Here is a 57,671-nt window from a genome sequence, read left to right as displayed (position 1 = left end):
ATCCGCGTACTGCCTGAGGTCGCAGAGGTCGTCGTACAGGAGCACATCATGTACGATGAGATCCTTGACCGACTGCGTCCCGACTACGTCGTGCACGGGAGCAACTGGGCGCAGGGGCCCGAGTCCTCGATCCGCAAAAACGTACTTGCCGCACTCGCGCGCTATGGCGGCGAGCTCATCGAGCCGCCGTATACGGAGAACGCCGAGGTACGCAAGATCGACTGGCAGATGCGCGAGCAGCTCGCGATGCCCGAGGCGCGGCGCGGACGGCTGCGCCGTCTCCTTTCGATCGTCCCCATCGTAAAGACGATCGAAGTACACAATGGGCTCACAGGGCTGATTGCCGAAAAGACGGTTGTCGAGAACGACGGCGGGCTCGACCAGTTCGACGCGATGTGGGTCTCAAGCCTCTGTGACTCGACCTCGCGCGGCAAGCCCGACATCGAGCTGGTCGACCTCTCCGACCGCATCCAGACCATCAACGAAGTCATGGAGGTTACAACGAAGCCCATCATCCTCGACATGGACACGGGCGGCACGGCGGAGCATTTCGCCTACAACGTCCGCACCCTTGAGCGCATCGGCGTTTCTGCCGTCATCATCGAGGACAAGACGGGCGCAAAGCGCAACTCCCTCTTCGGCACGGAGGTCGCACAGACGCAGGACACAATCCCGAACTTCTCCGAGAAAATCGCCGCGGGCAAAGCGGCACAGCGCACAGAGGAGTTCATGATCATCGCACGCATCGAGAGCCTGATTTTGGAAAAGGGCCTCGCAGATGCACTCGAACGCGCGGAGGGCTACGTTGCGGCGGGTGCAGACGGCATCATGATCCATTCGCGTGCGAAGTCCCCCGACGAGGTCATCGCGTTCTGCGACGCATTCCACGCAAAACATCCAAACATCCCCATTGTCGCGGTTCCCTCCTCCTACAACACAATCACGGAGGCGGAGCTCGCAGCGCATGGCGTGCGTATCGTCATCTACGCGAACCAGCTCACGCGGGCGGCATTTCCCGCCATGGAAAGCGCAGCGCGCTCCCTCCTCGTTCACCATCGTGCTCACGAGATCGACAGCAAGCTCCTGCCGATCAAGGACATCATACGGCTGATCGAGGTAATGTAATGGGAAACAAATGGAAAGAGATCTGGAATCGCAGGAGGCCCGTCACAGGAGGGCTGACGGGGGACTGGGAGCACGTTTATCTCGAACTGAAGCGGCTCAACGGCTACGATGTCATGGAGGGCGGTGTCCCGCTTGAGGCATTGCTGAACTTTCACTCGGGGCTCGTGGAGCTGCTTGACCTCACGCCCGGCAAGTCCGTCTATGAGGTCGGCTGCGGCGCGGGCGCGAATATGTACCTCATGCAGCGTGAGGGAATGATCGTCGGCGGCTCGGACTACGCCGAGGGGCTGATCGAAACAGCACGTGCGGTCGTTCCCAACGCACGCGAGATGGGAGCGATGGAGGCGGCAGATATCCCGACGGAGGAGAAGTACGATGCCGTCTATTCCTGCGGCGTCTTCTCCTATTTCCCCGATCACGCCTACGCGACCCGTGTGCTCGAGCGTATGCTCGAAAAGTCGCGGTACGCCATCGGCATCACGGAGCTGCACGACCGTGCGAAGCGGCAGGACTATCTCACGTTCCGCCGCGCGAACATCCCGAACTACGATGAACGCTACGAGGGGCTCGGCCGCCTCTTCTTCCGCAGAGAGTTCTTCGAGGACTTTGCACAGGAACACGATCTGCGGATCGTCTTCCCCGCCCTCCAGATGGCGGATTACTGGAATGCGCCGTTTATCTTCACCTGCTTTATGTATCGGAAGTGACCTATGGACATCAAACGCAACATCCTTCTCAACCCCGGTCCCGCGACAACGACCGATACGGTCAAGCGTGCGCAGCTCGTTCCCGACATCTGCCCGCGCGAGCGCGAGTTCGGCGAGCTCATGCGAGAGCTTGGCACAGATCTATTAAAGGTCGTCCACGCCGATCCCGCGGACTGGACGACCGTCCTCTTCTGCGGCTCGGGCACCATCGCCATGGATGCCTGCGTCAGCTCGCTCATTCCCGCTGACGGAAAGCTCCTCATCGTCAACAACGGGGCGTATTCCGCGCGGGCGGCAGAGATGGCGCGTGCCTACAGCGTGCCGCACATCGACCTGAAATTCCCAATCGACGGGCTGCCCGATCTTGATGTTGTCGAGCAAACGCTGCGTGAGCATCCCGAGATTGCCGCCGTCTACACAACGCATCAGGAGACGGGCACGGGCATCCTCAACCCCGTACGGGAGATCGGCGCACTCGCCCATGCGCACGGCGCGGTCATGATCGCGGACACGATCTCGACCTATGCGATGATCCCGTTCACGGCGGATGACATGAACATCGACGTGTGTATGTCCTCGGCACAGAAGGGCATTCAGGGCATGACGGGGCTTTCGTACGTCCTCGCCAAAAAATCCGTGCTGAACGCCGCAAAAGCCTATCCCGTGCGTTCCTACTACACAAACCTCATCATGCAGTACGAGGGATTCGAGCAGACGGGCGAAATGCGCTTTACCCCACCCGTCCAGACCGTCTATGCGGCAAAGCGTGCGCTCGCCGAGTACTTCGCCGAGGGCGCGTCGAAAAAATGGGCACGCCACACGCGCACGATTGAGGCGATCCACGAGGGACTGGAAAGGCTCGGCCTGAAGGAAGCCATTCCCCGCGCAATCCAGTCGGGGCTCGTCGTCGCAGTGGAGTATCCTGCAGACTTTGACTTCCTGCGCGTGCACGACTACTGCTACGAGCGCGGCTATACCATCTACCCCGGCAAGATGCAGACCTCATCGACCTTTCGCCTCTGTGCCCTCGGTGCGATCGACGCACCCGACATCGCGGGTTTCTTCCGCGTGTTTGAGGAAGCACTGAAGGCATAATCGTTGGGGAGAGGACATAGAAGCATGCAGGACGACTTCACCGTATTTTGGCGCAATGACAAGCGTGCCTCAGAACTCTTTTACGATCTCTTGGCACGCTCCGAACGTGCGGCATACGACGATGACTTTCTCGCCGTACTTGCCGCCTATCGTATGGCAGCCCCCGAGAGTGAGCGTGCGGACATCTTCGCAGCACAGTACCTTCTCCATCACGGCGACGCGGAAAGCGCCGCGCTTTGCGGGGAACGCGCCTTTCAAAAGCGGCCCCTGAATCTCGAGGTGTGGCGCGTGCTCGCCGCCGCCTACAAGCAGCTCGGGCGGGAGCTCGATGCCGTCACGATGCAGGGCTACGCCTACGGGCTCTATCGGGGCGCGGACACGGGGGGAATTGACCTCGATCTCAGTCTGAGTGAGGAAATTCAAAACGAAGCCCTGGGCCGACTGACGCTCGCTACGGGAAAGAGCCTGAACGCCCCGACCTCAACCAGCCGCGCCTATCTGATGAACCCGGGGCTCGGGTTCCGCTTTGACATATTCATCGGTGAGGAGATTCCCATAACGATGCCACAGGGCAGCGCACGCTTTTGGAGTGCCGCCTATGCAGAGAACACGGGGCTGTCCGATCACAGCTATATGCTCACTGAGGCACGGCATACCGCGTGGTTCACACGCTACGGACACCGCGACTTCTTCTTTGACCTGCAAAAGGCAAGCGAGGTGCGCGGCACAACCGAGATCGCCCTTCCCGCCGGACGGGAGGCGATTGTCCCCTTGGCGGGCACGGTCCCCGACCAACGAATCTCTGTCACAACGCCCTCCATGGGGACACGGGATATCTATCTCGGCAAGTGGGCGTTCAGCTTCTTTCGTCTGAACGAGACCACACAGCTGTATGCCGATGCACAGGATGCCTATGCCATCGGCACGCCGATCCTGCTCGGACACAGTCCTGCGCGGCGCAAGCTCGTCCTGAATATTTTCGTCGATGCCCTATCCTGGGCGGTCGTTCGTCCCTACGCCGCGACCCATCTGCCAAACATCTCCAAATTCTTCGCACGTGGCACAATCTTCGATCAGCATTTCTCGACCTCGGAGCATACCCTCTCGGCATTCCCCGCCATTGAGACCGGCTGCTATCCCCATCATACACATATCTTCAACGTAAATGCCGGACGCGAGCTGCCCGCAGAGATGACCACCACAGCCGAGCACATGAAGGCACTCGGCTACTACTGTGCCATCCCGATGGGGGCCGATCAGGGGCTCTCTCAAGGCGTCATGCGCGGCTATGACCGTGCGGTGCTCTCCACATGGATTCAGAATTCGGTCGATGGCGTGGATCGCGTCCTGCGCCAGCTCAAAGCCTTCGACGAGGTCGATCAGTTCCTCTTCCTTGCGGTCAATGACGTACATCCGTACGACGGTCTCGGCTATAAATTCGACACCAACGTTGAGACCCACCTCCCGCTCGCCGACCGCTTCTTTGACCACACAGAGCGCACGGCAAGCGTCTTTTTGACCAATATGCGCATCTATCAGGAGCAGTATCTGGAGCGTGTGCGTCAGGTGGATCACAACATCGGTATCCTCCTCACCTACCTGGAGGAGAACTTTGCCGACGACGAGTACATTGTCAGCCTCTACTCGGATCACGGTGTTCCCATATTCAACAAGGAAACCTCGGACAAGCTGGATATTATCAGCACATACGTCTCAAACGCGACATGGATGATGCGCGGCGCGGGCGTGCCCGTGGGTGTGCGTGCAAATGAGCTGACGAGCATTGTCGATATCCAGCGGACGCTCGCCCATCTGTGCGGCTTCTCCGTCGCCGCGTGCAGTGACGGCAATCTCCCCGCCGTATTCAGCGGCAGGGAGCGCGATGTGGTCTACTCCATGTCCCAGTACCCGGGGCAGACATTCAAGCTTGCTGTCCGCACGCGCGATCATGCGCTGCGCCTTGAGACGCGGGAGTTCGTCGACGAGGACGGGCGTGTGGACCTTGCAGGAGCAATAGTCGGCATCTATCCGCGTGAACACGAACTTGAGGAAGGCTATCGGCTCGACTCCGAGGAGCTGCGTGCGTTCTTCTACCCGCGCGCACGTGACTTCGTGCGCGCGATCGCAAGCAACGGCGAACACTGGCCTGCGATGCGTGCAGCGCGTCCGCAGTGGTTTGGGGAAGAATCGTAACGGTGCACGAGGGAGGGAACGCTTTGAGCGAAGGAAAGGACAATAACGTGACGAACGATCTCAGCGTATTCTGGCGCAACAACGTACGTGCTTACGAACTTTTCCGCGATCTGCTGGCGCGTGCGGAACGGAACACCTTCGACGACGACTTTCTCGCCGTACTTGCCGCCTATCGGGAGGCTGCCCCCGAGAGTGAGCGTGCGGATATCTTTGCCGCACTCTACCTCCTCGCGTGCGGCGATGCGGAGAACGCCGCACTCTGCGGGGAGCGTGCCTTTCAAAAACGCCCGTTGAATTTCGCCGTGTGGCACGTTCTCTCCACTGCATACAGTGCGCTCGGACGCGAACGCGATGCGCTCACAATCCGGGGATATATCCAGCGGAGAGCCCCGCAGGATACGTTCTGCCCCACCCTTCCGAGGGATTGTCCGCGTGATGAGGCGCTCAGCCGCCTCACCATGGCGACGAATATGTCGAGCTACGCGCCGCTGATCATCGGCCGTGCGGTTCTTGAAAACGGTGCCGTGCAGCTCGTCAACGATATTTACATCGGCGAGGAGATTCCCACCACGATGCCAAGCAGCAGCGACCGTTTCTGGGTCGGCATCTTCGTCGACGAAGGCTTTCTCTCCATGATGTCGTATGTCCATGAGCCCAGACGGCATGAGCTCAACTTCTTCGTCTGCAATCGAGATGCGACCTTTGACATCCAAAAGGCACGGGAAATCAGCGACCACATCCGCATCGATGTGCCGGCGGGCGAAGCTTTTGTCGTACCGGTGGCGGGGACAAAGGTCGACCAGAGATTTTCCATCCAAACTGCTGCAAACGAGTATCCCGGCTACCTCGGCAAATGGGCATTCAGCTATTTCCGTCTCACGGAGACGGCAACACTGCGCTCGGACGATGCTCCCTTTGCCGTTGGTACACCAATCCGCCTTGGGCACAGTCCGCATCGCAAAAAACTCGTGCTGAATCTGCTCATCGACGGGCTGTGCTGGCCGGCGGTACGTCCTCTATTTGCGGAGTACATGCCGCACATTGCAAAATTCTTTGCCCGCGGGGTCATCTTCGACCAGCATTTCTCAGCCGCCGAGCATACCCTGTCCGCCCTTCCGACCATTGAGACAGGGCTCTACTCGCACCACACGCAGATCTTTCACGAGTGTGACTCGCACGAACTGCCGCTTGCGGTACGCACGCTCTCCGAGGAGATGCAGGCACTCGGCTACTACTGCTCTGCGCCGCTCGCGACAGGGCAATTATGCTATACCGGAGTGTACCGCGGCTATCAACGTCTCATCTCCACACATGCCTTTCAGCCCACATACGAGGGGGCAGAGCGCGTTCTGCGTACATTGGAGGCGCTGCCCGAGGTGGATCATTTCATGCTCTACCATACAAGTGACGTGCATCCGCTCAACGTACAGATGCCGCCCAAATTCTCCACGGAGGTGGAGGCACACATCCCCCTTGCCGATCGCTTTGTCCCGCTTGACCCAACCCTGCCCAGTGTTCGGACACCTCGTCTGCCCATCTATCTGGAGCAGCTGCGCGTGAGCCTCCGCCACATTGATCGCAGCGTGGGAGCACTCCTCTCCTATATCGAGGAGCACTATGACGAGAATGAATACATTGTAAATCTTTACTCCGATCATGGCTGCGCCCTCTTCGACCCCGATCCTGCGGGAGCGGAAACCGACCTCATCGGAGAATATGCGACCGGCGCAACGTGGATGATCCGCGGCGCGGGCGTGCCCGAGGGCATCATCACCGACGAGCTCACCAGCTCGGTCGATATCTACCCAACGCTCGGAAAGCTCTGCGGCTTTCCCGTCGCCGATGGTCTCGACGGCAATCTGCCCGCCGTATTCGGCGGCAGGGAGCGCGACGCGGCCTACTCCGTCTCCCAGTTCCCGGGACAGACGTTCAAGCTCGCCGTACGCACGCGCGATCATGTGCTGCGCGTGGAGACGCGCGGCTGCACCGCACAGGATGGAACGGCGGACTTCGCGGACGCAGAGGCACAGATCTACCTGCGCGGCCACGAACTCAATCCCGCACACATTGTGGACAGTGCGGAGCTGCGTACGTTCTTCTACCCACGTGCGCGTGACTTCGTGCGGGAGATTTCAAACAACGGGGAACTGTTTGTGCGCTAAAGATAACGCTATGGCGGTACAAGGAAAGGACACAGTATGACGGACGAGCTCAATGTATTCTGGCAAAACAACGCACGCGCCCGCGAACTCTTCTGCGATCTGCTGACGCGTGCGGAGCGGAACGCCTTCGACGACGACTTTCTCGCCGTACTTGCCGCCTATCGGGAGGAAGCCCCTGCAAGTGAGCATGCGGACATCTTCGCCGCGCAGTACCTCCTCGCACACGGCGATGCGGAGGGAGCATGTGTCTGCGCAGAGCGTGCCTTTGCCCGCCGCCCCGTGAACTACGAGGTATGGAAGGTGCTCGCCCCCGCATACGAGCAGACGGGACGCGAGCTCGACGCACTCATCATACGAGCCTACTGCCACAATGTCTACGGGGATCCCCTGCCCCCGCTGCGGCTCACACACACGCCGACAGCCGAGGCGCTCGCCTACCTGTCCGCAGCCCTTGAGGATACGACATACGCGCCGATGGCAACCTACCGCGCCTATCTGAAGGATGATGCGGTGCACTTCCACCGCGATGTCTTTATCGGCGAGACGATACCGCTGCCCGTCCCTGCGGGCAGTGATCCATTCTGGGTCGGCTGCTATGCAGACTACGGCTTCCTCTCGGAGAAGAGCTACCTGATCGACGATGTACGCAACAGCCTGTGGTTCTCCGTCTGCGGGCATCGCGACTTCACCTTCCAGATGCAGAAGGCACGCGAGATCTGCGGCACGATGAACATCGACATTGCGGAGGGACAGGAGATCATACTGCCGCTTGCGGGGACGGCAGACGAACAGCCCATCTCGGTAGAGACCCCGTCGATGGGGGAGCGCACCACATATCTTGGCAGATGGGCATTCAGCTACTACCGCCTAAACGAGGACACCACACTGCGTACGACGGACAACGCTCCCATCGCCGTCGGTACGCCCATCCGTCTCGGACACAGCCCGCAGCGCAAGAGGCTCGTGCTGAACATTCTCGTCGACGCGCTCTCATGGCCGGTCATGCGATCCCGTTTCGCACAGGATATGCCCAACATCGCCGCGTTTTTCAAGCAGGGCATCATCTTCGATCAGCATTTCTCCACCTCGGAGTACACCTACCCCGCACTCCCCGGAATCGAGACGGGCTGCTACCCGCACCACACACAGATCTTCAACGGAACGCACTATCACAGGCTCGCGCCAAACTTCATCACGCTCGCGGAACGCATGAAGGATCTTGGCTATCACTGCGCCTCGCCCATGCTCATGTCGGACTGCATCTACAGCAATATTTTCCGCGGCTACGATCAGATCAACCCCTGCTCGTGGAATACACACGCTTTTATCGGAGCGGATCGCACGCTCCGCTACATCAAGGCATTCAAAGAGGCAGATCTCTTTCTCTTCCTCCATGTCTCCGATGTGCACCCCTACGATGCAAAGGCTTATAAGTTCAATCTGCCGGTGGAGACATCCCTGCCGCTCTCCGACCGCCTCTATGAAGTACAGGACGGGGTCGCCAGCGTTCGTCTGCCGAACGCGGAGATCTATCAACAGCAGTTTCTGGACGGTGCGCGCAATGTTGACCGCGCGATTGGTCAGCTCCTCTCCTACATCGAGGAGAACTTCGCCGCGGATGAGTATATCGTGAACCTCTACTCCGATCACGGCGTTCCCGTCTTCAGCGTAAACCCTGAGACGTGGGTGGTCGACGTCACCGGAGAACAGTCGACCGGTGCAACGTGGATGATGCGCGGAGCAGGTGTTCCGCAGGGCGTGGTCGCAAGCGAACTCACGAGCTCGCTCGACCTCTACCCCACGCTTGGACATCTCGTCGGCTTCCCCGTCAGCCCCGACATCGACGGGAATCTGCCCGCCGCGTTCGGCGGTACGGCACGCGATGTGGTCTACACGACCTCCATGTTCCGCGGTCAGACGTTCAAACTTGCCATGCGTACACATGAGCACGTCCTGCGTCTGGAGACCAACGAGTATGTCGACGAGGACGGAACGGTTAACTTTGCGGGATGCGAACCGAACATCTTTGTGCGCGGACATGAGCTCTATACCGCATACATCGTAGACAGCCCCGAACTGCGCGCGTTCTTCTATCCGCGTGCACGGGCATTCCTCGCGAACATTGCAAACAACGGCGAATTCTGGCCGTCGATGCGTGCCGCACGAAAAGACTGGTTTGGAGAGAAATACGGACAATGAGTGCGAGGGAAGGGACATCATGACAGACGATTGCCGTACATTTTGGCAAAACAACGGCCGCGCCTATACGCTCTTTCAAGAGCTTTTGATACGCATGGAACGCGATGCCTATGACGAGGAATATCTCGCCCTCCTCGCCGCCTATCGGGAGGCGGGCGGTGATGCGGTGCACGCCGATGTCTTTGCAGCACACTATCTCCTCGCAAACGGCGATGCGGAGGCGGCTGCCCTCTGCGGCGAACGTGCCTTCCGCACCCGCCCCATCGAGTACGCCGCATGGCAGGTGCTCGCGCGTGCCTATATGGCACAGGGGCGCTATGCGGACGCGCTCATCATGCAGGCGTACATGGCAAAGCTGCTCGAACGCCCGCTCACAGCCGAGGGCATTCCTCCGGAGGTATTCACCGACGAGCTCCTTGACCGTCTCTCCGTCGCGATGGGCAAGGCGGGCTTTGCCCCGATCGCCGTATCCCGTATGTCCTACAGCGCGGAGCAAGGGCTGACGGCTGAGAGCACATCGTTCATGGGCGAGTTTCTCCCGCAAAGCACCTCGGATCTCCCGCCGTACTATGTCGGTGTCTACACGGAGCAGGAGCAGCAGGGGAATAAGGCATGGCTGCTCTATAACATCCGCCATGCGAAGGATTTCGCCTACTATCTCGGCGGAGACTTCACGTTCGACCTCATCCGCGGCGAACGTGCCCCCGGCAAGGCAGAGATTCATCTTGCCCCGGGGCAGAGCGCCGTCCTGCCCGTGCTCGGTACAATTGACTTCCAGCAGCTGCGGGTAAAGACGCAGAGTCTCGATAAGGAAACGCCGCTTACCATCGCAACCCCGAACTTTTTCCGCCTCGCAGAGCCGACGGAGTTCTCATCCGATCACAACTTCATCGTCGGTACACCGATCACGGTCGGACACAGTCCCGCACGCCGTCCGCTCGTGCTGAACATCCTCGCCGATGCCCTCCCATGGGCAATCGTGCGCGAACACTTTGCCGAATGGATGCCGAACACGGCGCGCTTCTTTGCACGCGGCACGGTCTTCGATCAGCATTTCTCCGTTGCGGAGTACACCCATCCATCGCTTCCAAGCATTGAGACGGGAATGTATCAGCATCACAGTCAGATCGTTACAAATAACGCCGCTGCCGTCCCGCTGCGACAGGAGTTCGTCACGCTGGCCGAGCGTATGCGTACCCTCGGCTATGCGACGTCAAATCTCATGGGCGATGGCATTGGGGTCTACAACGAGGTGACGCGCGGCTATGATCGGCTCATCGTCACAGGCTACCGTCTGCATACCTATGAGGGCGTCGAGCGGACAATTCGCCATCTCGAAGGACTGCGCGACACGGATCAGTTTATCTTTCTGCACATACAGGATATTCACCCGTGGCCGTATCCGCTCTTTCAGATCACATCAAGTGTACAGGCGCGTCTGCCGCTTGCCGCGCGTCTCTCGGGCGCGGCGGGCAGCGAGCCGAGCCCCTATCTGCGCCGCACGGATCTGAGCATGGAGGTCTGCCGTCAGGGCATCCGCGACCTCGACCGTGCGCTGGGTGCACTCTACCGCTATCTGGAGAAGCACTACAGCCCTGAGGAGTATCTCGTGAATATCTACTCCGACCACGGCGTTCCCGTCTTCAGTGAACACCACTACATTGTCAGCCCCGATCTGACCCATGCGGCGTGGATGATGCGCGGGGCAGGGGTCCCCGAGGGCGTGGTCGCGGATGAGCTGACGAGTGCGGTCGATATCTACCCGACGCTCGGTGCCCTCTGCGGTTTTCCCGTGGATGACGATGTGGACGGCGTGCTGCCGCAGCTCTTCGGCGGTGTGGGACGCGAGATCGCGTTCAGCAACTCGCTCTATCCGACCAAGAGCTACTGTCTGCGCGCACGCGCAAAAACGCACACATTCCATCTTGAGACAGGCATCCCAGTTCTGCCGAACGGGACGGTGGATGTCGCACACGCATCTTCCGCCATCTATCCACGCGAACACGAGGGCGAAACGGGCTATGAGGTGGACAGCGCAGAGCTGCGTGCATTCTTCTACCCGCGCGTGCGCGAATTCCTGCGCGGCATCGGAAACAACGGGGAGGCATTCCCCACACCGAAGGAGCTATAAATGAACAACGATTTGACGGTTTTCTGGCACAATAACGAACGCTCCTGTGCACTGTTCCGCGATCTCCTCGACCGCGCAGAGCAGAGTGCCTTTGACGACGACTTCCTGGCGCAGCTTGCGGCATACAGGGAAGAGACAACAGACACGGCACACGCGGATCTCTTTGCCGCACAGTATCTCCTCCATCACGGCGATGCGGAGACCGCCATTGTATGTGCAGAACGCGCCTACCGCACGCGCCCGATTCAGGCGACTCTCTGGGCCGTACTCAGACGTGCCTATGAGGCGGTCGACCGCTGGGCAGATGCGCTCATCATGCAGGGCTATGCGGCAAAGCTCTATGAGGTCCCATTCGATGTGGCGCACTACTCGCCGGAGGTGTTCACCGAGGAGGTGCTGGACCGCCTGTCGGTCGCACTGTCCCGCCCCTCGTTCGCCCCGATTGCCGTCCGTGCTTCCTACGATCCCGAAAAGGGGATCACGACGGAGGACAGCGTATTCGCGGGCGAGTTTCTCCCCGTTGCACCCCACATAATGCCGCCGCTTTATGTGGGGGTTCACGCGGAGAAGGGATTTCAGGGAGACAAGGCATGGCAGCTGAATGTGCTGAGCCGTTCATACGGTGTCGCCTACTTTGGCGCGGGAGATTTTGTCTTTGACCTCATGCGCTGTCAGCGCACGGGTGGGGCGGCACACGTCACAATCCCACCAAATGAGGAGGCAGTACTCCCCGTGATCGGCACAGTGCTGCCCGCACTCGGCATACGTCCGCCGCAGCGGCTGCACGTACGCACATCTGCAGTCAACACATCAGGCTGGCTGAACGTGGCGACACCGAACTTCTTTCGCCTGAATGAGGAAACGGAGCTCTCCTCAGAGCAAAACTTCCTCGTGGGGCAGCCGATCCCCGTGGGGCGCAAGTCCGAACGGCCCCGTCTCGTGCTGAATATCCTCGCCGATGCCCTTCCATGGCAGGTACTGCGCACACACTTTGCCGAGGAGATGCCGCGTACGGCACGCTTTTTTGCGGAGGGTCTGATCTTCGATCAGCATTTCTCGGTTGCAGAGTACACAACGCCCTCCTTTGCCTCCATCGAGACGGGAATGTATCCCCACCGCAGTCAACTCTTTAACAACAAGATCGCCATTCCCCTACGCGAGGAGTATGTAACGCTCTCGGAGCGCATGCGCGATGCAGGCTATCTGACCTCGAATCTGATGGATGTCGGTGAGGGTATCTATACAGGAGCTGCGCGCGGCTATGACCGCTGCATCACATCCCCGTACCGTCAGGCAAACTACGAGGGGGTCGAGCGCGTCATCCGCCATCTCGACGGGATGGGTGATGCACAGAATTTCATCCTCATCCACTCCTCCGATGTGCACCCATGGCCCTCACCGAGCTTCCAATACCCGACGGCGGCGCAGGCACGTCTCCCACTCGCTGCGCGCATGACGGAGCCGACAGGTCCTGTTCCGAGCCCCTATCTGCTGCCCAGCCCGCTGAATCAGGAGGCATACCGCCTCGGTATGCGCGATCTCGATCGATCGCTCGGGGTGCTCTTCGACTATATTGAGGAGCACTATGCCCCCGATGAGTACATTGTGAATCTCTACTCCGACCACGGGGTCTCCATCTTCAGCCCACATCCCTACATTGTCGACCCATACCTCACAGGTGCATCATGGATGATGCGCGGAGCGGGCATCCCACGCGGGGTATATACGAACGAGCTGACCAGCCCCGTGGATATCTACAGTACGCTCGGGCATCTGCTTGGCTTCTCCGTCGACAGCTACATCGACGGCGTACTTCCGCGTGCGTTCGGCGGGCAGGGTCGTGACATCACGTTCAGCAACTCGCATTTCCCGACGAAGCCTTACTTCCTCGCGGCACGCTCCGCCGCGCACGTGCTCTGTCTTGAGACGGAGGAGCCTGTGGCGATGGACGGCACCGTGGATATCGCAAAGGCAAAGGTCGCGATCTATCCGCGTGAACATGAGCATGAAGCGGGCTATGAAGTGGACAGCCCTGAGCTCCGCGCGTTCTTCTACCCGCGCGTACGCGAATTCTTGCAGCGAATTGCAAGCAATGGCGAGGTCTTCCCCGAGCCGAGCGTGAAAGCATAACGTCCCGTTATGTCGATGCGGAGGGGGTGAAACGCTGATGGAACACCGAAACGAGGGAGTGAATCTCACAATGCAGGACGATTTCGCGGTATTCTGGTGCAATGACACGCATTCCTCCGCACTCTTTTACGATCTCTTGGCGCGTGCGGAGCGACGTGCGTTTGACGACGACTTCCTCGCCGTACTTGCCGCCTATCGGGCGGCTGCGCCCGAGAGCGAGCGTGCGGATATCTTCGCGGCGTACTATCTCCTGCATCACGCAGAGACAGAGGCGGCGTGCGTATGCGCGGAACGTGCCTATGCCCGCCGTCCCGTGAACTACGAGATCTGGAAACTCCTCGCAGCGATCTATGCACAACTGGATCGCCCCGTCGATGCCCTCGCAATGCATGGCTACGCCTACGGGCTGTACCTCGCTCCCGAGATTCCCACAGACCTCCTGCAGCGCGGCGGCACGGAGGGGCTCAGCCGTCTCTCTGCCGCAGTGGGGCTTGGCATGGGTGCACCGATGGTCCAGACACGGGCGATCCTCACGGCGGGAAATGACCTCCAATTCATCCCCGATGCCTTTGTCGGCGAGTACCTCCCGCTGCCCCCGCCCGAAGGCCGTGCACGACACTGGGTCGGTGCCTATGTCGAGGGCGGTTTTCTCTCGGACAAGAGTGCACTCATTGAGCAGGTACGGCATACAGAGATGTTCGTGGACCGAATGCAGCGCGATTTCCCGTTCCAACTCCAACGCGCACAGGAGGTGCGCGGCGCGGTACGCATTGACGTGCCCGCAGGCGCGGAGGTCGTCCTCCCCGTTGCGGGGACGGAGCACCTGCAGGAGCTGCGCTTTACAAGCGAGTATACGGCACCCGCCGCCGCATACCTTGGCAAATGGGCGTTCAGCCATTTCCGCCTTGCGGAAACAACCACACTCACACCGACGAGCGACGCCCCCTATGCGGTCGGCACACCAATTCGTCTCGGCCACAGCCCTCTGCGGCGCAAGCTCGTACTGAACATCCTCGTGGACGGGCTGTCGTGGAATGTGGCACGCACGCGCTTCCCGGAATGTATGCCGAACATCGCACGCTTCTTCGCACGCGGGACGATCTTCGATCAACATTTCTCCACCTCGGAGTGCACCTTTCCCGCCCTGCCCGTCATCGAGACGGGCCGCTGGCCCCATCACACGCAGGTCTTTAACGAGCGCAACAGCCATGGGATGTCCCCTGCGATCCGAACACTCTCGGAGTGTATGTTGGATCTCGGCTACTACGCCGCCGCGCCGATGGCGACGAGCGACAGTGTCTACTGTGGGGCGATGCGCGGCTATGATATGCTGAATGTGACCTCGTGGAAGCAGCCTTCGGCAGAGGCGGTTGACCGTGCGATCATGCAGATCGAGGCACTCGATGAGGCGGATCAGTTTCTCTTTCTGCACATCTCCGATGTACACCCGTGGAATGCAAAGGGGCTCAAATTTCTGCCGCGCGTGGAGACGCATCTGCCGCTCTCCGACCGCCTCTTCGAACTGGACGAGCGCATCGCGAGCGTCCGTCTGCCGCGTCTCACAATCTATCAGGAGCAGTTCTGGCAGAGCCTGCGCCACGTCGACCGCAACATCGGATATCTCCTCTCCTATATCGAGGAGCATTTCACCGCAGACGAATACATTGTAAGCCTCTACTCCGACCATGGGAACTCGGTGTTCTCCGCGCCGAAGGGCGGTGTGATCGATGTCATCGGCGAGGACTCGGCGCGTACCGCCTGGATGATGCGCGGCGCGGGCATCCCGCAGGGAGTGACTGCGGACGAGCTGACAAGCATTGCGGATATCTATGCGACCCTCGGTGCGCTCACGGGCTTCCCTGTCGCCGCTGATATTGACGGCAATCTCCCCGCTGTCTTTGGCGGCACTGCACGCGACGCCGTACCGAGCATATCCATCTATCCGGGACAAACGTGCAAGCTCGCCCTGCGTACGCATGACTACACCCTGCGCGTTGAGACGCGGGAGGTTGTCGACGAGGATGGAACGGTCGACTTCGCGGGAGCAGCGGCCGCGATCTATCCCCGCGCCCACGAGCTCGAGGAGGGCTATGAACTGGACAGCCCCGAACTGCGTGCGTTCTTCTACCCGCGTGCACGCGAAATCGTACGTACGATTGCAAACAACGGCGAGTTCTGGCCCGCGATGCGCGCGGCGCGTCCGCAGTGGTTTGGGAAGGAGTAGGATGCAAGGCTCCCAAAGCCTCCCCTGCCGCAGCGGGGAGGTGGCGACGGTGGGGGCGCTTTGGACGTATGGGCACATATAATGGATAAGAGCAAGGAGCTTCTATGAACGTAAATGAACTAATTTCAGCCCTCGGCACAGAGTTCTTCACGGGCGTCCCCGACTCGAAGCTGCGCCCGCTCGTCGACTATCTCATGGATACGTACGGCGCGCACAGTGCCACACACGTCATTGCAGTGAACGAGGGCAGCGCGGCGGCACTCGCGGCGGGTTATCACCTCGCGACGGGTAAGACGCCGCTCGTATACCTCCAGAACAGCGGGCTCGGCAACATCGTCAACCCGCTGCTCTCCCTGCTGCACAGTGAGGTCTACGGCATCCCGTGTATCTTCGTCATCGGCTGGCGCGGCGAGCCGGATCTGCACGACGAGCCGCAGCACCTCGTACAGGGACGGCTCACACTCCCTCTCCTTGAAACAATGGGCGTGAAAACAATGGTGCTGACGCGTGAAAGCACCCCCATCGAGGCTGCGGCTTGGATGAAAGAAATCCGTCCCCACCTTGAACGCGGTGGACAGTGCGCCCTCCTCGTGCGCGACGGTGCGCTCACATATCCGAAACGAAAGTATACGAACGTCTACGCGCTGCGCCGCGAGGACGCAATCGCACACATTCTCGATGCGGCAGGAGATGCCGTCATCGTCGCGACCACGGGCAAGACGGGACGCGAGCTGTTCGAGCTGCGCGAGGCTCGCGGCGAGGATCACGCACATGACTTCCTCACCGTCGGCTCGATGGGGCACGCCTCCGCACTTGCACTCGGCATCGCCCTCCACCGCCCGCAGCGGCGTGTGGTGATCCTCGACGGTGACGGTGCGGCACTCATGCACATGGGCGCACTCACGACCATCGGTGCAGCCGCCCCAAAGAACCTCGTGCACATCCTCCTCAACAACGAGGCGCATGAGAGCGTCGGCGGCGCACCGACGGCAGCGGGCAGCGTCAACCTCCCCGCCGTCGCCGCAAACGTCGGCTACCATGTTCTGCCGACGGCAGAAACGGCGGAGGAGCTCTCGCGCACCCTCGCACATCTGCACGATACCGATACACTTACCTTCCTTGAGGTACGCACCGCCATCGGCTCACGTGCGGATCTTGGGCGGCCGACCACCACGCCGCTTGAGAATAAAGAGGCATTGATGCGCACCCTGCACGGATAACACAGCCATTGACAAATACACGAAAAGCCGAATTCGTTCACAAGAGCGAATTCGGCTTTTGAATTTTAGGAGGCACTGATAAATCCAGCCACGTCATCATCAAGATTTTCCCCGCACAAGCCCCATTGCAAGCTCTGCGTTGCGTGCGGCGAGGGTGCGCATCTGCGCGAGGAGGTCGGCGTTTGCCATCGTGAATTCGTGACGTGCACCCCATTTGCGGCGCACCTCCTTGAGGACGCTCGCGGTGGTGATATCCTGCAGGTCATTGACGGGCTTCTCACCAATGGAGCGCAGGAAGCGGTCGACCTTCGGGTCATACGAGATGCCGATCATGGGCACGCCCATGACCCCCGCGAAGATCAGGGCGTGCAGGCGTACACCGATCATCAGATCCATGTTCGCGACGAGGGAGAGCAGTTCGCTCGTGCTGTACTCGTCCGCGAGAACGGTGCACTCCTCGCGCGTCCATGCGGCGACGGTCTTTGCCGTGCGCACGTCCTCGGGATACTGCATGGGGAGGAAGACGACGCGCGCGTCCAGTTCGCGCACAATGGCATCGCTGATCTCGGCAAGGATTTCCTTGTAGTGCTGCCAACCCTGCCAGTCGCGCACGGAGATGCCGACGACGGGCTTTGCACCGTCCGCTCCATAGCGGCTGAGGATGGTGCGCCCCGCATCCCGTCCGACGGGATGAATGCCGAGCACGGGGTCTGCCGTGCACTCCATCGGCGGACGTGTGATGCCGAGCCGGCGCAGCTCCGCCATCGAGCCCTCGTCACGCACGGTGATAAGGGAGACGCGGTTGCCAAGCCAGCGCATACAGCGGCAGGCAAAACGCCCCGTAACGGGACCGATGCCCTGCGCATACAGCATGACCTTTTTGCCGAGCATGAGCGCGAGCAGGATGATGCCCATGTAGTAGTAGAGGCTGCGGCGGCTCGTGACGTTCTGGAGGAGGCTGCCGCCGCCGCTGATGAGAAGGTCGGTGCGGCGCAGTGTCCCGAGGATGCCGCCCACGTCAAAGGAACCGACGGCGTGCACACCGTGTCGGCGTTCGGTGTCGGCGGGGTCGGCACTAATGACGGTGATATGAAGTTCCGGGTCCAAATCCGCGAGTACCTCGAGCATCGCCGCAAGCATGGCTTCGTCGCCTGCGTTCTTCGCGCCGTAGTACCCCGATACAACGATCCGCTTCATCGGGTGAAATGCCCTCCGTTTCCCATTCCTATGATTGCTTCCCCCGTTCGCAACGGGGGAGCGGTCAACCTCTTCCAATCACACTTCGCCTTTCGGCTTGTGTTCTTGGGAGGTTTTCCCATACGACCTGTTACCCGCTCAGCTGCGCCCTTCAGGCTTGCTTCTCGGACAGGTCAGTAAGTGCCGAGCAACGCGAGGCGATAGGGGCGCCAGTACCCCATGCCGCTTTCTCACGACAGAAATGCTCTGCCGCTCAAAGCGCCCCCACCGGCTCACTATGTTCGCCACCTCCCCCGTGTCGCACGGGGGAGGCTTTTGTTCCGCCGTAATCGCAGCCATGCAGTACTCCGTAGCAAACCCTAGTGGAGCGAGCGGAAGAGAGGGCACGTTATGCCCCCGGCGTACTTCTTTCGTTCAAGCGAAGCGCGTTTAAGAAGTGCGCCGGTATTTAGGCAAATAAGCACGCGATCACTTGCGCAACTAAGCGTTCGCGAAGAGCACGCATGAAAACGCTATCCTTCCCTTTTCACGCGCTCCAAGAGATGATTCCATGCCGCGACAAGTGCCACGAGCACGGCGCCGATTGCGCCGCCGAAGCAAACCCCGCCGATGCCGCGCACAAGCGACATTTCCACAGGAGTTCTCATATGTGCAAAGGTCTCGACCATCGACCCCTGTCCGATGGTCGCGGCAAGCACGAGCCCGAAGATGATCCACGTCCGCCACCGCCGCGCCGCCCCATAGAACGCAAGCAGGAAGGCGGGGTGTCCGATCATGAATTCCTTCGTGCGCGGACGCGCGTAAAAGAGCTGCTCCAGTGCTGCACGCATCTTGAGCTCGATGCCGGGCACGGGCATCCCCGAGGTGTGCCCGCTCCGCAGAACGAGCACAACGAGTGCGCCGATCAGCACGAGTCCGCCGAGGAGCGAGCCAACGCGCACGGGGGTCGCCATGATCTCCCGCAGCTGCCCGAGCACGCCCGCCGAGGCATCGAACTGCCCATCAAAAATGTCGAACCGCTGCATGAATGCGACAGCGACAAGGAGCATCGGCAGGACAAACGTGAGCTTGATCCCACGGAAAATGTCGAACTCAAGGAGATAACGCGTATCCGTGAGTGCTCCCGAGAGATAGGATGCACCAATCATGGAGAGCGAACTTGTGATGCCGAGCAGTACCAGCCCGGCGACGAGGACGCGCCACGTCGGCGCATTTTTCTGGAACCGCCGTCCGCGCAGGAGATCGAGCAGTGCGACGATGGCGAGCGTCGGAAAGAGGTTTGCGCTCGCAAGTGCCGCGACAACACGCACCTTGCTGCCCGCGCCGATCAGGATCGGCATCATCGTGATGAGTGCCGCCACGACAAAGAGGAGCAGAACCGCCTTTCTCCGTCGGTTCAGCGCAGGGATGATGAGTGAGAGGTAGAGCACGCCCGCCGCCGCAACGCCCATGATGACAAGTGCGCGCAGGATGGAGGGCGGCGCGTAGGAGGCAAACATACCCGCCCGCCCGATGGTGAAGCCATGCGCCTCAAGCGCGGCACGTGTGTCTGCGAAGTACTTCATATTCGTCTCAAGGAGGCTCATCCCGGGCGCGGGCTCCTCGTAGATGCGCAGGAGGTTGATGCGGATGTTCCGCTCCTCGTCCGTTGTCACCCAACGCTCGACAGCGGCATCGATCTTGAGCTTTTTCAGTTCGTCCTTCGGGATGGAGTAAAGACGCGCAACGCGGTCGTAGCCAACGCCCTTCGCGATCTCGTCCATGCCCTGCTGACGGTAAAACTGCAGCTGGGTCACACCCTCGATCAGCCCAAGCGGGAGACGACGCGCGTTCATCTCGTCGATCGTCGCCTGGAGTGCCTTCGGTGCGCCGAGCGTCTCCTGTCCCGAGAATACAATGTCCGACACCGCGATGCCATCCATGCGGGAGAACACGGCATGCACATCCTCGGGCGTGCAGTCGTGATAGTTCGAAGGACGTGCGAGCACGTCGAAGCCCGCTGCATTGACAGCACGCATCTCGTCAGACGGCAGCCCGATGTTGCGCTTCTCAAACGCCTCGTAGTAATCCTTGACCGCGAGGACCTCGTCCGTGCCGACCGTATACACGGTGACACGCGTCGGTCCAAAGCGGCGGAAGAGATCCTCCTTCAGCTCGGCATAGGTCACGGGGTCATGCGAGACGACGTAGATCTCTGTGCCGACGATCTTGCCTTCCTCTACCAATGTACGCCAGCGCGGATCGGTGAGTGTGCCCGTGTGATAGGCGGCGAGGAGATCCGCGCCCTGGACGGCGTTTGCCTTGCCGTTTTTGTTGAATTTTTCAAAGGTCGTCTCGTAGACGGCGAGCGAGGTAATCCCCGCCTCCTTCGCGCGGGCGAGCACCTGCTCAGCAGGCAGTCCCTCGCGTGCGGCGAGTTCCAACAGCCCCTCGTAGTCGATGGCGAGTTCCACCGTGCGGGACTTCTCCTCGACGGCATGACGTTCCATCCCGATGAGGAGGCTCGCGATGAATCCGATGAGGATTGCCGCGAGCAGAATCGGATGATAGTGAAATTTCTTCATGTATGATTCCTTATCCAACCGCTATCCTTGATACGAATCGGTCGGGATCGTGTTGTGAATGAAAGGAACTTTTGCTGTGCGATGCTCCGTAGCAAACCCTAGTGAAGCAAGCGGAAGAGAGGTGCTGACCTGTCCAAGAAGCAAGTCCCCAGGACGCAGCTGATTGGGAAACAGGTCGTATGGGAAAACGTCCCAAGAACACGAGCGTTAGCGACGTGTGATTGGTTGACGTTGACCGCTCACGTTCTGTCCCCTGCGGATTTTAACCGTTCAAGCGAAGCGCGTTTGGAATCCGCAGGTATTTAGACAGATAAGTGCCCGACCGCTTGCGCAACGAGGGTTCTGCGAGGAGCACGCACAGTATAAGCTATTTCAGCATACGAGTCTTATTATTTCCCCGCCGTGAGGATCACCACGTCGTCCTTTTCCTCGACGGTCTCAAATGCAAGACCAAACGGGACGTTGTCGGCACGCGCAACCAGCACATCGGGGAACAGCCCGTCGAGACTGAGGGCGTTCAGCCCCATCCCGCGCGCGCTGATGCGCCGCGCCTTGTAGTAGAGGTCGCCGCTCTCAATGATGAAGCTGCCCTCAATCGACACCTCGAAGGTCTGCCCGAACGCACGCGTCTTTGCCGTCGCGAGGATGCTGTCGGGGTGTACGGTGACAGCGACATCGCTGAACTTGTCCGCTGCACTCGTGATGAGCTCGCGGATCGCGTCTGCATCCACCACACCGCGCATTTCGATGTGCTCCGCTCCGGTGAGGATCAGCTCCTGCTTCGAGAGAAGCGTCCCCATATCAAAGCGCAAGTTCGTCCCCGTGACGGTCAGCTCGCGCACAAACACCTTGCCGATGCGCCCCTCTCGGATCACACCGTCGAGTGCGCCGATCTCACCAAAGACGAGGCGCGGACTGTCGATGATCGACAGCTGCACATCCTGCGCGCCTGTGCGTTCGCGCAGTCCGTCCGTCACCATTGTCGTGACCGCATACGGCAGCGCAAAGATGCCGCACACAATGCTCATGACAATCGCGAGGACGACGGCAGATACTTTCCACATGATGAACTCCTTAGGGAAACGCCGATAAGTTCAGCGATTCTTAAATCTCGTGATTTGCCTTGGCGTTCAGATACGCGCGGATGAAGGGGTCAATATCCCCGTCCATGACCGCCTGTACGTTGCCCGTCTCGGCGTTCGTGCGCACGTCCTTCACCATCGTATACGGCTGGAACACATAGGAGCGGATCTGGCTGCCCCACTCGATCTTCTGCTGTACGCCCTCGAGTTTGGCGATCTCCTCTTCTTTCTTCTCCTGCTCCAGTTCAAACAGCTTTGCACGGAGCATCTTGAGACACTGCTCCTTGTTCTGCAGCTGTGACCGCTCGTTCTGGCACTGCACGACAATGCCCGTCGGCTCATGCGTCATGCGCACAGCGGACGAAGTCTTGTTGATGTGCTGCCCGCCCGCACCGCTCGCACGGAAATAGTCAACGCGCACATCGTCCATATTGATGGGAACTTCCACAGCATCGTCAATTTCCGGCATAACATCGCACGCAGAGAACGACGTGTGCCGCCGTGCCTGCGAGTCAAACGGTGAGATGCGGACGAGGCGATGAACCCCCTTCTCGGACTTTAGGAAGCCGTAGGCGTTGTGCCCCTTGATAAAGAGGGTTGCGGACTTCACGCCCGCCTCCTCGCCCGGCTGCAGGTCGGCGGTATCGACGGTAAAGCCGTGCCGCTCCGCCCAGCGTCCGTACATCCGCAGGAGCATCTGCGTCCAGTCCTGCGCCTCCGTGCCGCCCGCGCCCGCGTGGAGCGTGAGAATCGCGTCGTTCGCGTCGTACTCGCCCGAGAGCAGCACCTCAAGCCGGAGCGTCTCAAGGCCCTCGGCGATGAGGTCCAGCTCCGCGCGGATGTCGCCCTCCATCGACGGGTCGCTTTCCTCGATGCCCATCTCGTAGAGCGTCTCGGCATCCTCGTACTTCGCCATCAGATCGCGGTAGGTATCCACGCCGCCCTTCAGCGCGGCGAGCTCCTGATTCAGCTTCTGCGCTGCCACCGCATCGTCCCAAAAGGACGGCTCGCTCATCTTATACTCGAGCTCGGCGATCTTCTCCTCCTTCGCGGGGATCTCCAGAGAGATGCGCATCTGATCGAGCTTCTCGCCCAGATCATTCAGTATCGGTTTCAGATCTTCCAGCATTGTTTTTTCCTTAAAATGTAAATCCCTGTTTCCTGTTCAACGTGATGTAACAACGAACCGTTCAAAGCGCCCCCACCGGCTCACTCCGTTCGCCACCTCCCCCGTACCGACGAGGGAGGCTTTGGGCGCGAAGGGAACGATGTATTGTCCAAAAGCGAATCCTAGTCTATCCCTACTTATCCTTCCCGTGGCAGTTCTTATACTTCTTGCCGCTGCCGCAGGGACACGGGTCGTTGCGCCCGACCTTCTTGCCGTCCTCGTCCTTCTTCGCCGACTTTGCCTCGGCGGGAACAGACTCGTCGCCGTGCGAGGCACGTGCGGTCGAGAGGTGATCCTCGAGCTTTGACCGCTCGTGTGCGAGCAGCTGCTCTGCGCGGCGCTGTGCGCCCTCATCCATGACGGGTGCGGGACGCGGCGTGCCATCCTCCGCCACAGGAGCAGCGGGCGGCGCAGACTGCGGGGTCACGATGCTCACATGGTACATGAGCGAGGCGATCTGATCCATGATGGATGCCTCCATCTCCTCGAACATCGTGAGAGCCTCAATCTTATACTCGACAAGAGGATTGCGTTGTCCATACGCGCGCAGGTTGATCCCCTCACGCAACATATCCATATGATCGAGGTGATCCATCCATTTCTGATCGACGACGCGGAGCATGACGACCTTCTCCAGCTCGCGCATATTCTCCTCGCCGAACATCAGCTCACGGTTCTTGTACCCCTCCTCGGCGACCTTTTCGAGCTCCTCCTGGATCTCGTCGCGCGCGAGTGCTTCGAGTTCCGCTTTTTTCAAGCGTCCCGCAGGTGCGTACACCTTCTCCGCGTCCTCGATGAGCGCGTCCAGCTGCCACTCCTCGGGGTAGAGCTTCTCGTTCGCGTACTGCGTCATCTCGTCCTTGATGATGTGCTTCACCATCGCAAGGATGTTCTCGCGCAGGTTCTCCCCCTTGAGGATCTTCCTGCGCTCACCGTAGATGACCTCGCGCTGCTGATTCATGACATCGTCGTACTCGAGGACGTGCTTGCGGATGTCGAAGTTGCGCGCCTCGACCTTCTTCTGTGCGTGCTCGATGGAGCGCGTGATGATCGCGTGCTCGATCGGCTCGTCCTCCTCCATTCCGAGGCGGTCCATGATGCCCGCGATGCGGTCGGAGGCAAACAGGCGCATCAGATCGTCCTCGAGCGAGAGGAAGAACTTCGACGCGCCGGGGTCGCCCTGACGCCCCGAACGTCCGCGCAGCTGATTGTCAATGCGCCGCGATTCGTGGCGTTCTGTACCGACAATGTAGAGTCCGCCAAGTGCCTCAACGCCCTCGCCGAGCTTAATGTCCGTGCCGCGTCCCGCCATATTCGTGGCGATGGTAACCGCGCCCTTTTGCCCCGCATTTGCGACAATCTCCGCTTCCTTTTCGTGGAACTTCGCATTCAGAACGACGTGCGGAATGCCGTTTTTCTTGAGGACGTTCGACATCTCCTCGGACTGCGTAATCGAGGTCGTACCGATGAGGATCGGCTGCCCCGTCTCGTGGATCTCCTTGACGGCTCTGCCGACGGCGCGGTACTTCGCCGCCTTCGTCTTGTAGATGACATCCGGCTCGTCGATGCGCTGCACGGGCTTGTTCGTCGGGATGACGATGACGGGCAAATTGTAGATCTTGAGGAACTCATTCTCCTCGGTCTTTGCCGTGCCCGTCATGCCCGCGAGCTTGTCGTACATGCGGAAGTAGTTCTGGAAGGTGATGCTCGCGAGGGTCTGCGACTCGCGCTGGATCTTCACGCCCTCCTTCGCCTCGATCGCCTGATGAAGCCCGTCGGAGTAGCGACGGCCCTCCATCAGTCGACCTGTGAACTCATCCACGATGACGATCTCGTCGTTCCGCACGACATAGTCGCGGTCGCGGTGCATCAGTGCCTTCGCACGCAGTGCCGCCGTGAAGCAGTGCGAGAGCTCGATGTTCTCGGGGGCGTAGAGGTTCGTGATGCCGACGATTTTTTCAATTTTGGGTACGGCAGAGTCGGCGGGCGCGACGGTCTTCTGCTTCTCGTCGACTGTGTAGTCCTCGCCCTCCTTCAGGTGGCGCACCGCCTCCGCCATGACGCGGTAGTTGTCCGTGGACTTCGTGCCCGGTCCCGAGATGATGAGCGGCGTGCGCGCCTCGTCGATGAGGATGGAGTCCACCTCGTCCACGATGGCGTAGTGCAGCGGACGCTGCACCATCTGCGCCTCGGAGAGTACCATGTTGTCGCGCAGGTAGTCAAAGCCGAACTCGTTGTTCGTGCCGAACGTCACGTCTGCCGCATACGCCGCCTTGCGCTCGGGGAAATCCATGTTGTGCGCGATGAGCCCGACCGAAAGTCCGAGGTAGCGATAGAGCTTGCCCATCCACTCGCTGTCGCGGCGTGCGAGGTAGTCATTGACCGTGACGACGTGGACCCCCTTGCCCTCCAGCGCGTTCAGATAGACCGCTGTCGTCGCGACGAGGGTCTTGCCTTCGCCCGTACGCATCTCTGCAATCCGCCCCTCGTGGAGACAGATGCCGCCGATCATCTGCACGTCAAAATGCCGCATACCGAGCACGCGGCGCGAGGTCTCGCGCACGACGGCAAACGCCTCTGGCAGGATCTCCTCCATCGTCACGCCCTCTGCGAGCTGCTCGCGAAATTTGCGCGTGTAACCCGTGAGTTTGTCATCCGTGAGGTTCATCATCGTTGGCTCGAGCGCGTTGATCTGCTCAACAATGCCACGGTAGCGGGCAATCTCCTTGTCATTGTTGTCGCCAAGGAAGCGTTTGAGAATCGAAGATATTCCGAACAAGTAGTTTCACACTCCTATGTCTGTGCTGTGGATCTATGATAATAGCGCACGCAAAAAAACCTGCGCCAAGACAGTATTCGTTTCATTATAACACAAAGCCCCCGCCTTTGCATACTAAATGTTGCAAGGGCGGGGTGGGGCGATAAGTCATCTGTCACCGTGCGGGGTCTTCTTCCCGCCTCCGAGCAGTTCCTTTGTCAAACCGCGCAGGTAGTTCATGACGAGCCGCACGTCGTCGAAGGTCTGGCGTCCCTTCTTTGTGACGAGGCCGCTGTTAATAAAGATGGGATCAATCAGCGGGATCTGGACGAAGTTGTCCGTCGGCAGCACGGACGGCCGCGCGAGGAAGGTCGAGCCGATACCTGCGTGCACGAGGTTCTTGACGGTATGGAGGTAGGGCGAGTAATGGACGACGTTCGGCTTTTCGCCCGCGCGCCCATAGGCATCCTGCACAAGGCGATCGACGAAGAAATTGCTGTCGAGCATGATGAGCGGCTCATCCCTGAGATCCGTGATGCTGAGCGAATGCCGCTCCGCAAAGGGGTGATCCGTTCGCGTGACAAAGGTGCACTCGCAGTCAAAGAGCTTTGCGTACGTCAGGCGTGCACTGAAATCGACGGTGTAGTTCGTCAGGGCAAAGTCGAGCTTTTCCTCCTCAACCATCTGCAGGGCGCTCACGCCGCCCGTCTCGATGATCTCGAGGTCGATCTCGGGGTGCTCGCGGCGAAAGTCGCCGAGAATATGCGGCAGGAAGACGACGCCAAGCTGCAGCGGCATCGCAATCCGCACCTTCGCGTGGCGGTGCGCCATGTCGCGAATCTCATCGTCGAGACGTGCGACCTCCGTGAGGATGTAGGAGACCTTGCCGAGAAGTTTCGCCCCGTCCGTCGTCACCGTAATCTTACGCCCCTCGCGGTGGAACAAGTTCAGCCCCGTCTCCGCCTCAAGTGCCTGCATGGCGACGGTAACGGTCGGCTGTGAGACGTGCAGGTGCTCCGCCGCCTTCGTGATGTTCTGCCACTGACAGACCTCGTAGAAATACCGCATCTGAACCAACGTCATCCGACTCATCTCCCAACTCATACTACTCACTCACCCTATTCACAAGAACTATTCCGTTATTAGTTTACTATATATTGGGTGTGCTGAACAGCGCAAATGTCACAGTCAAATAAAAAAATTTTATAGTTTCTCTCTATCGTTTTATCAAAAAGGAATATTTTTCAGGGGCGAAAAAAAGTGCTACATTACAGGCAGTTAAATACGTGCTGCGGCACAGACATATAGATAGAAAAGGGGAATTATCATGGCAGTCTATTTTGCAGATGCGGTGGAACAGTTCGTCAAGGATATACTCGAGGCGAATGCGGACAATCTCAAGGCGTTCGAGACGAAGCCGGGCGTGTACGCCAACGTCGACCCGGACACACACCACGAGGTTGAGATCCCCGACGTGCATCTCACGAAGTAATACAGCTTACTATCATCCCACTACAGATAGATAAGGGAAGAATCGGGGAGAAAGGCTAGGTTCTCAGCGATTCTTCAAGAAAAAAAGCGGGCGGCTGACCACTACCCGCTTTTTTCGTGCGTAGAAAACAGGGCACGCAATGATCGGCTTCCCCCGCCGAAGCGGGGGAAGTGGCACGCCATAGGCGTGACGATAGGGGCGCTTGTGGCTATTGCGACTCTCTGACGGTAGATAGCCTATGTCGTTCATGGCGCCCCTTCCACCATGCTGCGCATGGTCCCCCTCCCCCGTGTCGCACGGGGGAGGCTTCTAGGGAATCGCTGATAAAATGAAGTCCGTCAGATTGGCGTAGATTTTTCGTCCGAACAAGGAGGCAAACCGGACGCATAGCCAAAGCTATGTGGAGGATTTGCCGACGAAGTGCGGGCAAAAAAGATGCGTCAAGATGGCGCGGCTGAATTTATCAGTGCTTCCCTAGGTAGGTCCCCTCTCAGCAAATGCGCGGCACAAGCTCTCCGAGCGGCAGATCTACGACACGGATGCCGCCGAGTGCGGTACGCAGCCCGACCGATCCGGGTGCTTCCGCCGTCGTGTGTCCGATGACACACGCCGCGCGTCCATGCGGATCGGCGTGCATCACCGCGAGTACGCGCTCTGTGTCTTCGGGCGGGACAAAGGCGAGAAGCTTCCCCTCGTTCGCGAGTGTGAGCGGGTCGAATCCGAGGATGACACAGACCCCCTCCACGGCGGGATGCACGGGAATCGCAGCCTCGTCCAGTAGGATGCCGACACCCGCCGCATCCGCCAGTTCGTTCAGCGATGCCGCCACACCGCCGCGCGTTGGGTCACGCAAGACGGCGATGGACGGCGCCGCCGCGAGCATCGCCGCCGTCAGATGGCAGAGCGGCGCACTGTCGCTCATGATCTCGGGCGGCAGCGTCAGATTGTGCCGTGCCGCCATGACCGTAGCCGCATGGTCGCCGAGCGTACCCGAGACGATGATGTCCATGCCCGCCTTGATGTTCGTCGGAGCGATGTCCACACCCTCGATCAGCTCTCCAACACCCGCCGTGTTGATGTAGATGCCGTCGCCGCAGCCGCGCGGCACGACCTTCGTATCCCCCGTGACGATGAGAACGCCCGCCTCCTCCGCTGCCGTGCGGATGTCGCGCACAATGCGGCGCAGGGTCTCCATCGGGAAGCCCTCCTCGAGGATCACGGCGAGCGAGAGCCAGCGCGGCACAGCGCCCGTCATCGCGAGATCGTTGACCGTCCCACAGACCGCGAGCCGACCGATGCTGCCGCCGGGGAAGAAATGCGGCTGCACAACATAGGAATCCGTGGTAAACGCAACACGTCCCGCACTCGGCAGGATGGCACCGTCATGCAGCGTATTGAGGATCGTATTTCCGAGCTCCGGCAGCACGACCTCCTCCATCAGCGCGTGCCCCGCCTGTCCGCCCGCGCCGTGCGCGAGTGTGATGACCTCATGCTCCATAGCGGAATTTTCCTCCTCCGTATTTGTACCATGCGGCACACGTTCCCTCGACCGACACCATGCATGGGCCGATCGCGTGCTCCGGCACACATGCCCTGCCAAAGAGTGCGCAGTCGCGCGGCACGATTGCACCACGCAGCACCTCGCCGCAGCGGCATCCGTTCCGCCCATCCCCGACCGCCGCAAGTGTAAGCGGACGCACGCGGGCAAAGTCAAACGCCGCATATTCCTCCCGCATCACGAGCCCCGAGGCGGGAATCTCCCCCAGCCCCCGCCAGCGCACCGCCGCAGGTTCGTAGACACGGTCGATTGCCGCACGCGCGACCGGATTGCCCTCCCGCCGCACAACCGTCTCGTAGGCATTCTCAATGTGCGCCTCACCTGCACCGATCTGACGCACGATCATCTGCAGGGCACGCAAGATCTCAAGCGGCTCAAAACCGCCCACAACGCCGGGGATATGGTAGTCCTGCGTGAGGAAAGCAAAGGCATCCGTCCCCGTCACCACCGAGACGTGTCCCGGCAGGAGGAAGCCGTCGACGTGCGTCTCCCCGCCATCGAGGAGCGCACGCATCACGGGCGGGACGAGCTTTTGTGCGGACAGCAAAAAGAAGTTCCTGAGCCCCTGCGCCTCTGCCGCGAGCACCGCCGCAGCCTCGGTCGGGGCGGTCGTCTCGAAGCCGACGGCAAGGAATACAACCTGCTTGCTCGGGTTTCCTGCTGCGACCGTGAGCGCATCGAGCGGCGAGTAGACGATACGGACATCCGCACCCTGCGCCTGCGCCTCGGCGAGGCTTGCATGCGTGCCCGGCACCTTCAGCATATCGCCGAACGTCGTGATGATGACATCCGCCATCCCCGCATACGCAATCGCCGCGTCGATGTAGTCGTCCGCCGTCACGCAGACAGGGCAGCCGGGTCCCGAGACCAGCTCGATGCCCTCGGGCAGAATCTGCCGCAGTCCCGCGCGGAAAATCGCAACCGTGTGCGTGCCGCACACCTCCATGATACGGATGCTCCCACCCCGTGCCGCTAGAATGCGGCGCAGATCCGCAACGATCTCCGAGGCAGCCTGCCGTGTGTCCTGTGCGCTCCTCATGGGATGCTCTCCACCGTACGCGGCGCACCGTGCATCTCCGCCCGCAGAGCCTCGATGCGCTCCGCCTCCTCATTATCAACAATCTGCATCGCAAAGCCCGCGTGGACGAGCACATAGTCCCCCACCGCCGCCTCGGGCAGCAGCATGAGACTTGCCGCGCGGCGCACCCCGCTCACCTCCACCGAGGCAAGCTGATCCTGTATGTCAACGATTTTTGCAGGAACTGCTAAACACATAGTTTCTCCTCTAAATCTTGTTGGATTCCATCTCTATCAAAACGTATCCCTGCGCGTTCAAAGCGCCCCTACCGTCACGCTGGCGCGTGCCACCCCCCCGTAGCCACGGGGGAGGCTTTTGGTTATGCTGTAGACTGGCGCAAGCAGTGCGATGCTCCGTAGCAAACCCTAGTGGAGCAAGCGGAAACAAATGTGCGTTCTGCCCCCTGCGGATTTTAACCGTTCAAGCGAAGCGCGTTTGGAATCCGCAGGTATTTAGGCAGATAAGCACATGACCGCTTGCGTAACGAGGGTTCTGCGAGGAGCACGCACTGCGCACATACACACGAACACTTGCGCAACTAAGCGTTCGCGACGGGCACGCACAAAGGCTAATCAAAAACTCCAATCACCTTTATCATCCCATCCGTGCGAGTGCCGCCGCCGCCTGCCCATACGCAATGCCGCCATCGTTCGGCGGGGCATTGTGCGGCAGGAGCACACGGAAATCGCCGAGACGCGTGAGCAGATTCTCCAGCAGCAGCGCATTCTGGAACACACCACCCGAGAGCGCCGCCGTGCGAAGTCCCGTCCGCGTCGCCAGAATGCCGAGCATCTCCGCGACCGCCGCCGCCATCGTCACATGGAAGTCAAGCGCACGTCCCGCACGCTCCTCCGCCGTCAGTCGCTCCGCACCGTCCGCGAGCGCGCACAGCACAGGCAGAAAGTCCACTGTCATCGGCACAGACGCGCAGTTCATACGATACGGCAGCACAACGCCCGCCCGCTGTGCGCGCCGCGCACAGAGTTCCAGTCCGATTGCCGCCTGTCCCTCGTACACATTTACGCGGCAAATGTCGAGCAGTGCCGCCGCCGCATCGAAGATCCGCCCCGCGCTCGAGGTTAGCGGTGCATTCACCCCCGCCGTCGTCGCCTGCATCAGCAGTTCCCATCCTGTCGGAAGCTCCGCCGCGAACTGCGGCGCATATTTTTCCAAATCCCCGCCGTACATCCCGTGGAGCACCCACAGCGCGAGCCGCCACGGCTCCCCTGCCGCACGGTCGCCGCCCGGCAGGGGCAGATACACAAAATGCGCCAACCGCTCATAGTCCGCGAGATCGGCAGCCATAAACTCCCCGCCCCACGAAGCACCGTCATCGCCGTACCCCGTCCCGTCGAGCGCGACACCGAGCACGTGCTCATGACAGGCGTGTTCGGCGAGCACCGCAGCAATGTGCGCGTGATGGTGCTGCACGCGCACGAGCGGCAATCCCTCCCGTGCGGCACGCGCCGCCATGTACTGTCCCGAGAGATAGGCAGGATGGAGGTCTGCCGCAAGCACCTCCGGCCGTACCTCAAAGAACTGCTCGTAGTGTGCAATGGTCGCTTCATACGACGCGAGCACAGAACGCTCCATCAGATCGCCGATATGCTCGCTCAGAAACGCCTCCGCCCCGCGCGTCAGACAGAACGTATTCTTCAGCTCCGCCCCGGCCGCAAGCACCGCCCGCTCCTTTGCAAACGGCAGCGCAAGCGGCATTGGTGCAAAGCCACGGCTGCGGCGGATCATCTGCCGTCCGCCCGCCGTCATGCGCATCACCGAATCGTCAACGCGGTGCACGATCTCCCGATTGTGCACGAGAATCGCATCCGCAATTCCCGCAAGCCCCCGCACGGCAACATCATCCTCGCACATCATCGGTGCACCGCTGAGGTTCGCACTCGTCATCACCCAGAGGTCGTTTGCCGCAAGCAAAAGCAGATGCACGGGGGCATACGGAAGCAGCACGCCGAGGTACGCATTCCCCGGCGCAACGCTCTGTGCGACAGCATCCGACGCATCCGCGCACCGATGGAGCAGCACAATCGGCGCGGCAGGAGACATGAGCCACCGCTCCTCCTCATCGGAGACGACGCACAGCGACCGCACCAGTTCCATCGACCCCGCCATCACGGCGAGGGCCTTCGCCTCGCGGTGCTTCCTCGCTCGTAGGCGGCGCACCGCTGCGTCACTGCGCGCATCGCACGCCAGATGATAGCCGCCGATGCCCTTGACCGCAACAATGCCGCCCGCCGCGACAATCTCCCGCGCCCGCGCGAACGGATCGCCCTCCTGCGCCGCCCCATCGACAAGGAGACGGTAGGCGGGGCCGCACACCGCGCACGCATTCGGCTGGGCGTGAAAGCGACGGTCGGCGGGGTCATCGTACTCGCGCTGGCACGCAGGACACATCCGAAACGGTGCCATCGAGGTCAGCGGACGGTCATAGGGAACACCGCGAATGATCGAGTAGCGCGGACCGCAGTTCGTACAGTTCGTAAAGGCGTAGCCGTACCGCCTGTTTTCAGCGGACAAAATCTCACGGCGGCAGTCCGCACAGACCGCAAGGTCGGGTGAGACAAGCGTCCGCGCGACCGTTCCCGCAGGGCTCGGCAGGATCTGAAAGCCCTGCTCCCCCGTCGGCGAGAGCTCCTCAAATGTCACAACAATTACGGATGCCGCAAGCGGAGCCTCCGCGCACACGTCCTCTGCAAACGCATCGAGAGCCGCCGCCGTCCCCTCCGCCTCGATGCCGACACCCGCGCTGTCGTTCCACACGCATCCCGCCAGTCCATACCGCACGGCAAGCCGATAGACAAAGGGGCGGAACCCCACGCCCTGCACAATCCCTGAGACACGAAAAGCGCGCCTTGCACGCGCGCCTCCCGCAGGATGTATGGAATCGCCGCCCTGATGCGCACTCATGCGCTCTGCCGGCTCTGTTTCGAACGCTCTGCGGGAACAATACCCCAGCGCACCAGCTCCTCCACCGCACGATGTGCAAAGCGCGGCAGTGCCGCCGCCATCTCCGGACTGAGCGAGAGCCCCGCCGTCACCTCGTACGGCTGCATCCCGAGCACAACGACGTTTGGAATCGCCCGCTCCGTCACCGTCAGCCACGCGAGCACATCCTGAATCCCGATTTCATGTGAAGACATCTTTTCCTGAAAATGCGCCATCACCGCGTCGTCCTCAAAGCGGTAGACCGTGCCCGCAGGTGCGTCGCCCGCGACCGCATCGAGGATGAGCAGCTTCTCTGTCCCCGTGACGAAATGCAGCAGCTCGGGGCCGAGCGTCCCGCCGTCGAGCAGACGGACATCGTGTGGAAAGTGGAAGTGCTCCTCCAGATACTCCACGGCACGCACGCCAAAGCCCTCGTCCCGCAAAATAATATTGCCGATCCCGAGCACCGTCACGGGCGCCACCGCAACCAACTGGTCATCGATCACGCTCATCGCCTTCCTCCTATTGTCACGCCTGTTTCTTCTTCGCCCGCACCTGCGCGCGCAGCCAGTCATACCACGCTGAGAGCCCCTCACCCGTACGGCACGAGACGGGCATCACGGCAATGCCGGGATGGAGTGCCGTGATGTCGCGCTCCGCCGCCTCCATATCGAAATTCGTATAGGGCAGAATGTCCACCTTGTTGAGGAGAGCCACCGCCGACTCCTTGAAAATGAGCGGGTACTTCAGCGGCTTGTCGTCGCCCTCCGTGATGCTGAGCGCGACCGCCTTTGCATCCTCGCCGAGCGCAAACTCGGCGGGACAGACAAGGTTGCCGACATTTTCAATCACGAGGAGGTCGAGCGCGGACAAATCCAGTTTCCCAAGTGCCGCCGCGACCATCGCCGCATCCAGATGACAGCCGCCGCTCGTATTGATCTGCACGACAGGTGCACCGCAGCGTTCGATGCGCGCCGCATCCTTCGTCGTGAAGAGATCCCCCTCGATGACCGCCATGCGCAGCTCCCCGCCGAGTGCCGCGAGTGTCTGCTCGAGCAGCGAGGTCTTGCCGCAGCCGGGCGAGCCGAGGAGATTCAGCGCGTAGATGCCATGCCGCGCAAAGAGTGCCGCGTTCTCCGCCGCCGCCGCCTCGTTCTGTCCGAGGATGTCCGCCTTTACAACTACCTTCATACCTATTCCATCTCTATATAGTCAACGCGCATCTCGCGCCCATGCGTGAACTCCATCCCGCCGCCGCAGTCGGGGCAGAGGTAGTCCTGCGGGCGCAGCGCGCGTTCTTTGCCGCAGTCGTGGCAGCGTCCCGCAAGGGGGATGCGCGTCCACGTCAGTGCCGCTGTCTCCGCCATTGTCCCGCGCACGAGCGTCCGAAAGGCAAGCGTCAGCGCCTCCGTCTCCACCCCCGAGAGCTCCCCGAGGAGGAGGTGGATGCGCTCGATGCGCTGCGCATCATTGTCCCGCGCGTGCGTGAGGGCGATGTCAAGGATGCCCTCGGCAATCGCCATCTCGTGCATCCTACAGCTCCGCCGTCAGACCGTGTGCAGCAAAGGTGCTGATGAGTTCCGTCATCTTCGTCTTTGCCGGATCATAGTCCACCGTCGTCTCACCGTCGTGCGTGTGGATGTGTACATAGAGCACACCCGCAAGGCCGAGCAGAGCCTTCTCCACGGCGGCAGCATTCTCCGCCGTATAGCCCTTGACAAAAAACTGCAAATGCGTTGTACTCTCCGCGAGCCCGCAGCCGCATTCTTTACACATATGTTGCTCCTTTATATTCTAAATAAATGTCTGTTGTATCCGCCACAGGCGCCCCCACCGCCTCGCGGTCCCCCTCCCCCGTCGCGACGGGGGAGGGGGACCGCGAGGCGGTGGAAGGGGCGCTTGTTACTTGCATGGCGAGATTGGCACGGCAAACTGGACAATCGACAATACCGAACTACTCCACATCCTGCGCGTCCGCCGCCGTATGCCGCAGCAGCTTGCTGCCTGCGAACATACTTGAGACCTCCGCCTCGCCCTCCATGAACTCCGCACGGATGACCATGTAGAAATGTCCAATTGCAAAGAGAATGATCGCCCACGCTGCATAGTGATGCACGAAATGCGACATGAACTCATTCCCGAGGACACGGTTCACCCAGCCGAACAGGATGCCGCCGATCGCCGACGGCTCCGTCATGTAGTACATGGCAAAGCCCGTCAGCACCTCGATGGCAACGAGCACATACAGCCCCGCGTACGAAGCGCGTGCAAGCGGGTTGCGCAGGAACGGTGCGTGTGTCGGCTTGATGAGCATGTAGTGCATCGCAACATCGATCGTGTCTCGGTAATACTGCTTTTTCCAGAAATGCGGGAAAAGGCGGTCACCGCGATTGATGATAAAGCCGTAGATGCGTCCGATGAAGCCCGCACAGAACGCAAACGCCGCAATGAAATGGATGTTGCGCACGAGGTTCATCAGGAGCGGCGTATTCGTCGGCTCGGAGGCAAGGATCACGGGCGGCTTCGTAATGAGGAAGCCCGTGATAAAGAGCACGATGATCGCAATGACCATCAGCCAGTGAAAGATGCGCAGGAAGGGGCTAAAGAGGTAGTACTCCTTGCGTACTTCTTGTTTCATGCGGATCGCCCCCTATTCGTCCACGCGCACGCCGGCGTAGGGGTCGGTCGTGACGACGCGGATCTTCTCCCCCTTCGCGTTAAAGAGGTGGGTCGAGCACGCCATGCACGGGTCGAACGAGCGCACCGCCTTCACGATCTCGAGCGGCTTGTCCGCAATCTTCACGGGCGTATCCATCATTGTCATCTCGTATGCGCCGTGTCCCGCCGCATCATCACGCGGGCAGGCGTTCCACGTCGTCGGCACAACCGCTTGATAGTTCGCCACCTTGCCGTCCTTGATGACGACCCAGTGACTGAGCGCGCCGCGCGGCGCCTCGTAGAAGCCAACGCCCTTTGCCTCCTTCGGCCAGGTCGAGGGATCCCACTTCTCGTTGTTCACCACGCGCGTGTCGCCGCTCTTGATGTTCGCGACAAGCTTGTCAAAGAAGAACTTGCTGATCTCCGCCTGCAGCTGCGCATCGAGCGCACGCGCCGCCGTGCGACCGACCGTCGAGGGCAGCCATGCCTCGACGGGAACGCCGAGCACCTTCGTCACCGCGTCGATCTGATCGACAATCATCTGCTCCGCCCACGTGAGGTCGCCGAGCAGCCCCTGCTTTGCCTTCGTGTAGAGCACGATGTAACGCGCGAGCGGGCCGACCTCGCAGAGCTTGCCGCGCCATTTCGGGGTCTTGAGCCACGAGTATTTACCCTGCTCGTTCAGAGCCTTCCACTCCGTCTTCGTGCCTTCCTTCGGCTCCGTATAGTGCGGCTTCGTCTCGCCCTCCCACGGATGCAGCCCCTTGCTGTCTCCGCCGCTGTACTCGTACCAGCCGTGCTCGACGCTCTCGCTGATGACCTCGGGGTCGGAGACATCCTCCATCTTAAAGTCATAGACCTTTGCCTGCATCACGCCGCCCGCAAAGTTCTCGACAACGCCGTTGCAGCGCACGAGCAGATCCTTGAAGAAATCGCCGTTCGTCGCGCCGCTGAACGGCTCCTGCGGGAACATGCCGAACGCGAGCACGCGCTCCTTCGCAAGGCCGCCGCCCGAGACATAGCCCTTCTGCACATACAGATGCCCGATGGCGAGCACATCCGGCAGGTAGTAGTCATTCATCATGTGACGCGCGGACTGGATCGAGCGGTCAACAATTGCCAGGCGTGCCGTGTTGATCGGCGCATTGCCGTCCTCCATCGAGATGGAGCAGGGCATGCCGCCAAGGCAATAGTGCGGGTGCGGGTTCTTGCCGCCGAAGACGACGTGCGGCACGACGAGATCCTTCTGCTTGTCCAGCATCTCAAGGTAGTGTGAAATCGCCATCAGATGCACCTCGGGCGGCAGCATCTGATAGTCGGGGTGATCCCACCACTGCGCGGAGAAAATACCGAGCTGGCCGCTCTCCACGATCTTCTGCACCTTCGCCTTGATCGCCGCATAATACTCGGGGTTCGATACGGGTACGTCGTGCGGGTATGCCTCCGTCTCGAGCCCCGCAGGGCCGCGGAAGGGCAGACGATAGGTTGCGAGCACCGTGTTCTGGAGTGCCGCCGTCGCCGCAGGATCCGCCTTGAGCGCCTCGAGCGGACTGACCCAGTCGAGGGCATGCAGATGATAGAAATGAATGATGTGGTCCTGATGGCCGAGACACGCCGCGATGATGTTGCGAATGTAGTGTGCGTTCTTCGGAATGGTGATACCGAACGCATCCTCCACGGCACGCAGGCAGCCGAGCGCATGGGACGACGTGCAGACGCCGCAGATGCGCTGAATGTATGCCCATGCGTCACGCGGGTCGCGGTCGTTCATGACGAGCTCAAGGCCGCGCCATGCCGTACCGGAGGAGATGGCATCCGTGACCTTACCCGTCGTCTCATCCACCTGGATCTCGACGCGCAGATGTCCCTCAATGCGCGTAATCGGGTCGACAACAACGTGTTTCATTCATGCACCTGCTTTCCCTCGTTTTCGAGCTGCTTCTCGTGGCATTTCTTCTGTACAAGGCTCGCGCCCGCGTGTGCCGCGACACCGACCGCCGTTGCCACGGCAAGGCCCGCACCGACCATATCCACGTCGATGCCGTCATACTCGGGCAGGCGTTTCGAGAAGGGTGCATCGTCCCAGAAATTTGCATTGCTGCACCCGATACAGGGCGCACCCGACTGAATGGGGTACGACAGCCCCTGATACCAGCGCAGATTTCCGCACGAGTTATACGTCTCAGGTCCTCTGCAGCCGAGGTGATAGAGACACCAGCCCGCCTTTGCACCCGCGTCGTCAAAGCGGTCGGCAAACATGCCCGCATCGAAGAAGGGACGGCGATAGCAGGTGTCGTGGATGCGGTTGCCGTAGAACTGGCGCGGCCGCCCCTCCCCGTCGAGCGGGGGCAGCGTGCCAAAGAGCGCAACGTGCATGACGACGCCCGTCATGACCTCGGGGATCGGCGGGCAGCCGGGCACGGCGATGTAGGGTTTCGCGCCAATGAACGAGCGGATGCCCTTGGACTCCGTCGGATTCGGCGCAGCTGCCTGGATGCCGCCCGCCGTCGCACACGTCCCATAGGCGATGACCGCCTTTGCCCCCTCGGCGACACGCTTGAGCGTATGCGAGAAGGGATGTCCGCCCGACATGCAGGTATACTCGTGCGCGCCCGATGCGACTGCGCCCTCGACCGCGAGGATGTACTCCCCGTGGTACTTTTTGATCGTGGTCTCGAGGTGCTCCTCGAACGGCTCGCCGCAGCCCGCACTCAGGACATGGCTGTACTCGAGCGCGATGCTGTTCAGCACCAGATCGGATGCAAGCGGTGCACCCGAGCGGATGAAGGACTCATCGCAGCCCGTGCACTCGTGCCCATGCAGCCAGATCACGACCGGCAGCGGCTTCGTCTCCGCCGCCTCGACGACCTTTGTCATCATGTCCGTGCTCAGCCCCATCAGGGACGTGAGCGTCACACAGCCCTTCAAAAAGCTGCGGCGGCTCATGCCCTTTGCGAGATAGGCCTCCCACAAACTCTCCCTTTTACTCACATGAATCCTCCTAACCAATACACCATTTATAATTGATAATTATTGCTCATAGTTATAGAAAATTTTTATAATTATACACCCATCCCATCAAAAAAGAAATACACTTTTGTGCAGTACGAAAACTAATTTTGCGTTCGTTTTTTGCATCCAAAAAGGGCTGTCTCCCGCACCCAAAGGCACGACAGACAGCCCCTTAACACAGCCATATACGCCGCATCTGCACATCCTGAAACAGACGCATGAAACAGCCCTGTGACGGCAATTCTGTCGCTTCCTTTTCAATGGGGAGGCGATTCCTCCCGACGGGAAGGCGCGTGCATTTCTGCCCGTACCCTGTGCACATCTTGGGAGAATCCCGCAGCGCAGGCGCAATATCATAGGAATGGTGCCCTTAGATATTTTTGCTCGGAAACGTGAAAGAGCTTTGCAGCTCTTCCTTAATTATTTATTAATTCTAACAGGAAATTGCCGTACTGTCAATATGTGATATCTATTCTCATCATGTGTGTGATTTATTTTTGATGTTCCGTTTCTTCGCCGCCTTCTTCACGGCATCGCGTTCCTTCGCCGCCATCGTGTGCGGGCGGATCTCGGCGGCGTGCCCGTCGCGCGAGCTGTCTGTAATGACGGTATTCTCAGCGTCATAGGCGATGATCTCGTAGGTGCGGATCGTGTTTTTCTTTGTGTCGAGCACGCGGCGCTGGAGTGTGTAGCCGACATTGCGGTACGCTTCGTCGTGCATTGCATTCACGAACTGCGCCTTGCCGAGATCGTTGTAGAGGATGAGCTGCCAGTAGGATATGCTCCCATCGCTGTTGCGCTGCATCTTCGCGCGGTCAAAGAACCAGCCGCGCCGCTCGTCGCCCTCGATAAAGACCCAGTCGCCGTCCGCGAGCGTCACGGGTTCGATCGCCGTCGCCGCGCCGTAGGCAGCATCGTCGGATGCCACGGGAGCAATGCCGATCCCGTGCCCACCGTCCTGCGGTGCGGACTGCTCCACGACGGCATCCTTTTTCACCGTCCCCTCATCGGTGGGATGAGCGGTGGCGGCTGCCGCGCCCGAGCCGACAGGCTCATCGCCCAGCTCGTCCATCTCCTCGTCCAGGACGCTCTCCTCGTCCGATGTACGCGCGCGTGTATGCGCTTCTGCGGGCGCGGTGCTCCCGTGGTGCTCCTGCGCCGTCATGACCTCGTGGATGTCCTTCTTCTCCGCGCTCACGCCCCATGCAGGCAGGAGAAAAAGTCCTGCGGCAATCATACAAATGAAGGATTTCATAGCATTCTCCCTTATAAATATCCTGCGGGGTTGACGGGCTGCCCATCAACGCGCACCTCGTAGTGAACATGGGGTCCCGTAGAGCGTCCCGTCGAGCCGACATAAGCGATGACCTCACCGCGCCGCACCTGCTGTCCAACCGTCACAGCGACGGCGGAAGCGTGCCCGTAGCGCGTCACAATACCGCCGCCGTGATCCACATCGACCATGTTGCCATAGCCGCCGTTCCAGCCCGCCGCCGTGACGACACCGTCAGCGGTCGCAACGATGGGGGCGCCCATATCGGCGGCAATGTCGATCCCCTGATGGAACTCCGTGCCGTTAAAGCGCAACCCGTAGGGCGAGCTGACGTAGCCCGCCGCCGGCCAGATGGAGGGCGTCGTGTGGGGGGCACTGTCCGAGGCATAGGAGGCCGCACCGGGGAACTCCCTGCGCATGGTCTCGGCGAGGAGGTCAATGGACGAGCGGCGCGTACTGAGACGCTCCTCGATCATCTCAAGTGCCTCGGAGAGATCCGCCGTAGTCGGCGTATGCTGCTCGCCCCCCGTCGGCGAGACCGTCCCCTCCTGCACGGTCTCGTCCGCCGCGGCGGGCGGTGCACCGACGATGGCACGCAGCCCGTCCTCGGCGCGGCGGAGGCTGTCAAGATCCTGTTGGAGCGCAGATGCCTTTTTCGACACCTGCAGGATCTGCTCCTGCTGGATGCGGTTCGCCTCGCGCAGCTGTGCCGTCTCGGATGCGTGCATTTCACCGTTCATCAGCGTATAGATGGAGAGCACAGCACCGACAGTGAGGAGGGCAACTACCGCGCCCGCTCCGATGGCGAGCACGCGCAGGGAACGGAGTGAGAGGCGCACCGTGCGCGTCACATCCTCCTCGCTGTCGATGAATTGGATTTTATAGCGTTTTTCTTCGTTCAAGTCGTTCTCCTATGCTATGATGTGTTCCGTTTCCTTCGCCCTATCCTAGCCGAAAAAAATGAAAACCTGCTGAGTTTCAGCAGGTTTTCTTGATATTGGCAGAAGTGCCCCTTCCACCGCTGTGGCGGGGCAGGCTTTTGGATACGGCATATTAGCCTCCCCCGTCGATACGGGGGAGGTGGCGAGCTCTGCGAGCCGGTGGGGGCGCCCTTTAATACTGGATCGGCAGCGGCTGCGCCATTGCCTCACGCAGCACACTCTTTTCCTCATCGGTCAGAGGGTAGTCCGAAGAGCCTCCCTTAATCGGCTTGATGTAGCTGCGCGAGTCTGCCCGCGCGAAGATACTTGAGAAGATTACGCCGTCGTTGTTCGCGTCGAGCATGGCGACAGCATAGCTGAGATCGCCGCCCATGTCCTCGAAGGCGCGGAAACGCACCATCGCAGTGCGTACGAGAGATTTGCGAATGAACTGACGAATGAGTTCGTTCTCCTCAAGGATGCGTGTGTTCGTTGCGGCGACCTGTTCGACCTCGTGGATGTGTTGGATCAGCATCCCCTCGATGTCCTCCGTCTCCGAGCCGCGCATCATCTCACGGTAACGGCTGCTCATCGTCGAGAGGCGCACCATCGTATAAATGACGAGAATCAATAAGACCAGAATGAGCAGCATCGAGGCGAGCAGGAGGGACGCCTCATGTGCCGCAATATAGTTGACAAGATTGTTCAGAAACAATGCTTTTTCCCTTCTTCCCTACATTATTTGGGGTATTCACACCGTAAAGGACTGCGTGGAAATGGCACGCAGTGCCGCGCGCTTGTCCTCCTTTATCGCGCTGTCCGAGCCCGTGAGGAGTGCCAGCAGGCGCTCCAGATCATCTGCGGAGAAATAGCTGATCTCAAGGCGTCCCTTGCCCTGCTCACGGCCCTCCTGTATGCGGACTTTCGTTCCAAGGCTGCGTGTCAGCCGCTCCTCCGCCTCGCGGACAAAGATGTCAGGCGTACGCGCCTTCGCGGGCTGTGTCGCCTTTTTGAGGGCGTTCGGATCTTTGAGAAGGCGCTTTACCAGTGCCTCCGCCCCGCGTGCGGAGAGTTCGTGCTCCTGGATATACTCCGCTGCCTCGCGTTGGAGGGTTTTGCTCTCAAGTGCGAGAAGCGGACGCGTCTGTCCCATGGAGAGGACGCCGTTCGCAATAAATGCCTGCACCTCTTCGGCGAGCCGCAGGAGGCGGACGCTGTTGGCGATCGCCGAGCGGCTGCGTGCCACGCGGCGTGCCAGTTCCTCCTGCGAAAGGCGAAACTTCGTCAGCAGCTGCTCGTAGGCGCGCGCCTCCTCGATGGGATTCAGATCCTCACGCTGGATGTTCTCAATGAGAGCCATCTCCGCCATCTCTGCATCCGATGCCGTACGCACAACCACGGGAACGGTCGCGCGCCCCGCCAGGCGTGCCGCACGAAGGCGGCGCTCGCCCGCGATGAGCTCGTACTTCCCATCGCCGACAGCACGCACGGAGAGCGGCTGGAGGATGCCGTGGCGTGCGATGGACTCGCGGAGTTCCTCCAGTGCCGCCTCATCAAATTCGCGACGGGGCTGGAAACGGTTCGGTACAATCACCTCGACAGAGATTTCGGTCGGGTTCTCGGGCACGGCGGATGCTGCGGGAGAATCTTTCTCCGCCGGCTGCACGTCCGCAGGGATGTCTGTTTTCTTTGTACCCGCAAGGACATTTTTCCCAAGCCCGAGTGCGCCGAGCCCACGCCCGAGGCCGCCCTGTTTAGCTTTCTTCACGCTTCATGACCTCCCTTGCGAGCCCGATGTAGCTCTCTGCACCGCGCGATGTGATGTCATAGGATGTGATGGGCTGTCCAAAGGACGGCGCCTCTGAAAGGCGTACGTTGCGCGGGATCAGCGTCTCGTAAAGTGCCGCACCAAAGACATTTTTCACCTCGTCAACGACCTGCGTTGCAATCCGCGTCCGACCGTCGTACATCGTCATAACAACCCCCTGCACGCCGAGCGCAGGATTTGCGCTCTCCTGCACGAGGCTGATTGTGTTCATCAGCTGCGCAACTCCCTCGAGTGCATAGAACTCACACTGGATTGGAATGAGAACGGAGTGCGCTGCCGCGAGGGCATTCAGAGTGAGGAAGCCGAGGGACGGGGGGCAGTCGATGAAGACGTAGTCGTAGTCGTGCTCCACCTCGGTCAGCGCATCCCTGAGACGTGTCTCGCGCCGCTCCATTCCTGCCAGCTCAACCTCTGCGCCTGCAAGCTCGACGTTCGCGGGCAGGACATCCACGCGGTAATCCGAGTGAACAATCGACTCCCGCATACTGCGCCCCTCGATGAGGACGCGGTAGGTGGTCGACATGAGCATCGTCTTGTCGATGCCAAAGCCGCTCGTCGCATTCCCCTGTGGGTCGATGTCGACGAGCAGGACACGCCGTTTGGCGCGTGCGACAGCAGCGGAGAGATTCACCGCCGTCGTCGTTTTGCCGACGCCGCCCTTCTGACTGGCAATCGCAATGATCTTTGCCACGGGATCATCCTTTCTGCGGGAGTGTTTATTCTGACAATTAGATTTTGCAGGGGGAAAGTGCCCTTTCTTAGAACAGCACCTTCGCCAGATGCAGATAGTCGGGGTCGAGCTTCTTCTTGTTATTCACGGCATCATAGAGGTTAACCGAGACGACGTGTCCCTTGCTGTAGCCGAATACCACACCCGAGAGCCCCGAGATGAGGGCAAGTGCTGCCTGCTCACCGAGCTGGCTCGCGCGTACACGGTCGATGACCGTCGGCGAGCCGCCGCGCTGGATATGCCCGAGTACGGAGACGCGCGTCTCGATATCCGTATGCTTGGCGATGTAGTCGCAGATCTCCTGTCCGCTTGCCGCGCCCTCAGCGACCACGATGAGGATATAGCGTTTGCCGTGCTCATAGGCTCTTGAGAGATCCTTTGTGATCTCCTCGATGTTGAACTCCTCCTCGGGCACAATGATGTACTCCGCACCGCCCGAGATGCCGGAGACGAGTGCCAGCCAGCCGCTGCCGCGCCCCATGACCTCGAGCACGATCACGCGGCGATGTGCCGATGCCGTATCACGCAGTTTATTGATTGCGTCGATGATTGTGTTCGCTGCCGTATCACAGCCAATCGTGTAGTCCATGCCCCAGACATCGTTGTCGATCGTGCCCGGCAGCCCCACAATCGGAAAACCGTATTCCTCCGAGAGCAGCTGCGCGCCGCGCAGGGAACCATCACCACCGATGACACAAAGCCCCTCGATGCCGCGTTTGATGAGATTTTCGTGTCCCTGCCGACGTCCCTCGGGGGTCTGCCAACGCTTGCAGCGTGCCGTTCCGAGGAAGGTGCCGCCGCGCTGGATGATATCGCCCACATCCTTGGACTCGAGTTCCCGCATATCCTCTTCGAGCAGTCCGTGGTAGCCGTCGTTGATGCCCCAGACTTTCACGCCCTCATAGAGCGCCGTGCGTGCAACCGCGCGCGCCGCCGCATTCATCCCCGGGCTGTCTCCCCCGCTCGTCATGATCGCAATACTCTTTAACACGACTTCTTCCTCCCCTACCCATTTATAAAGTGCGCAAATAAACGCATACCCATTCTTTCATACTCTCTCATCATAGCACAAATGACAAAAAAAATCCCCTCTTTTTTGAGGGGCCGCGGCCAAAATGTTTCACGTGAAACATTTTAAGGAATCGCTGATAAAATGAAGTCCGCTGGATTGGCGTAGATTTTTGCCCGAACAAGGAGACAAGGGACTGTTGCACAAGCGCCCCTATCGACTCGCTGCGCTCGCCACTTACTGACCTGTCCGAGAAACAAGCCCGAAGGGGGCAGCTGAGCGGGTAACAGGTCGTATGGGAAAACCGCCCAAGAACACAAGCGTAAGCGGAGTGTGATTGGATGACGTTGCCCGCTTGACACGGGGGAGGGGGCCGCACGAGCGGTGGAAGGGGCGCTTGTAGCGATACCGCGGACATAATGACAAGGGGCAGGTAAAAAGATGCGTCAAGATGATGGCGCTGAATTTATCCGTGCTTCCTTAACTTTCTCTTGTCAGATCACGGAAGCGCGTATACTCCTTCTGAAAGAACATCCTCACCGTATCGGTTGCACCATTGCGGTGCTTCGCGATGCTGAGCTCGGTGATGTTCGCATTCTCCGTGTCTTGATTGTAATAGTCCTCGCGGTAGAGGAACATGACAATATCCGCGTCCTGCTCGATGGAGCCGGACTCACGCAGATCGGAGAGCATGGGACGTTTGTCCGAGCGCCCCTCGGTTGCACGCGAGAGCTGCGAAAGGACGACGATCGGCACAGAGAGCTCGCGGGCGAGCACCTTGAGCGAGCGCGTCATCTCGGCAACGGCGAGCGTGCGGTTCTCCGCGCGTCCGGGTGCTTGGATCAACTGAAGGTAATCAATGGCGATGAGATCAAGTCCGTGCTCCGCCTTCAGCCTCCGCGCACGCGTGCGAATATCGAGTACCGTGGTACTGCTTGTATCATCGAAGTAGAGGTTCGTCTTCATGATGCGATCGGCAACCTTTACAAGACGAGCCCATTCCTCATCATCAAGCTCTCCGCGTGCAAGGCGCGTCGCATCGATCTGTCCCTCGGCGCAGAAGATACGGTGCATCAGCTGCTCGCGCGGCATCTCAAGGGAGAAAAATGCGACCGTACCGCCCTGCAGTGCAACGTGTGTCGCAAGGTTGAGGACGAACGCCGTCTTGCCCATCGCGGGACGTGCGGCAACGATGATGAGATCAGACTTTTGCAGACCACGCGTCACGGAGTCGAGCGTTGCAAGCCCCGTAGATAGACCTGTAATGCCACCCTTTGCCTTGGCAAGTTCACTCACGCGATCAACGGCATCAAAGACGACATCCTTGGCAGGGATGAACGCCCCCGTCGTCTGTCCGCCCGCAATCGCGAGGATCTTGCGCTCTGCATCGTCCAGCTGCTCGGCGATGTCCTCACTCGCCTCGTACGCCGCGCCCGCGATCTCCGTGCTCGCATCGATCAGAGAGCGCAAGATTGCCTTCTCCTTGACGATCTTTGCATAATGGGCGAGATTCGCCGTGCTCGGCACACTGTTCGTCAGATTGGCAAGGAACGAGATCCCACCGACCTGCTCAATGAGGTTTTTCTTCTTCAGCAGCTCCGTTACCGTCACAATGTCGACCGGCTCGCCGTTCTTTACTAGCTCCTCCATCGTCTCGAACACGGCGCGGTGTGCCTGCCGATAGAACTCGTCCGCGCGCAATAGCTCGATCGCCTGTGTGGTCGCCGCCGGTTTCAGCATCATTGCGCCAAGTACGGACAGCTCCGCCTCAATGCTCTGCGGTGGAATGCGTCCTTCCGTCATGAGACTCTCCTTTCTCCTTCCACTTGTCATCCGCAAAGAGAATCGCAAATGCTTCCTCTGCCTTCTTCAGACGATGAATGGTCAGTCCCAGATGTTCCTCGGGGATGTCCTTCTTATTTTCCCATGGGATGATGAGCGTCGAGATCCCCGCCTGCCGTGCACCGTACGCCTTCTCGAATACGCCACCAACGGGTTTGATCTCCCCTTGCAGAGAGATCTCCCCCGTCACAGCAACATCCTGACGGATTGCTGCCCCCGTCACCGCACTCACAATCGCCGCAAGGATAGCAGTGCCTGCGCTCGGGCCGTCGATGTTGCCACCGCCGATCACATTGACGTGGATATCATAGTCATGGATGTCGCGCCCCGTGAGCTGGCGCATGACCGATGCCGCATTGAACACAGAATCCTTTGCCATGCTGCCCGCCGTCTCATTGAAGCGCACCGTTCCCTTCCCCTTCTCCGCCGCGGGGAAAGCGACCGCCTCGATCTCAATGATTGAGCCGAGAAAGCCCGCCACGCCGAGCCCGAATACTCTGCCGACGGCAGGCGTATCCGACGCTTTTCTGCGCCCGAACTGATAGAGGCGGCTAACCTGGGCGACCTCGTAAATATCATCCTTTGTGACAAGGAGGGGCACTGTCGCTGTTTCACGTGAAACAGCGTCCTGCTCATTTCCCGTCGCTGCATCTTCCCCCTCGTTCATTGTTTCACGTGAAACAATCTGCTCGATCTCCGCATCCCCGAGGCGGTTCAGCGCAAGGCTGTACGCATCCGCGAGAATGTTGATTGCCTTACGTCCCTCAATTGTGTACTCACTGATGAGCCGCGCCGCCCCCTCCGCAAGCTGTACATTGAGCCGGCGTGCCGCATTCTCCACAATCGTAAGAATGTGCGCGGGGGTCAGCGGTTCGAAGTAGATCTCTGCACAGCGCGAACGCAGCGCAGGATTGATATGTTCTGCATCGCGCGTTGTCGCACCGATGAGAACAAAGTCCGCAGGAGCGCCCTCCTCAAATAGTTTCCGAATGTAGGGTGGGACACGCTTATCGTCAGGATCGTAGTACGCTGACTCAAAATACGCACGCTTATCCTCAAGCACCTTGAGCAGCTTATTTTGCAGCATCTCATCCATTTCGCCGATCTCGTCGATGAATAGAATACCGCCATGTGCATCTGTTACCAGCCCCGGCTTTGGCTCGGGCACACCGCTGTCCGCGAGGCTCTTTTGCGCTCCCTGATAGATGGGGTCATGCACGGAGCCGAGCAGTGGGTTCGTCATGTCGCGCGGGTCCCAGCGCAGGGTTGTCCCGTCTGTCTCCACAAATGGTGCCCCCTCTGCGAACGGCGATACCGCACGCTTCTTCGCCGCCTCAAGCACAAGACGCGCCGCCGTCGTCTTGCCCACCCCCGGCGGTCCATAGAGAAGGAGATGCTGCGGATAGGGCGAGGACAGCTTTGCCATGAGCGAGCGCACCGCACGCTCCTGTCCGACGATCTCGTCAAAGCTCTGCGGACGCAAAAGCTCCATGACCGACTGCGTAAGGTGGACGTTCTCAAGGGCCTCCAGATCCTCACGTTTCTTTTTGTCATGCGGCGACTCCGTGCCGGGGCTCTCCTCCGAGATCACCTGACGGCGGATATCGTCCACATACTCCTCGTGATCCTTCTCCAGTTTCTCCGTCACCTTACGCTCAATGCGATCCTCAAGGTCGCGCCGCGCAAGAATCACCGCAAGCTGTTCCGTCATGCGATTTAGGATCTCGGGGATCTCCGCCTCGGACGGCGGTGGTGAAAGCAGCGGATCCTCCTCAAGAATGCGCATGAGAGCGAGCACACGCTCACGGCGGTTCTCCGAGCGCATGAGCGTCATCGCGTTCATCTTGCCCGCCTGTATGACAAGATGCTCCGTGCCCATTGTATCCGCAAGCATCCGAAAGATTGTCGCGATCTCCGCATCGACCCGCGCCTCGGTGGAAAGCTCAGGAGGCTTTTCCGTCTTTCCATCGCCGACAAATAAGTCCTTAAAAAATGACATAGAAATGTTTCCTTCTGAGAGAAAAGCTGATGAGGCAATCCTCACCAGCCTGTTGGATGAAATTGTTGTGCCGTGCTGCCCAACACATTGAACTCCCTGCATCAATACAGAAAAAGTTGACCGTTCTGACATGATAGGCTGTGGGGATCCCCTGTAGCAAACCTAGTGGAGCAAGCGGAAACAAGGGTGCGTTCTGCCCCCTGCGGATTTTAACCGTTCAAGCGAAGCGCGTTTGGAATCCGCAGGTATTTAGGCAGATAAGCACCCGATCGATTGCGTAACGAGGTTCTGCGAAGGGGATACTCCACAGCCTGTGTAAAAAATGCCGTCCCTACTCTTTCTTCACATGAATCTTGATCGTCGTGGAGATGTTCGGATGCACCTTGACGATGGCCTCGTACAGGCCCTCGCCGACCACCTCGCCGCGAATCGTAATCTTGCGGCGATCCACATCGATGTTCTTCTTCTTCAGAGCCTCCGCGACATCCTTGCCCGTCACTGCACCAAAGAGTCGTCCGTTCTCGCCGATGCGCACGGGGATCTCCACCTCGACCTTTTCGAGCTGCGCCGCCATCAGCTTTGCCTCATCGACCGCCATCGCATCCTTGCGTGCCTTCGCGCCTGCCTGCGCCTTTGCGACGTTCACATTCTCACTGTTTGCGGGCAGTGCGAGCTTCTTCGGCAGAAGGAAATTGCGCCCGTACCCGTCCGCAACCTCCACGATCTCGCCCTTTTTCCCGATATTCTTAACGTCCGCCTGCAGTATTACCTTCATGTTTGTCACTCTCCTCTATATATTCCCGCGCGCGCTCAACGACATTGCCGCGCACCACGCTGAGCGGCACGCCCTTGACTTGCGCCCCCGCCACATTCGCATGACCGCCGCCGCCGAACGCCTCCATAATCACCTGAACATTGAGTTCCCCTGTCGAGCGTGCACTGATGCCAACGACATCGCCCGGCAGCTGGAACACATAGATGCTCATCCGCACCCCGTCCACGCGCAGCATTCCGTCCGCCGCCTGTGCAGCGATGATCTGTCCGTTCGCCAGACGCTCGGGGATACTCCCGACAATCAGCCCACCGGGGAAATACTCCGCATTTGCCTTTGCACGCGCAAGTGCGACCGTGGTCTCATAGTCACTCTGAAACAGTGCCCGAACGAGCACAGGATCGGCACCCGCGCGGCGCAGATACGCCGCCGCATCGAACGTGCGGACACCCGCGCCGACGTTAAAATTCTTCGTATCCACCACGACACCCGAGTAGAGTGCTGTCGCGTCGAGCCGCGTCGGTCGGATATTGTCGCCAAAGTACATCAGAAGCTCCGTCACCAGCTCACTTGCCGAGCTGGATGCCGTCTCAATGTAGACAAGCAGCGGGTTCTTGACAAAGTTCTCGCTGCGGCGGTGATGGTCGATCACGACAATCTTTGGAATGCGCTCCAACAGGGTCGGGTCGGCAAGAATGTGCGGGATGTGCGCATCTACCACGACGAGCAGCGCGGTAAGCGAGGCAACGCCTGCGATATCGCCTGCGCGAACGAAAAGTCCGTCATACGCCTCGTCTTTCCCTACCATGTCGAGAATGCGGTCAATGCCCTCATTCGTATCGCTGAGCACAATGTGCACAGGCTTGCCAATCGCACGCGCCATACACGCAACGCCCATCGCCGCGCCGAAGCAGTCATAGTCCTCGTTGTGATGCCCCATGACATAGACCTCGTCCGCCGACTCCATGATGTCGCGCAGGGCATGCGCCACCACGCGTGCCTTGACGCGCGTATGCTTTTCGACCGCCTTTGCCTTGCCGCCGAAGAACTGCGTCTTGCCGCTGATATCGAGTGCCACCTGATCGCCGCCGCGACCGAGCGCGAGGTCGAGCTTTGCCTCCGCCTCCTCACCGAGCTCCTTGAGCGACTGATCCGCCGCAAGCGAGAGCCCGATGGAGAGCGTCACGGGAAGCCCCTTCGAGTTGACAATCTTGCGCACCTGGTCGAGAATGTCAAACTTCTCCGCAATCGCATGATCGAGTGCTGCGCGGTCAAGCAGCGCGACGAACTCGCCATCCGAAATGCTGCGCATAAAGCCACCGAGACCGTTCATCCACGCGTCCAGACGCTCGCGCACAGCGAGCAGCAGCATCGACTTCTCCGCCTCCGACTGCCCCTGCATAATTTCATCGTAGTTGTCAAGCTGGATGTAGAGAAGCGCCGTCCGACTCTCATGGAATCGTTTCTGCAGATCGGCAAACTCCGTCTCATCCTCCACATAGAGCGCGAGCAGCGGATCCATCTGCGGCGGAGTCGGTACCATACGATGATAGATGCGGTAAGAACGCCCCTCGTGTGCGAAATGGTACTCCCCCTCGCTGCCCCAGACCGTCTCAAAGCTGAACGTCGGCCAGAAATCGGCAATCGCCGTCCCCTGTTCGGGCTTCGCGCCCCCCAAAAAGACACCGAGCTGTTGATTGCACCACTCCAGATGACCATCTTGATTGACGAGGAAAATCGCCTGCGGCAGGGAATCGACCGCATAGTTCATCACATTGTTAACATTACGGATAACGCCCATACAATAGCGTTCAAATCGCCGTTCCCTGTCACGACAACGCTCCCACGCAAATGCGGCAAGGATCGCCCAGAGCAGGAGCGCGGCCGTCCCTACATAGGAATTGTAACAGAACGTCACAAGCGCGAGCGCGAGCATAACGATCAGATGGACCGTGAGGTCGATCCACGCGGACAAATTCCGCGGCATAGAATCACCTTCTTTTATATGGATAATGTATATACAAATAGCGTTATTTTACTGTAAATGATTGCGTTCCCGAAATTTTTTCCGGTAGTCAAATGCCATATCGAACAGCCCCGTCCATGAGACAATCTGTGTCACAAAGCCGTTCAACACGATAAACGCATAGATGAGAATACGCACAAACGCAGACACCTTGAAATGCTTCATCAGGAAATGCACCAGAGAAAGCCCCTGCACCAGACCTGCAATAAACGCAATCAGATAACCGTTCAGTGCCGCCTGGTAGAGCCACGCGATGTCACGCGTCGTCCCCCAGTAGATCCCGATCAGCGAGAACGCGAAGAGATAGGGGAAGACGACGGGCAGCCGCCACTCAATAAACGGAGGGAACGGTGTCGCCGATATCCCGAGGCGCACGAGCACCTTGTGCAGCACGGCAAAGCACGCCGCAGCCTCGATCACAGAACTGCCGAGGAACAGCGCTGGCAGCATGAGTACAAAGATCTCAAGAACCTGCGCCGAGGCGGCCCGTGTCTCCTCCAGCTGGGCCTCGTTCATGCCAAGACTGCGGTACATCGCAAGCGTCTCGTCCATCGCCTCATTCGCCATGGAGAGATCCATCGCAAACGGATTCAGCCCGAAGAGCAACAGCATCATCCCCGCAGCGGCAGCCTTGCCGACGAGCGAGGCGACAATGCCGCCCGTGAGCGCACGCACCGTATTCGCGCTGCGGCGAAAGAGCCCCCCAAGGGCAAGTCCTGTCGGTGCGAACGAGAGCACGAAGAACGCCCCCGTCACCGGCGTTGCAAACAGCATCGTGAGCAGCAGCGACGCAACAGCCGCAAGCACGCCCCAGCGCAGCCCCTCACGCACCGTTACAAGTGCGATAAAGACCGGCCAGAACATCCCCATCATCATTGTCAGCATGGGCAGATAGATTGCCGCGAGCGCGTAGACCACCGCCGCAGCCGTCATAACCCCCGCCGTCGCGGCAGGGCGAGCACCTTGCTCACTCATTCCATATCCTTTCTGCGGGTTTATTCGCATTCCCTTCCTTATATAAAATACTTTCCTATTATAACAGATTTTAGGCACGCTGTCACGGAGTCGAAACGAACGACTCTTTATCCGTATATTACGGAAAACAAGAAACGAAGCCATGTGATGCTCCTAAGCAAACCCTAGTGGAGCAAGCGGAAAAAAGGGCACGTTCTGCCCCCCCTGCGGATTTCTTTCGTTCAAGCGAAGCGCGTTTAAGAAGTCCGCAGGTATTTATGCAGATAAGCGCCCGACCGCTTGCGTAACTAAGCGTTTGCGTGGAGTGCGCATGGCGTTCTCAGCGACTCATGCCTAAAATCTAACCTCACTCCCCCATGATGCCCGCCATCCGCAGCAAATACTGCGCGTTCGTCGTGCGGCAGCGACCCGCGCGGATCTTAAAGTCAAAGAGAATCTTGTCCCCCTCGTAATGCTCCTCAAAATGCGCGTTCTCCACGGGCACACCCGCGCACGCGAGGTCGCACAGCTCAAAGTCATGCGTCGTCACAATCGTGATCGCGTGCGGCAGCGTCAGCCGTCGGATCGCCTCACGCGCGCCGACAATGCGGTCGGCGGAATTCGTCCCACGGAAGATCTCGTCAATCAGAATGAGCATCGGCTTTCCACGCTTGCTGTAAGTCATCATTTTCTTGATACGCAGGAGCTCTGCATAGAACGTCGAGATCCCGCCCGCGAGATCATCGCTGATCTGGATCGACGTATAGACCGCCATCGGTGTCAGAGCAAACGCTTTTGCACACACAGGCGCGCCCGAGTATGCCAAAACAGCGTTAGATCCCAGCGTCCGCATATACGTCGTCTTGCCCGACATATTCGATCCCGTGATGACAAGCGTCCCCGCCGCGCGGTGTGCATCGTTCGGTGTCGCCGTCTCCTCGGCGATCACGAGCGGCATTGCCCCCTCCACATCGAGACGCGGTGCATCCCCCTCGATGAACTGCGGGAAGCAGTGCACCTCACGCGTATGACCAATGCGCGCAAGCGAGAGCAGTACCTCCACCTCCGCCCAGACCTTCAACCATCCTGCGGCAGCAGCTCCCGCCTGCATCCGCCAATGGGAGAAATACGCCATGCAGTGCAGATCCCAGAGGAGAACACCGTTGGCAAGCATGAAAAAGACAAAATTGCGCCGCATCGCCGCGCACTGTGCGAGCGTTGTGAGACGGCTCTGCGCCTGCCGCGCACGGACAGGCGCGAAGAGCGGTGCGAGCACCGCCGCAAATGCCTCCCCGCGCAGCGGTGCCCGTTCAAGCGCATAGAAAATCCTCCCATACAGCCGCAGTTCCCGCGCGAGATGCCCGAGCGGCGCAAGCTCGCGCTGCGTGCGTGTGTAAAATGCCATCGCTACCGTCAGGTTGAACATAAAGAGGACGAGCGGCGGTGCCCATGATCCTCCCGCGAAAGCGGCCCACAGAAACGATAAAACAAACGCATTCGCAAATACAATGCCAATACAAGATATTGTCTTTAGTGATCCTCTAAGCGGCTGAGCCAATTCCTTTGCCAGCGCGCGCGTATCGTGTCCATCCGGCAGACGCGCACCGCGCGCCTCCAGCTCGATGCACAGAAGCGGATGTGCCAGCAGCTCCGCCACTGCTGCCTGCCGCCTGCGCGTCCGTTCGAGATCACGCGGCGTTGCCGTGAGCGCAGCGGCGAGCCGTTCCCGTCCCGCCTGTGTACGAGCCGCGCAGAGATACTGATAGAGCGACGCCGTGCCGAAGATGTGCAGATCGCGGTCGGGCGGACGCTTTTCCTTGCCATAGACAGCACCGTCCTCGGGCAGGGACTTCCACTCCCCCGAGAAGCGCATGAGATAGCCTGCCGTCACCGCAAGATACGCCTTCGTCAGGAGGCGCAGCCGCTCCAATTTCCGATGGCGCGCGACAAGCACCATAAAGAGCAGCAGCAGGAATCCGCCGAGCATCAGCTCTGCCGCCGAGCCCATATCATAGCCGTGGATCAGCACCACCAGCATCACAGGAAAGACCACCGTACGCGCAAGGATGTACCGCGTCCGCTGCTTGTTCTGCGACCGTTCCAGTGCAATCGTATTCTCCCGCACATTTTCATAGAACTGTTTCTTCAAAGCGAAACTCCTTATCATTTTGCAATAATTTTCATTATAGCACAGCTTGATTTATGAATGTAGACAATTTTTCTCAAAACTGCTACACTATAGAGACGATGGGAGGAACTGCGATGTCAGATCTGGGCAATGCGATTCGACGCACAGAGGCAGCGATGCGCGCCCTCGAAGCTCGTATGCAAAGCGCGGTCGGCGATCTCGACTACGAGACACATCTCCACGAAAAGCGTGCCCTCACCGCCGCCCTCCTCGCCCTGCGAAAGCGGCGGGAACAGGAAAACACGCAGCGTAATATTCAGTAAAAATTCAGCATCATCAGGTAGGATAAAAGACAAATAGTCAAGAATTGATTGCATAGAAAGGAAATAACTATGTCACAGCGTATGACCATGGAGGAAGTTCTCAAGGAGTACGGCGTGCCGCAGCTGCGCCTCGACGTGCACGCGACACGCACCGACCTCATGAAGCTGCGCGAAAAGCTCATGGCGATCCGCGACCTCTCGGACGGGCGCGAGCAAGGCTATCTCGACATCGACTGCAAGCTCTACATCGATGTGGACGACATCGACCGCTATCTCTCGGGTGAGCTCGACACCGTCGGCGAGATCTACGCCTTCCCCGAGGATGTGAAATCCTATCGGGAGTAACTGCGAATACCGGAGGATAACCTCCGTATCGAAAGAATACAAAGGAGAACATCGAATGAAACTAAAGAACCTCATTGCTGCGGCAATGGTCGGCTCGCTGACCTTTACCGCCCCCCTCATCCTCCCGCAGACCGTGCAGAGCACCCTCGGTGCGCAGGCGGAGGCGGCAAAGGGCGGCGCACGCATCGCGCCGAAAGCGGCTCCGTCCGCACCAAAGGCGGCACCGAGCACGCAGAGCGGCAGCAAGAGCAAATCCGTCTCGGGCAACGGCGAGGGCTATGCCCCATCCAAGAGCGCAAACCAGCTCGACAAAAACGCCCCCGCCGCAGGTGCAAAATCGAGCACGTCAAACGCCGCAAGTCAGGCACAGAGAAGCTCGGGCTGGGGCAACACCCTGCGGAACATCGGACTTCTCGCGGGCGGCATGATGCTCGGCGGGCTGCTTGCCTCCATGTTCGGCATGGGCGGCGGAATGCTCGCCGACATCCTCGGTGTCCTCGCGAACGTCGCGATCGCCGTGGTCGCCTTCATGGTACTCCGCTGGGCGTGGAATCGCTTCCGCGGTCGCAAGGAGGAGAACGTCTATCAGAATGTGCAGCATCCGCAGGCAGCCCCGCAGCCGCCCATCACGGACATCCGCCCACAGGGTGCACCCACATCCTACGCAGCCCCAATGGCACGCGGCACGATTGCAGGCGAAAGCCCGCACACGATTGCCGACCACTATCGCAATCGGTAACAACACAGACAAGCATCCCCCGCAGGATTTACTCCTGCGGGGGATTTGTATTTCCGCGATTCCCTAAATTGTCCAGAAACATTGTCAGATATACGTAATATGCCGTCAACCAATAAATACAAATCAATTCTATAAAATAACGATAAATAGATATAAATTAAAATAAATACATCTAAAAATAACATCTTCTGTGTATATTTTCCCTTGAAAAAAAATTCACATCGTCCATAATAAGAGAAGATTGGTTTGTAAAGGAGCATCACACCTATGAAAGAATCCACCTACGCCGTCGTAGACACGCTGATTGCGCGGTATCCTGCGCTCGCGGTCTGCGCAGCGGATGTCCGCACCGCGATTGAGGCACTCGTGACGAGCTACCGTGCGGGCGGCAAGCTCATCGTCTGCGGCAACGGCGGCTCCGCCTCAGATGCGGAGCACATCGTCGGCGAACTGATGAAGGGCTTCCTCCTGCCGCGCCACCTCGGCGAGGATATGCTCGAAAAGCTGCACGCAGCGTGCGACGCGAGCGACCCCAAAACCGTTGACTATCTCATGCAGAACCTGCAGGGGGCGCTCCCCGCGATTTCTCTGCCATCGCAGCTCGCGATCAGCACGGCGTTCTCAAACGATCAGGCCCCCGACCTCACCTTTGCCCAGCAGGTATTGGGCCTTGGAAAGCCCGAGGACATCCTCCTCGGCATCACTACCTCGGGCAACTCGAAGAACGTGCTCTATGCCTTCCGCATGGCGCGGGCGCTCGGCATGAAAACCATCGCCCTCACGGGCGCATCGGGCGGCAAGTGCGCCTCGGACGGCTGCGCTGACATCACGATCAAAGCCCCTGCCGACGAAACGTATCAGATTCAAGAGTACCACCTCCCGATCTACCACGCCCTCTGCATTGCAGTCGAGGAGGAATTTTTCGGCGCGTAGGCGAGATAACGGCAGCCGCCCATAGCGCCCCTTCCACCGCAAGCGGTTCCCCTCTCCCATTGCGCTGGGGGAGGCTTGATACAGTAAAGGAGGAATCCCCATGCCACTGACCTATGAGGACTTCAAAAAGCTCGCGAACGGCAGCGACATCCGAGGTGTCGCCGTCCCAGGAGTCGCAGGCGAGCCCGTCACCCTCACGCCCGAGGCGGCGAACCGCATTGCGATGGGCTTCGTTCGCCTCCTATCGGAAAACACCGGCAAGCAGCCCGCCGAGCTGCAGATCGCTGTTGGACACGACTCGCGCATCTCCGCACTCGCCATCAAGGACTGCGTCCTCACGGGGCTCACGCACACGGGCGCACACGGCATCGACTGCGTCCTCGCCTCCACCCCCGCCATGTTCATGGCGACCATCTTCGAGGACACGGCTGCGGACGGCTCGATCATGATTACGGCGAGCCACCTCCCCTACAACCGCAACGGGCTGAAATTCTTCACCGCCGCAGGCGGCGCGGACAAGTCCGACATTCAAAAGATTCTCGCTTACGCGGCGGAGGCAGAGGAGGCGCACGGCACACTTGAGCACGTCCTGAAATTCGACCTCATCGGCCGCTACAGCGAGCATCTCGCCAATAAAATACGCACAGCGCTCGGCGGCGCAGAAAAGCCGCTCGCCGGAATGCACATCGTTGTCGATGCGGGCAACGGCGCGGGAGGCTTCTTCGCGGGACGCATCCTCACCCCGCTCGGCGCGGACACCACGGGCAGTCAGTTCCTCGACCCCGACGGACACTTCCCGAACCACGTTCCGAACCCCGAAGACCCCGCCGCCATGCGGGCGATCCAGAAAGCCGTCATTGAGAACAATGCCGACCTCGGGCTCATCTTCGACACCGATGTAGACCGTATGAGTGCCGTCCTTGCCGACGGCACAGATGTCAGCCGCAACGCCCTGATCGCCATGATGGCAGCCATCCTCGCGCCCGACTACCCAGGCTCGACCATCATCACGGACTCCGTGACCTCGGACGGGCTGCATGACTTCCTTGAGGGCGAGCTGCATCTGAAGCACCTGCGCTACATGCGCGGCTACAAGAACGTCATCAACGAGTGCATCCGCCGCAACGAGGCAGGCGAGATCTCACCGCTCGCCATCG

General features: G+C 59.9%; 45 protein-coding genes and 1 riboswitch (2 of these 46 cut by a window edge). Of the genes, 16 read left to right on the top strand and 29 right to left on the bottom strand.

The features are described from left to right. The 10 genes from aepX to aepY form a co-directional block, all read left to right on the top strand. On the top strand, positions 1–1,125 hold the 3' portion of the coding sequence (aepX, locus tag HMPREF9334_RS05200; RefSeq protein ID WP_006692454.1) for a phosphoenolpyruvate mutase. Its footprint begins 171 nt before the window's first position; 1,125 of the gene's 1,296 nt are visible here — the last part of the coding sequence; its start codon lies beyond the left edge, outside the window; it ends in the stop codon at positions 1,123–1,125. Beyond that, positions 1,125–1,832: a class I SAM-dependent methyltransferase gene (locus HMPREF9334_RS05195; protein ID WP_006692453.1), complete on the top strand. Its 708-nt coding sequence runs from the start codon at positions 1,125–1,127 to the stop codon at positions 1,830–1,832. Before aepX ends, HMPREF9334_RS05195 begins: the two co-directional genes overlap by 1 nt. 3 nt (positions 1,833–1,835) lie before the next feature. After that, entirely contained in the window at positions 1,836–2,927 is a 1,092-nt protein-coding gene (locus HMPREF9334_RS05190; protein WP_006692452.1) for a 2-aminoethylphosphonate aminotransferase, read from the top strand. Between the two features lie 24 nt (positions 2,928–2,951). Continuing rightward, on the top strand, positions 2,952–5,120 hold the full coding sequence (locus tag HMPREF9334_RS05185) for a sulfatase-like hydrolase/transferase (protein ID WP_006692451.1): 2,169 nt from the start codon (positions 2,952–2,954) through the stop codon (positions 5,118–5,120). Between the two features lie 47 nt (positions 5,121–5,167). After that, positions 5,168–7,282, top strand: coding sequence for a sulfatase-like hydrolase/transferase (locus tag HMPREF9334_RS05180; protein ID WP_039957378.1), 2,115 nt, complete (start codon positions 5,168–5,170; stop codon positions 7,280–7,282). Positions 7,283–7,318: 36 nt separating this feature from the next. Next, positions 7,319–9,481: a sulfatase-like hydrolase/transferase gene (locus HMPREF9334_RS05175; RefSeq protein ID WP_006692449.1), complete on the top strand. Its 2,163-nt coding sequence runs from the start codon at positions 7,319–7,321 to the stop codon at positions 9,479–9,481. A 19-nt stretch (positions 9,482–9,500) separates the two neighbouring features. Beyond that, on the top strand, positions 9,501–11,612 hold the full coding sequence (locus tag HMPREF9334_RS05170; RefSeq protein ID WP_006692448.1) for a sulfatase-like hydrolase/transferase: 2,112 nt from the start codon (positions 9,501–9,503) through the stop codon (positions 11,610–11,612). After that, entirely contained in the window at positions 11,613–13,742 is a 2,130-nt protein-coding gene (locus HMPREF9334_RS05165) for a sulfatase-like hydrolase/transferase (protein WP_006692447.1), read from the top strand. Positions 13,743–13,812: 70 nt separating this feature from the next. After that, on the top strand, positions 13,813–15,966 hold the full coding sequence (locus HMPREF9334_RS05160; RefSeq protein WP_006692446.1) for a sulfatase-like hydrolase/transferase: 2,154 nt from the start codon (positions 13,813–13,815) through the stop codon (positions 15,964–15,966). Between the two features lie 104 nt (positions 15,967–16,070). Continuing rightward, a complete protein-coding gene (gene aepY, locus HMPREF9334_RS05155; protein WP_006692445.1) occupies positions 16,071–17,186 on the top strand; it encodes a phosphonopyruvate decarboxylase in 1,116 nt (371 codons plus the stop codon). Between the two features lie 99 nt (positions 17,187–17,285). On the opposite strand, the gene csaB is transcribed toward aepY, so the two are convergent. The 6 genes from csaB to HMPREF9334_RS05125 all read right to left on the bottom strand — a co-directional run bounded on the left by csaB (position 17,286) and on the right by HMPREF9334_RS05125 (position 27,038). Then, complete coding sequence (csaB, locus tag HMPREF9334_RS05150) at positions 17,286–18,383, bottom strand: polysaccharide pyruvyl transferase CsaB (protein WP_006692444.1); 1,098 nt, start codon at positions 18,381–18,383, stop codon at positions 17,286–17,288. Between the two features lie 512 nt (positions 18,384–18,895). Further along, the gene (locus HMPREF9334_RS05145) at positions 18,896–20,947 is read right to left on the bottom strand and encodes a DUF5693 family protein (protein WP_006692443.1); all 2,052 of its coding nucleotides are present in this window, start codon (positions 20,945–20,947) and stop codon (positions 18,896–18,898) included. A 389-nt stretch (positions 20,948–21,336) separates the two neighbouring features. After that, positions 21,337–22,011: a hypothetical protein gene (locus HMPREF9334_RS05140; protein WP_006692442.1), complete on the bottom strand. Its 675-nt coding sequence runs from the start codon at positions 22,009–22,011 to the stop codon at positions 21,337–21,339. A 40-nt stretch (positions 22,012–22,051) separates the two neighbouring features. Further along, positions 22,052–23,158 (bottom strand): peptide chain release factor 2, encoded by a 1,107-nt coding sequence (prfB, locus tag HMPREF9334_RS05135; RefSeq protein ID WP_006692441.1) that lies wholly within the window; start codon positions 23,156–23,158, stop codon positions 22,052–22,054. 172 nt (positions 23,159–23,330) lie between these two features. Further along, positions 23,331–25,976 carry a preprotein translocase subunit SecA gene (gene secA, locus HMPREF9334_RS05130; RefSeq protein WP_006692440.1) on the bottom strand — a complete coding sequence of 882 codons (2,646 nt, stop codon included), beginning with the start codon at positions 25,974–25,976 and terminating at the stop codon, positions 23,331–23,333. 147 nt (positions 25,977–26,123) lie between these two features. Then, positions 26,124–27,038: a LysR family transcriptional regulator gene (locus HMPREF9334_RS05125; RefSeq protein ID WP_006692439.1), complete on the bottom strand. Its 915-nt coding sequence runs from the start codon at positions 27,036–27,038 to the stop codon at positions 26,124–26,126. Between the two features lie 244 nt (positions 27,039–27,282). Here HMPREF9334_RS05125 and HMPREF9334_RS12300 point away from each other — a divergent pair, with 244 nt between their 5' ends. Next, positions 27,283–27,447, top strand: a complete 165-nt coding sequence (locus tag HMPREF9334_RS12300) for a hypothetical protein (RefSeq protein ID WP_006692438.1) — start codon at positions 27,283–27,285, stop codon at positions 27,445–27,447. Positions 27,448–27,937: 490 nt separating this feature from the next. Here HMPREF9334_RS12300 and hypE read toward each other — a convergent pair whose 3' ends face one another. The 23 genes from hypE to HMPREF9334_RS05005 all read right to left on the bottom strand — a co-directional run bounded on the left by hypE (position 27,938) and on the right by HMPREF9334_RS05005 (position 54,213). Further along, positions 27,938–28,945 carry a hydrogenase expression/formation protein HypE gene (gene hypE / locus HMPREF9334_RS05115; protein WP_006692437.1) on the bottom strand — a complete coding sequence of 336 codons (1,008 nt, stop codon included), beginning with the start codon at positions 28,943–28,945 and terminating at the stop codon, positions 27,938–27,940. After that, a complete protein-coding gene (gene hypD / locus HMPREF9334_RS05110; RefSeq protein WP_006692436.1) occupies positions 28,935–30,044 on the bottom strand; it encodes a hydrogenase formation protein HypD in 1,110 nt (369 codons plus the stop codon). The genes hypE and hypD overlap by 11 nt, the downstream gene beginning before the upstream one ends. Further along, positions 30,041–30,280: a HypC/HybG/HupF family hydrogenase formation chaperone gene (locus tag HMPREF9334_RS05105; RefSeq protein ID WP_006692435.1), complete on the bottom strand. Its 240-nt coding sequence runs from the start codon at positions 30,278–30,280 to the stop codon at positions 30,041–30,043. The genes hypD and HMPREF9334_RS05105 overlap by 4 nt, the downstream gene beginning before the upstream one ends. 397 nt (positions 30,281–30,677) lie before the next feature. Further along, positions 30,678–33,005: a carbamoyltransferase HypF gene (hypF, locus tag HMPREF9334_RS05100; RefSeq protein ID WP_006692434.1), complete on the bottom strand. Its 2,328-nt coding sequence runs from the start codon at positions 33,003–33,005 to the stop codon at positions 30,678–30,680. After that, a complete protein-coding gene (locus HMPREF9334_RS05095; RefSeq protein WP_006692433.1) occupies positions 33,002–33,535 on the bottom strand; it encodes a HyaD/HybD family hydrogenase maturation endopeptidase in 534 nt (177 codons plus the stop codon). Before HMPREF9334_RS05095 ends, hypF begins: the two co-directional genes overlap by 4 nt. A gap of 16 nt (positions 33,536–33,551) precedes the next feature. After that, entirely contained in the window at positions 33,552–34,214 is a 663-nt protein-coding gene (hypB, locus tag HMPREF9334_RS05090) for a hydrogenase nickel incorporation protein HypB (protein WP_006692432.1), read from the bottom strand. Between the two features lie 2 nt (positions 34,215–34,216). Next, positions 34,217–34,555 (bottom strand): hydrogenase maturation nickel metallochaperone HypA, encoded by a 339-nt coding sequence (gene hypA / locus HMPREF9334_RS05085; RefSeq protein WP_006692431.1) that lies wholly within the window; start codon positions 34,553–34,555, stop codon positions 34,217–34,219. A 1-nt stretch (position 34,556) separates the two neighbouring features. Then, positions 34,557–34,799: a hypothetical protein gene (locus tag HMPREF9334_RS05080; RefSeq protein ID WP_006692430.1), complete on the bottom strand. Its 243-nt coding sequence runs from the start codon at positions 34,797–34,799 to the stop codon at positions 34,557–34,559. A gap of 178 nt (positions 34,800–34,977) precedes the next feature. After that, positions 34,978–35,661, bottom strand: a complete 684-nt coding sequence (cybH, locus tag HMPREF9334_RS05075) for a Ni/Fe-hydrogenase, b-type cytochrome subunit (protein ID WP_006692429.1) — start codon at positions 35,659–35,661, stop codon at positions 34,978–34,980. A gap of 12 nt (positions 35,662–35,673) precedes the next feature. Beyond that, entirely contained in the window at positions 35,674–37,587 is a 1,914-nt protein-coding gene (locus HMPREF9334_RS05070; protein WP_006692428.1) for a nickel-dependent hydrogenase large subunit, read from the bottom strand. Continuing rightward, complete coding sequence (locus HMPREF9334_RS05065) at positions 37,584–38,672, bottom strand: hydrogenase small subunit (protein WP_006692427.1); 1,089 nt, start codon at positions 38,670–38,672, stop codon at positions 37,584–37,586. Before HMPREF9334_RS05065 ends, HMPREF9334_RS05070 begins: the two co-directional genes overlap by 4 nt. A 255-nt stretch (positions 38,673–38,927) precedes the next feature. Continuing rightward, a riboswitch (molybdenum cofactor riboswitch) is annotated at positions 38,928–39,095 on the bottom strand. 76 nt (positions 39,096–39,171) lie between these two features. Beyond that, on the bottom strand, positions 39,172–39,948 hold the full coding sequence (locus HMPREF9334_RS05060; RefSeq protein ID WP_006692426.1) for a hypothetical protein: 777 nt from the start codon (positions 39,946–39,948) through the stop codon (positions 39,172–39,174). Positions 39,949–39,959: 11 nt separating this feature from the next. Continuing rightward, complete coding sequence (locus tag HMPREF9334_RS05055; protein WP_006692425.1) at positions 39,960–40,868, bottom strand: M23 family metallopeptidase; 909 nt, start codon at positions 40,866–40,868, stop codon at positions 39,960–39,962. A gap of 211 nt (positions 40,869–41,079) precedes the next feature. Next, complete coding sequence (locus HMPREF9334_RS05050; protein ID WP_006692424.1) at positions 41,080–41,601, bottom strand: DUF4446 family protein; 522 nt, start codon at positions 41,599–41,601, stop codon at positions 41,080–41,082. A gap of 36 nt (positions 41,602–41,637) precedes the next feature. Beyond that, positions 41,638–42,654 carry a ParB/RepB/Spo0J family partition protein gene (locus tag HMPREF9334_RS05045; RefSeq protein WP_006692423.1) on the bottom strand — a complete coding sequence of 339 codons (1,017 nt, stop codon included), beginning with the start codon at positions 42,652–42,654 and terminating at the stop codon, positions 41,638–41,640. After that, positions 42,641–43,405, bottom strand: coding sequence for a ParA family protein (locus HMPREF9334_RS05040; RefSeq protein WP_006692422.1), 765 nt, complete (start codon positions 43,403–43,405; stop codon positions 42,641–42,643). Before HMPREF9334_RS05040 ends, HMPREF9334_RS05045 begins: the two co-directional genes overlap by 14 nt. Before the next feature lie 67 nt (positions 43,406–43,472). After that, positions 43,473–44,435 carry a 6-phosphofructokinase gene (gene pfkA, locus HMPREF9334_RS05035; protein ID WP_006692421.1) on the bottom strand — a complete coding sequence of 321 codons (963 nt, stop codon included), beginning with the start codon at positions 44,433–44,435 and terminating at the stop codon, positions 43,473–43,475. Positions 44,436–44,933: 498 nt separating this feature from the next. Then, on the bottom strand, positions 44,934–46,256 hold the full coding sequence (dnaB, locus tag HMPREF9334_RS05030; protein WP_006692420.1) for a replicative DNA helicase: 1,323 nt from the start codon (positions 46,254–46,256) through the stop codon (positions 44,934–44,936). Beyond that, the gene (locus HMPREF9334_RS05025; RefSeq protein WP_006692419.1) at positions 46,222–48,294 is read right to left on the bottom strand and encodes a S16 family serine protease; all 2,073 of its coding nucleotides are present in this window, start codon (positions 48,292–48,294) and stop codon (positions 46,222–46,224) included. The genes dnaB and HMPREF9334_RS05025 overlap by 35 nt, the downstream gene beginning before the upstream one ends. A 331-nt stretch (positions 48,295–48,625) precedes the next feature. Continuing rightward, entirely contained in the window at positions 48,626–49,069 is a 444-nt protein-coding gene (rplI, locus tag HMPREF9334_RS05020) for a 50S ribosomal protein L9 (protein ID WP_006692418.1), read from the bottom strand. Next, on the bottom strand, positions 49,041–51,053 hold the full coding sequence (locus HMPREF9334_RS05015; RefSeq protein WP_006692417.1) for a DHH family phosphoesterase: 2,013 nt from the start codon (positions 51,051–51,053) through the stop codon (positions 49,041–49,043). Before HMPREF9334_RS05015 ends, rplI begins: the two co-directional genes overlap by 29 nt. Before the next feature lie 48 nt (positions 51,054–51,101). Further along, positions 51,102–52,067, bottom strand: coding sequence for a YybS family protein (locus HMPREF9334_RS05010; RefSeq protein ID WP_156792912.1), 966 nt, complete (start codon positions 52,065–52,067; stop codon positions 51,102–51,104). Between the two features lie 346 nt (positions 52,068–52,413). Beyond that, a complete protein-coding gene (locus HMPREF9334_RS05005) occupies positions 52,414–54,213 on the bottom strand; it encodes a MutS-related protein (RefSeq protein ID WP_006692415.1) in 1,800 nt (599 codons plus the stop codon). A gap of 95 nt (positions 54,214–54,308) precedes the next feature. On the opposite strand from HMPREF9334_RS05005, the gene HMPREF9334_RS05000 reads away from it, so the two are divergent. From HMPREF9334_RS05000 to HMPREF9334_RS04980, 5 genes are all read left to right on the top strand, one after another. Next, positions 54,309–54,497: a hypothetical protein gene (locus HMPREF9334_RS05000; protein ID WP_006692414.1), complete on the top strand. Its 189-nt coding sequence runs from the start codon at positions 54,309–54,311 to the stop codon at positions 54,495–54,497. 69 nt (positions 54,498–54,566) lie between these two features. Then, positions 54,567–54,842, top strand: a complete 276-nt coding sequence (locus HMPREF9334_RS04995) for a hypothetical protein (protein WP_006692413.1) — start codon at positions 54,567–54,569, stop codon at positions 54,840–54,842. 55 nt (positions 54,843–54,897) lie between these two features. Further along, a complete protein-coding gene (locus tag HMPREF9334_RS04990; protein ID WP_006692412.1) occupies positions 54,898–55,581 on the top strand; it encodes a hypothetical protein in 684 nt (227 codons plus the stop codon). A gap of 267 nt (positions 55,582–55,848) precedes the next feature. Further along, on the top strand, positions 55,849–56,514 hold the full coding sequence (locus HMPREF9334_RS04985; protein ID WP_006692411.1) for a D-sedoheptulose-7-phosphate isomerase: 666 nt from the start codon (positions 55,849–55,851) through the stop codon (positions 56,512–56,514). A 100-nt stretch (positions 56,515–56,614) separates the two neighbouring features. After that, a protein-coding gene (locus HMPREF9334_RS04980; RefSeq protein WP_006692410.1) for a phosphohexomutase domain-containing protein crosses the window boundary here: on the top strand, positions 56,615–57,671 show its 5' portion. It continues 452 nt past the right edge of the window; only the first 1,057 of its 1,509 coding nucleotides appear in the window; it begins with the start codon at positions 56,615–56,617; its stop codon lies beyond the right edge, outside the window.

Source organism: Centipeda infelix ATCC 43532 (genome assembly GCF_000234095.1).
GTDB classification, from domain to species: Bacteria; Bacillota; Negativicutes; order Selenomonadales; family Selenomonadaceae; genus Centipeda; species Centipeda infelix.
This window is presented reverse-complemented; position numbering and strand designations above follow the sequence as displayed.

Excerpts from the sequence above, each read along its gene's own strand:
- HMPREF9334_RS05195 (WP_006692453.1), top strand. The coding sequence starts at position 1,125 with ATGGGAAACAAATGGAAAGAGATCTGGAATCGCAGGAGGCCCGTCACA.
- HMPREF9334_RS05190 (WP_006692452.1), top strand. The coding sequence starts at position 1,836 with ATGGACATCAAACGCAACATCCTTCTCAACCCCGGTCCCGCGACAACG.
- HMPREF9334_RS05185 (WP_006692451.1), top strand. The coding sequence starts at position 2,952 with ATGCAGGACGACTTCACCGTATTTTGGCGCAATGACAAGCGTGCCTCA.
- HMPREF9334_RS05175 (WP_006692449.1), top strand. The coding sequence starts at position 7,319 with ATGACGGACGAGCTCAATGTATTCTGGCAAAACAACGCACGCGCCCGC.
- HMPREF9334_RS05170 (WP_006692448.1), top strand. The coding sequence starts at position 9,501 with ATGACAGACGATTGCCGTACATTTTGGCAAAACAACGGCCGCGCCTAT.
- HMPREF9334_RS05165 (WP_006692447.1), top strand. The coding sequence starts at position 11,613 with ATGAACAACGATTTGACGGTTTTCTGGCACAATAACGAACGCTCCTGT.
- HMPREF9334_RS05160 (WP_006692446.1), top strand. The coding sequence starts at position 13,813 with ATGCAGGACGATTTCGCGGTATTCTGGTGCAATGACACGCATTCCTCC.
- aepY (WP_006692445.1), top strand. The coding sequence starts at position 16,071 with ATGAACGTAAATGAACTAATTTCAGCCCTCGGCACAGAGTTCTTCACG.
- csaB (WP_006692444.1), bottom strand. The coding sequence starts at position 18,383 with ATGAAGCGGATCGTTGTATCGGGGTACTACGGCGCGAAGAACGCAGGC.
- HMPREF9334_RS05145 (WP_006692443.1), bottom strand. The coding sequence starts at position 20,947 with ATGAAGAAATTTCACTATCATCCGATTCTGCTCGCGGCAATCCTCATC.
- HMPREF9334_RS05140 (WP_006692442.1), bottom strand. The coding sequence starts at position 22,011 with ATGTGGAAAGTATCTGCCGTCGTCCTCGCGATTGTCATGAGCATTGTG.
- prfB (WP_006692441.1), bottom strand. The coding sequence starts at position 23,158 with ATGCTGGAAGATCTGAAACCGATACTGAATGATCTGGGCGAGAAGCTC.
- HMPREF9334_RS05125 (WP_006692439.1), bottom strand. The coding sequence starts at position 27,038 with ATGACGTTGGTTCAGATGCGGTATTTCTACGAGGTCTGTCAGTGGCAG.
- HMPREF9334_RS12300 (WP_006692438.1), top strand. The coding sequence starts at position 27,283 with ATGGCAGTCTATTTTGCAGATGCGGTGGAACAGTTCGTCAAGGATATA.
- hypE (WP_006692437.1), bottom strand. The coding sequence starts at position 28,945 with ATGGAGCATGAGGTCATCACACTCGCGCACGGCGCGGGCGGACAGGCG.
- hypD (WP_006692436.1), bottom strand. The coding sequence starts at position 30,044 with ATGAGGAGCGCACAGGACACACGGCAGGCTGCCTCGGAGATCGTTGCG.
- HMPREF9334_RS05105 (WP_006692435.1), bottom strand. The coding sequence starts at position 30,280 with ATGTGTTTAGCAGTTCCTGCAAAAATCGTTGACATACAGGATCAGCTT.
- hypF (WP_006692434.1), bottom strand. The coding sequence starts at position 33,005 with ATGAGTGCGCATCAGGGCGGCGATTCCATACATCCTGCGGGAGGCGCG.
- HMPREF9334_RS05095 (WP_006692433.1), bottom strand. The coding sequence starts at position 33,535 with ATGAGCGTGATCGATGACCAGTTGGTTGCGGTGGCGCCCGTGACGGTG.
- hypB (WP_006692432.1), bottom strand. The coding sequence starts at position 34,214 with ATGAAGGTAGTTGTAAAGGCGGACATCCTCGGACAGAACGAGGCGGCG.
- hypA (WP_006692431.1), bottom strand. The coding sequence starts at position 34,555 with ATGCACGAGATGGCGATTGCCGAGGGCATCCTTGACATCGCCCTCACG.
- HMPREF9334_RS05080 (WP_006692430.1), bottom strand. The coding sequence starts at position 34,799 with ATGTGTAAAGAATGCGGCTGCGGGCTCGCGGAGAGTACAACGCATTTG.
- cybH (WP_006692429.1), bottom strand. The coding sequence starts at position 35,661 with ATGAAACAAGAAGTACGCAAGGAGTACTACCTCTTTAGCCCCTTCCTG.
- HMPREF9334_RS05070 (WP_006692428.1), bottom strand. The coding sequence starts at position 37,587 with ATGAAACACGTTGTTGTCGACCCGATTACGCGCATTGAGGGACATCTG.
- HMPREF9334_RS05060 (WP_006692426.1), bottom strand. The coding sequence starts at position 39,948 with ATGAAATCCTTCATTTGTATGATTGCCGCAGGACTTTTTCTCCTGCCT.
- dnaB (WP_006692420.1), bottom strand. The coding sequence starts at position 46,256 with ATGACGGAAGGACGCATTCCACCGCAGAGCATTGAGGCGGAGCTGTCC.
- HMPREF9334_RS05025 (WP_006692419.1), bottom strand. The coding sequence starts at position 48,294 with ATGTCATTTTTTAAGGACTTATTTGTCGGCGATGGAAAGACGGAAAAG.
- rplI (WP_006692418.1), bottom strand. The coding sequence starts at position 49,069 with ATGAAGGTAATACTGCAGGCGGACGTTAAGAATATCGGGAAAAAGGGC.
- HMPREF9334_RS05015 (WP_006692417.1), bottom strand. The coding sequence starts at position 51,053 with ATGCCGCGGAATTTGTCCGCGTGGATCGACCTCACGGTCCATCTGATC.
- HMPREF9334_RS05010 (WP_156792912.1), bottom strand. The coding sequence starts at position 52,067 with ATGAGTGAGCAAGGTGCTCGCCCTGCCGCGACGGCGGGGGTTATGACG.
- HMPREF9334_RS05005 (WP_006692415.1), bottom strand. The coding sequence starts at position 54,213 with ATGATAAGGAGTTTCGCTTTGAAGAAACAGTTCTATGAAAATGTGCGG.
- HMPREF9334_RS05000 (WP_006692414.1), top strand. The coding sequence starts at position 54,309 with ATGTCAGATCTGGGCAATGCGATTCGACGCACAGAGGCAGCGATGCGC.
- HMPREF9334_RS04995 (WP_006692413.1), top strand. The coding sequence starts at position 54,567 with ATGTCACAGCGTATGACCATGGAGGAAGTTCTCAAGGAGTACGGCGTG.
- HMPREF9334_RS04990 (WP_006692412.1), top strand. The coding sequence starts at position 54,898 with ATGAAACTAAAGAACCTCATTGCTGCGGCAATGGTCGGCTCGCTGACC.
- HMPREF9334_RS04985 (WP_006692411.1), top strand. The coding sequence starts at position 55,849 with ATGAAAGAATCCACCTACGCCGTCGTAGACACGCTGATTGCGCGGTAT.